The following is a 57671-nucleotide window of genomic DNA, read 5'->3' on the forward strand; positions in this document are numbered from 1 at the left end:
GTGGTCCATGAAGAACCGCTTGCCGTGGATGAACTGGCGGGCGACGGCCTCGCCGCCGGGCAGGTTGCCGTCGGACTCGACCCACATGCCGCCGACCGGCGCCCACTGGCCGTTCTTGACCGACTCCTGGATGCGGGCCCAGACCTTGGGGTAGTTGTCGCGCACCCACTCGTACTGCTGGGCCTGGGAGCAGGCGAAGATGAAGTCGTCGTACTCGTCGGCCAGGGACGTGACGTTCGAGAACGTGCGGGACGTCTTGCGCTTGGTCTCGCGGATGGGCCAGAGCCAGGCGGAGTCGATGTGGGCGTGTCCGACGCCGGAGACGGTGTGCGCGCTGGCGTGCGCGGGGCGGGCGAGGATCGGCTGGAGCGCCTCGCGGACGGCGGGTGCGGAGCCGGAGACGTCGTCCAGGTCGAGCAGGTCCATCGCCCGGTCGAGCGCGTGGGCGATCTCGTGCCGGCGCGGGTCGTGCTCGCCCAGCTCCAGCATCAGCTCGCGCAGCACCTGGACGTCGAGGTCGAGGTGCCAGACCTCCTCGTCGAGGATCGCGATGTCGGCGCTGCGGAAGGTGTAGAGCGGCTTGTCGCCCGCGGTGAGTTTGTCGCCGAGCGGGGTGGTCTTCGAGAAGTTGTCCGCGAGGATGTCCGGGTTGGAGGCGGCCTCGACCAGGTAGTCGACCGTCTCCCCGCCCGTCGCCGGGTTGGCGATCGCCACGTACTGGTTGAGCGGGTTGACGGCCTTCAGCGGGGTGCCGTCCGTGAGGTGCACGAGGGCCTCGGCCTGGTTGCCGGGCCAGTCGCCCACGAACCCGAGGTCGATGACGGCCTCGACGCGCTTGCCGGCCCACTCGGCGGGCACCTGGCCGCGCATACGGAACCAGGTGGTGCCCCAGGGCGGGCCCCACGGGGTGCCCATCGTGAACGGCTCGTACGAGGCGGCGGCGGCCTCCTCGAACGGGACCGGCTCCCCCGGCGCCTGCCAGGCCTCCACCTCGAAGGGCACGGTGGCCGCGTAGACCGCGGTCTTGATGCGCTGGTCGTGGAGGCGCTGGACGCGCTCTTCGATCCGGCGGCTTTCGTCATGCATGAGATGTCTCCAGGAAGCGGAACGAGCGAGCAGACGGCAGGCGGTGGGGGGAAAGCGCTTACCGGACGGCGTTCACCTAAGGTACGCCAGCCCGGGATGGACCTCGGTGTAGCCCTCGACCAGCCGGCGGGCCACATTGACCGAGTCGACGAGCGGGTGCAGCGCGAAGGCCTTCACGGCCGTCGCCTGCGAGCCGGAGTCGGCGGCGGACAGCACCTCGCGCTCGACGGCCTTGACGGCGCAGACCAGTCCGGTGGCGTGGTCGGGCAGTGGCTCGACGGTGACGGGGTGGGCGCCGTTGGCGTCGACGAGGCAGGGCACCTCGATGACGGCGTCGGTGTCCAGGACCGACAGGCTGCGCTGGTTGCGGACGTTGAGGATCAGGGTCGTGCGCTCGTCCCGCGCGATGGCCCGCATGAGCGCCAGGGCCACCTTCTCGTAGCCGCCGGACAGATCGTCCTCGTCGCGTTCGCCGGCGCCCGCCGTCTCGCGGTTCTCGGCCATGTAGGTGGCCTCGCGTTCGGCGCGGGTGTCGTCCCAGACCTTCAGGGCGGGGGCGTCCGGGTTCCTCATCTCGGCGTAGAAGCGTGCCTGCTGGTCGTGCAGGAAGGCGCCGCGGGTCTTCTCGGCCTGCTGGTAAGCCCGTACGGCTTCCCGGTTGAAGTAGTAGTAGTGCAGATATTCGTTGGGGATCGCGCCGAGGGAGCGGAGCCAGTCGACGCCGAAGAGCTTGCCCTCCTCGAAGGAGCCGAGCAGGTCGGGGTCGCCGAGGAGGCGTGGGAGCTCGTCGCGGCCGGCGACGTGCAGGCCGCGCACCCAGCCGAGGTGGTTGAGACCGACGTAGTCGATCCAGGCTTCCTTGGGGTTCGCGCCGAGCACGCGGGCGATGCGGCGGCCGAGGCCGACCGGGGAGTCGCAGATGCCGATGACGCGGTCGCCGAGGTGGCGGCACATCGCCTCGGTGACCAGGCCGGCCGGGTTGGTGAAGTTGATGACCCAGGCCTCGGGCGCGAGCCGGGCCACCCGCCGCGCGATGTCGACGGCGACCGGGACCGTGCGCAGGCCGTAGGCGATACCGCCGGCGCCGACGGTCTCCTGGCCGAGGACGCCCTCGGCCAGGGCCACCCGTTCGTCGTTCGCGCGGCCCTCCAGGCCGCCGACGCGGATCGCGGAGAACACGAAGTCGGCGCCGCGCAGCGCCTCGTCGAGGTCGGTCGTGGCGCTCACCTCGGGTGCGTCGGGGACGCCGGCCGCCTGCTCGGCCAGGACACGGGTCACCGCCGACAGCCGCCCGGCGTCCAGATCGTGCAGGACGACGTGTGTCACCCGGCCCTCGGCGTGGTCCTGGAGGAGCGCCCCGTACACCAGTGGCACGCGGAATCCTCCGCCGCCCAGAATCGTCAGCTTCACGTCTGCACCTTTCCCGCCACGACGACCTCGACGCCCGCCTCCTGCAAGGAGGCCCGCGTCGCCGTGTCGACCGGCGCGTTCGTCACCACCACGTCCAGGTCCTCGGGACCGCAGACCTTCGCCATCCCGTGTCCGGGGAACTTCGCCGTGTCGGCGAGCAGGGCGACCTTCTCACTGGCCTTGATCATGGCGCGCTTGACCGGCACCTCCACGACCGTCGTGTCCATGACCTGCCCGCCGGGCCGCACCCCGCTGGTGCCGAGGAAGAGCCAGTCGGCGTGCAGCTGGCGCAGGTTGTCCTCGGTGAGGAAGCCGACCAGGGAGCGGTACTCGCGGCGGACCATGCCGCCGAGCAGGACCAGTTCGATGCCCTCGTCGTCGGCGAGTTCCTCGTAGACCACCAGGTTGCTGGTGATCACGGTGAGCCGGCGGCCGTGCAGCTGCCGGGCCAGGCGGTAGGCGGTCGTCCCGATGTCCAGCAGGACAGACTGGCCGTCCTCGATCATCGCCGCCGCGCGCTCCGCTATGGCGTCCTTCTCGGAGACGCGCACCTCGGCGACCTCGGCGAAGGGCTGGTCGCCCTCCTCGACCACGGCGCCTCCATGGACGCGTGTGAGAAGACCGTCTTCTTCCAGTTTGACCAGGTCACGCCTGATAGTGGCCGGGCTCACACCCAGCCGCTCGGAGAGGTCGGTCACAGCCGCGGGGCCTCCGGAGCGAAGGGCCCGCAGGATGAGTTGGTGTCGTCGTTCTGCCAGCACGGCCGGAACACTACTCGTCATCTTCAATCATTTCCATGCTCAGTTCTGCTCGGGTATTGACCAATCTCTTCGGGCAGCGCACGATTCCGGTCACGGAAATGAAGAGTTTTGACGATCTCCGTCGAACTCGAGCGAGAGGACACATCCGTGGACGACGACCGGCCCGATGCGCTGCTGACCGGGCTGCTCTTCTACGACCTCGTCCTCACGGGACTCGGCAAGCCGCCGACGCCCGGCGAGGAGATCTGGACCGAGGGCATGGGCTGCGGCCCGGGCGGCATCGCGAACCTCGCGGTGGCGGCCTCCCGCTTCGGCCTCAGGACCTCCCTGGCCACCGTGTTCGGCGACGACTTCTACGGCGAGCACTGCCGTGACGTCCTGTGCGACCAGGAAGGCGTCGACCTCTCGCTCTCCCGGACGGCGGACGGCTGGCCGACCCCTGTCACCGTCTCCGTCGCCTTCGGCCACGACCGCGCCCTGCTCACCCATGGCCAGGAGCCGCCGTACTCGCAGGACGCGCTGATGGGCGACCCGCCCGACGCGCGGACCGCCCTGGTGCACATCGAGGCACAGCCGCGCGAGTGGCTCGCCAAGGCCGCCGCCAACGGCACGCAGGTCTACGCCGACGTCGGCTGGGACCCCACGCAGGAGTGGTCGACGGCCCTCCTGGACCAGCTCGCGCTGTGCCACGCCTTCCTCCCGAACGAGACGGAGGCCATGGCCTACACCCGCACCGACAGCGCGGTGGCCGCGCTCGGCACGCTGTCCGAGCTGGTGCCGGTCGCGGTGGTGACCCGGGGCGGGGACGGCGCCCTCGCCGTCGACCAGATCACCGGCGAATACGCGGACGTACCCGCCCTCGACGTCGACGTGCTCGACGCGACCGGTGCCGGGGACGTCTTCGGCGCCGCCTTCGTCACCGCCTCGCTCGGCGGCTGGCCGCTGGCGGAGCGGCTGCGGTTCGCGGTCCTCGCGGCCGGGCTGTCCGTCGGGCACCACGGCGGGGCGCTGGCGGCCCCCGGCTGGTACGGCGTGCACCGCTGGTGGCACTCCCTGACCGATCCCGAACTGAAGCGGTCGTACGGCTTCCTGGCCGACCGGATCCCGGCGAACCCCGGGCCGGCGGTCGCGTACGCCCCCCTCACCCCGCCGGCCCCTCACACGTCCGTCGGCCCACGCGCCTCCGAACGGCGGCACTGATCCCCGCACCCCTCTCCACGTCGAACATGAACAACAGGAGTGACCCGTGGACCTTTCCCGCAGACGCTTCCTCCAGGCCGCCGCGTTCACCGCGGCCGCCTCCGGTCTGACCGTGGCATGCGGCAACGGCTCGGATTCGGCCGGCGGCAAGAACGGCAAGAACCTCACCTTGTGGTACTGGGGAGGCGCGCTCAGCGACAAGGTGGTCGCCGAGGCGAAGACGCACTTCGGCAAGGAGGTGAAGCTGACCGTCGCCTCCATCGGCGGCGACTTCAAGTCGAAGCTCACCACCACCCTCGCGGCGGGCACCTCCGTGCCCGACATCACCGGCATCAAGGGCGAGGACATGGCGTCCTTCCTGCCCAACGCGAACCGCTTCCTCGACCTGAACGACCTGGGCTTCAAGGACATCTCGTCCCAGTACCTGGACTGGAAGACCAAGCTCGCCCGGACCGAGGACGGCAAGCAGATCGGCTTCCCGATCGACATCGGCCCCACCGCGCTCTTCTACCGCGCGGACCTGTTCGACAAGGCGGGGCTGCCCACCGACCCCGACAAGGTGGCCGCCCAGGCGGGAACCTGGGAGGAGTACTTCGCGCTCGGCACCGAGCTGAAGAAGAAGGTCTCCGGCACCTACCTGGTCAACAACATCGGCTCCGTGTTCAACATGGTGGTCGGGCAGGGCACCGAGCGGTTCATCGACAAGGACAACCGCTTCATCGGCGACCAGGACCACATCCGCAAGGCGTGGACCACCGCGGTCCGCCCCTACACCCTCGGTCTCGACGCCAAGATCAACGACAACACCTGGAACGCCGCCGTCGGCAAGAGCCTCAGCACCGAACTCGGTGCGGCCTGGCACGCGCTGGACATCGAGCAGGCGGCCCCGAAGACCAAGGGCAAGTGGCGGGTCTGCGCGATGCCCGGCGGGCCGGCCAACCAGGGCGGCTCCTATCTGGCCCTGCCCAAGCAGTGCCGGAATCCCGAAGAGGCGTTCAAGATCATCAGCTGGATCCTCAGCCCGGAGAACGACGCCCGCGGATTCGCCGACGCCGCGATCTTCCCCGCCGCGCCGGCGGCGTACGCCATGCCGGCCATGACGGGCGGCGACCCCTTCTTCGGCGGGCAGAAGATCATCGAGGTCTTCGGCCCGGCCGCCAAGGCCATACCGGCCAGCTACGAGGCGCCCGCGGACGCCGCCGTCATGGCTCCTTTCATGACCGAGCTGACCAACATCGAGGCCAAGGGCAAGAAGCCCGACGACGCCTGGAACGACGCGGTCAGCCAGGCCAAGCAGATCGCCCGCCGCCAGGGGGTGAGCTGAGCAATGGCCTCACCTCCGGTCACCGGCCCCGCCGCGGCGCCCCGGCGCCACGGCGGGCCGGTCCCGGCCCGCTTCCGCCCCCGGCGCACGCCGCCGGCGGGCGCCGTGCGGCCGAGGCGTCGCGGGGTGCTGTCCCACTGGCGGCAGTACCTGGCGATCTCCCCCTTCTTCCTGATCTTCGGCGCCTTCTCGTTCTTCCCGGTCTTCTATTCGCTGTACCTGGCCTTCCAGCGCTGGGACGGCATGGGCACCATCCAGTTCGTGGGCCTGCAGCAGTTCCGGTTCCTTCTGGACGACCCGGTCTTCTGGATGTCGATCCGCAACACCCTGGTGATCTGGGTCCTGTCCACCGTTCCCACGCTGTTCGGCGCCCTGGTGCTGGCGACGCTGCTGCACTCGGTGCGGCGCTTCAAGGGCTTCTACCGCATCGCCCTCTACATACCGAACGTCACCTCGATCGTCGCCGTGTCGATCTTCTTCGGCGCGGTGTTCAGCAACAACTTCGGCCTGGTCAACGCCATTCTGGGCACGGTCGGCATCTCACCCGTGCCGTGGCTGAGCAATCCGTGGCTGATCAAACTGGTCATCGCGCTGCTGATGACCTGGATGTGGACCGGCTACAACATGATCATCTACCTGGCGGGCCTCCAGGCCATCCCCACGCAGATCTACGAGGCGGCCAGGCTGGACGGCGCCGGGCCCATCCGCACGTTCTTCCAGATCACCATGCCGATCATGCGGCCCATCATCCTGTTCACGGTCGTCATCTCGACCATCAACGGCCTGCAGAGCTTCAGCGAGCCCCAGGTCCTGTTCGGCAGCAACGCCGCCAACCCGAACCTCGGCGGCCCGGGCCAGGCGGGCCTGACCACGCTGCTGTACTTCTACCAGTCGGCCTTCGTCAACAACGACTACGGCTACGGCGCGGCCATCGTGTGGGCCTTCTTCGTACTGATCATGGTGCTGGTCGTCATCAACTGGCGCGTCGTCCAGCGCGGGAGGAAGTCATGACCGCAGTGGTCAAGAGGCGGTCACGGCGCCCCAAGGGGCTGACCGCGCACATCTTCCTCGGCCTGGCCGTGCTGATCTCGATCTTCCCGTTCATATGGACGATCGTCATGGCGACGAACACCACCGAGGACATCTACAAGAGCCCGCCGAAGCTGACCTTCGGATCCCATCTGCTGGAGAACATCCGGCACGTGCTCGACACCATCGACTTCTTCGGGTCGATGCTGAACACGATCGTCGTCGCGACCGTCACCACCGTCCTGGTCCTGTTCATCGACTCCCTGGCGGCCTTCGCCTTCGCCAAGTTCGACTTCCCCGGACGCAAGGTGCTGTTCGCCATGCTGGTGGGGTTCATGATGCTGCCGCTCCAGCTGGCCGTCCTGCCGCAGTTCATCCTGATGTCCGACATCGGCTGGGTGGGCACGCTCAAGGCGCTGGTCCTGCCCGCCCTCGCCAACGCCTTCGGCATCTTCTGGCTGCGCCAGTACATAGAGAACGGCGTGCCGGACGAACTCCTCGACGCCGCGCGCATCGACGGCGCCGGCTTCTTCCGCCAGTACTGGAACATCGTGCTGCCGATGATCAAGCCCGCGCTGTCCTTCCTCGCGATCTACGCCTTCGTCGGTGCCTGGAACGACTACATCTGGCCCCTCGTCGTGCTCACCGACCCCAGCCACCTCACCCTCCAGGTGACGCTCGCCCAGCTCCACGTCGGCCACACGACCGACTACAGCATGGTCATGGCCGGTGTGCTCATGGCGTCGATCCCGCTGGTCGTGGTGTTCACCATCTTCGCCCGCGGGTTCATATCGGGCGCCACGGAGGGGGCAGTGCAGGGGAGCTGAGCGAGGCAGCCTCGCCCCGACAGGGGCGCGGGGACTGCGCGACCAGCCACAGGGGACGCGCAGCCGAGAACCGGCAGCCGGTCCCGAGCTCTCAGGACACCAGAGAGGCACCCAGTGACGGACGTCAACTCCGAGGCCCCACGCGCCAAGGTCCTAGTCGTCGGCATGGACGGACTGCGCTACGACCGGCTGGCACTCTCCCCGTCCGCGGCACCCGTGCTGCACGCCCTGATGGCCGCAGGCGCCCACGGCACCAGCCTGCTGCCCTACGGCGAGGCCGACGGCCAGGCCGAGGACGGACCGTCGACCAGCATGGCCTTCACCGACTCCGGGCCGGGCTGGTCGAGCGTGCTGACCGGGGTGTGGCCCGACCGCCACGGGGTGACCGGCAACGACTTCGCCGGCGCCGACTACACCCGCCACCCCGACTTCCTGAGCCGAGCCGTGGCCGCCCGGCCCGCTCTGCGCACCGCGGCCGCGGTGTCCTGGCCGGAGCTGGTCCGCCGCGGTGTCCTCGGCCCCGCGATCGGCGCCCGGGTGTCCTACGACGGCGAATCCGACGGCTACGCGAGCGCGGACCGCCGAGTCGCCGACACCGCGGCACGCTGGCTCACCGAGGACGACCCGGACGTGCTGTTCGTCTACTTCGGCGCCACCGACGAGGCGGGCCACGCCACGGGCCCCCTCTCCCCCGCCTACGATCACGCCCTCCTCGCCCAGGACGCGCACCTGGGACGGCTGCTGGAGGCGATCGACGCCCGGCGCTCGGACCCGGCACGCGCCGAGGAGCGCTGGACCGTGCTGGTGACCACGGACCACGGTCACCTCGACACCGGCGGCCACGGCGGCGACACGCGTGCCGAGCGGGAAGTCTTCGTCGTCCTCGCCGAGCCCGGCGGGCCGCCCGCGGGCACCCGGCTCGACTCGCCCCGACTCATCGACATCGCCCCCACGGTCCTGGACCGCCTCGGCATCCCCGCCGGCCCCGACCGGGGTCTGCGGGGCCGCGCCCTGCCCCGCCCCACCGCACCGACTTCGGAATGGTCATGACCGACGCATCTCTCGATCCCCTGCTCGCCCTGCGCCCCTGGGAGGCACCCGAGGTCACCTCCTGGGGACGTCTGCCGATGAACGCCGTCGACCGGCGGGCCGGGGCCGTCTCCCTGGACGGCGACTGGCGCTTCCAGCTGCTGCCCGCGCCGGACGCCCCGCTCGGGGAGGTCTGGTCGTCGTCGTACGTACCCGGCGTGTGGACCATGCAGGGCACCGACGACCTTCCCCGGTACCTGAACATCCGCATGCCGTTCGCCGAGTTCCCGCCCGAGGTGCCCGCGGCCGACCCGACCGGCGTGTACGAGCGGACGGTGGACGTGCCGGCCGAGTGGACCGGGCGGCGGATCGTGCTCCAGGTGGGGGCCGCCGAGAGCGTGCTGCTGGTGCATGTGGACGGGCGGCCCGTCGGGATCTCCAAGGACTCCCATCTGGCCGCCGAGTTCGATCTGACGCCGGTGCTGCGCCCCGGGCAGCGGGCGACCCTGCGCCTGACCGTCGTGAAGTGGTCGGACGCCTCGCACATCGAGGACCAGGACCACTGGTGGCACGGCGGGATCACCCGCTCGGTGCTGCTGTACGCCAGGGACCCGCTGCATCTCGCGGACGTGGCCGTGCGGGCCCGGCGGGACGGCGACCTGCGGGTGGACTGCCGGGTGCGGGACACCGGCGGGGCGCTGCCCGAGGGCTGGTACGTCAGCGGGGAGCTGGACGGGCACCTGCTCACACAGGACGCGGAATTCGACCGCGCCAACGCCGAGGACGAGCGCGTCTCCGACTTCCTCGGCGAGGCCCGGCTGCGCGCCGCCGTACCGGACGTGCGCACCTGGAACGCCGAGACGCCCGAACTGTACGGCCTGACCGTACGGCTGCACCGCGCCGACGGCACGGTCGCCGACACCTCGCACCACCGGATCGGCTTCCGCGACGTCGAGATCACCGGCCGGGACCTGCTGGTCAACGGCGAGCGCGTGTTCATCCGGGGCGTCAACCGGCACGACTTCCATCCGCTGACCGGCCGGACGGTGTCGTACGACGACATGCGCGCCGACCTCGTCCTGCTGAAGCGGTTCGGCTTCAACGCGATCCGCACCGCGCACTACCCGAACGACCCGTCCCTGTACGACCTGGCCGACGAACTCGGTTTCTACGTCGTCGACGAGGCCGACATCGAGTCCCACGACCACGCGCACGAGATCGCCGACGACCCGCGCTATCTGGGCGCCTTCGTCGACCGGGTCGCGCGGATGGTGCTGCGGGACAAGAACCACCCGTCGGTCATCATCTGGTCGCTGGGCAACGAGTCCGACTACGGCGCCAACCACGACGCGGCGGCGGGCTGGATACGCCGGCACGACCCGGCCCGGCGGCCGGTGCAGTACGAGGGCGCCGCCAAGCTCGGCTGGGCCGATCCGGACCTGGCCTCCGACATCGCCTGCCCGATGTACGCGCCGCTCCAGGAGTGCCTGGCGCACGCCATGTCCGGGACCCAGACCAAGCCGCTCATCCAGTGCGAGTACTCGCACGCCATGGGCAACAGCAACGGCACGCTGGCCGACCATTGGGAGGCCATCGAGGCCACCCCGGGTCTTCAGGGCGGGTTCATCTGGGAGTTCTGGGACCACGGCATCCTCCAGCGTGTGAACGACGGCAGACCGGCCGGGCGTGGGGGCGCCGGGCTCTATGACAACGGTGTCGCCGCGCCCGGGCATCGCTGGGCGTACGGCGGCGACTTCGGGGAGAGCGACCACGACGGCGCCTTCATCGCCGACGGGGTGGTCTTCCCCGACCGCACCCCCAAGCCCGTGATGTTCGAGCACCGGGAGATCGCCGCGCCGGTGCGGATCGAGTGCTTCCGGCACGAGGGCATCGTCCTCGGCAACCACCAGCACTTCCGCGGCCTGGACTGGCTGTCCGGCGAGTGGGAGCTGTCCCTCGCCGACGGCGGCACCCTCACCGCTCCCGCCGAACTGCCCGATCTGCGGCCGGGCGAGACGGCCGCCGTGCCGCTGCCGTTCGAGCTGCCGGAGGACGGCGGCGAGGCATGGCTGACCCTGCGCGTCACGACGGCCCGGGACGAGGCCTGGGCGCAGCGCGGCACGGTGGTGTGCCTGCCGCAGGTGCGGCTGCGGGCGGCGGAACCGATGCGGCACACCCCGGTCTCGGACCGACCGGTCGAGGTCGACGAGGACGGGCTGCTGGTCCATCCGCTGCTGGCGGCCGCGCCCACCCTGTCCCTGTGGCGGGCGCCCACCGACAACGACGAACTGGGCGGAATGGCGGGCCGCTGGCGGGACTGGGGGCTGGACGCGCCCACCCGGAAGGTCGTCGCCGTACGGCGTGACCCGGGGCGGGTCGCCGTCGTCGCCGACCATCTCTGCCCGGGCGGGACCGTCCGGCACGAGCAGGTGTTCACGGCCGTCGAGGGCGGACTCCTGGTGGAGGAGAGCGCCGAGCTGCCCGAGGCGCTGGACGATGTGGCCCGGGTCGGGTCGGTCTTCGAGACGGTCGCCGGGCTGAACCTGCTGGAGTGGTTCGGGCAGGGCCCGTGGGAGTCGTATCCGGACCGGGGCGCGGGCGCGCCCGTGGGCCACCACGGTCTGCCGGTGGACGAGCTGTTCACGCCCTATCTGCGACCGCAGGAGAGCGGCGGGCGGCACGGCGTACGGCGGTTCACGCTGTCCGCGCCGGACGCCACCGGGCTGGCGGTACGGCTGGACCAGCCCTGCCAGGTGTCCGTGACCCGCCATCGCGCGGCCGACCTCGCCTCGGCCGCGCATCACGACGAACTGGTGCCGCGTGCCGGGTGCGTGGTGCACATCGACGCGGCGCACCGCGGGCTGGGCACGGCGTCGTGCGGGCCCGACACCTTCGCTTCCTATCTCGTCGCGGCAGGCGTCCATCGCTGGAGCTGGACGCTTCGCGTTCTCTGAGTTCTTCGAGTTCTTCCCGCTCTTCCCTTTCCCTGTTCTCTGTCACCTCATGGAGCACCCGTGTGCACTTCGCATGACCACGGCCTGGGCGAGGCGCCCCAGGCCGGTGCCGGAAGACGCAGTTTCCTTCGTGCCACCGCGCTGCTCGGCGCGACCGCCACGGCGGCGGCCGCGCTGCCGGCCGTCACCGCGGCGGCGGCGCCGTCGAGTTGGCGTCCCGATCCGCACAGCCGCCGCTTCACGCTCGCCGTGATGCCGGACACCCAGTACCTCTTCGACGGGCCGAGCATCGACAAGGCGCCGGTCGAGGCGTCGCTGCGCTATCTGCTGGAGCACGGCAAGGAGGAGAACCTCGTCTTCCTGTCGCATCTCGGGGACCTCACACAGAACGGCGCGAAGGAGGAGTTCGCGGCGATCGGCGAGGCGTTCCGGCTGCTGGACCGGCGGGGCGTCGGCTACAGCGTCCTGGCCGGCAACCACGACGTGAAGTCGTCGACGACCGACCAGCGGGGTGCGACGCCGTACCTGGACGCCTTCGGTCCGCGGCGGTTCAAGGGGAAGCCGATGTTCGGCGGCGCCTCCCCCGACGGCTACAACACCTTCCATCTGTTCACGGCGGGCGGCCGGGAGTGGCTGGTGCTGGCGCTGGACTGGCGGCTGTCGCCGCAGGGCTACGCGTGGGCCAAGCAGGTCATGGCACAGCACCCGAAGACGGCGGTGATCCTCACGACGCACGAACTGGTCGTCGAGGACGACTCCCTGTCGGAGTACGGGCAGCAGCTGTGGGACCAGCTGGTCGAGGAGCACGACCAGATCTTCCTCACCCTCAACGGGCACTACTGGCCGGCCGCCCGCGCGACGCGGAAGAACGCGGCCGGGCACGACGTCCATCTGCATCTGACGAACTACCAGAACCGCTACTTCGGCGGCGCGGCGATGATCCGCCTCTACCGCTTCGACCTGGACCGGAACGTCATCGACGTGGAGACGGTCTCCCCGTGGATCCTGGGCCGGGCCAAGAAGGGGCTCAACGAGCTGGAGCGGCAGGAGATGGAGCTGAGCGGCGACGCCGACCGGTTCTCCGTCGAGATCGACTTCCAGAAACGATTCTCCGGTTTCGCGCCCGTGCCCGCCCGGCCGGCCCGGCCCGTCTCGAAGCTGCTGCTGCCGGGCACGGTGGCGTACTGGCGCTTCGACAAGCCGTTGGACGGAACCGTCCGCGACCAGTCCGGGCGCGGTAACGACCTCTCCCTGGTCACGGTGGGCGGCGGCGCGCTGGGCTGGTCGGCGGACCACCATCCCGACCAGCCGGGCCACGGCAGCCTGGAGTTCCAGGGCTTCAAGTCACCGCTCAAGGGCGCCTATCTGCGCACGGTCGACGGCGCCCCGCTCAACGCCGCCACCTTCAAGGACGGTTACACCATCGAGGCGTTCTACCGCCTCCCCGCCGACTGGGACCCGGACCACAACGCCTGGTCGGGCCTGGTCTCGCGCACGGGCACGGGCGGCGCCGCCGGCAAGACCGCCGACGACCCGGACGAGCCGCTGGCCACGCTGTCCCTGTCCAACGACCGTGAGCCGCAGTGGGCGATGCGCCCGCTCAACCAGCAGGGCATCGCCACCAACTGGGGGCAGGAGACGCCGCTGGAGACCTGGTGGCACCTCGCGGTCGTCAACGACGGCAAGCACAGCACGCTGTACGTCGAGGGCTGCCCGGTGCTGCGCAATCCCAAGGCGGCCTCCGTCGGCATCACCTCCGTGGGACTGCCGTGGCTGCTGGGCGGCTACGAGTACGGCGGCAAGATCGACCAGATCTTCCACGGCCGGCTCGGCGACGTCCGGATCGTCGCCCGGGCGCTGCCCGTCACCTCCTTCATGAACCACTGAGATCCCGAAGGGCTTGTCGATCATGACCGAGCAGCAGCTGCCCGCCTGGGCCGATCCGTCCGTCTCCCCCGTCGCCCTCGATCCGCAGGGCGTCTCCCGCCGCGGGCTCCTGCGCCGCGCCGGCCTCTTCGGCGCCGCGTTCGCCCTGGGCTCGGCGGCGACCGCCCGGACCCCCGCCCTGGCCGCCGGTGACCGACGGCTGGGCGGCGAGGACCCCCGCCTCGCCTACCTCGTCGGCGACCACCACATCCACACCGTCTACAGCCACGACGCCAAGTACACGTTCTCCCAGCTGGCCACGGCGGGCGCGAAGTACGGCCTGGACTGGATGGTGTTCACCGAGCACTCCAACTTCGGGCACGCCGACCACGGAGCCGCGCTGGAGCACAAAGAGATCCTGAAGGCCCGTGCCGAGAACCCGCGTCAGCTGATCTTCCAGGGCCTGGAGTGGTACATCCCGGCCGCCGAGCACTGCACGGTGTTCACCACGCCCGGACGCCACGAGGTCGACCTGCTCACCCGCTTCGAGCGCGCCTACGACGGCAAGCTGCTCGGCTACGACAAGGGCGGCCCCGCCGACGCGGACACCGCCCGCAACGAGGCCCACGCCGTCAAGGCGCTCGAGTGGCTGTCCCAGCAGCGTCGTTCGGGCTACGTCGACGACGTGCTGGTCCTCGCCAACCACCCCCTGCGCCTGGGCATCGACTCCCCGCACGAGATGCGCGCCTGGCGGGACGCGGCCCCCGAGATCATGATCGGCATGGAGGGCGCGCCCGGCGCCCAGGGCGCCGCCATCCCCGGCTGGCGGGGTGCCACCTCGATGCGCGGCGAGTACGAGAACAAGCCGTCCGCGCAGTCCTGGCCCGGCTACCCGGCGGACGCCTATCTGACGTACGGCGGCTTCGACTGGGCGACGGCGACCGTCGGCGGCCTGTGGGACTCGATGCTCGCCGAGGGGCGGCTGTTCTCGATCACCACCAACTCCGACGCCCACCGGATCGTCTTCGACACCTGGAAGAACGGCGACTGGCCGGCCGGTCAGAACTTCGACAGCACCGGCAAGCTGCCCGACCCGGTGAACACCGACACCCCGCAGCCGGGCAGCGACTTCTGGCCCGGCCAGTTCAGCCGCACCCATGTGGGTGTGACGCGCTACGGCTACCGCGCGGTCATGGCGGGCCTGCGCGCGGGCCGGGTCTGGCTGGACCACGGGCATCTGCTCGACGGGCTCGACGTCCGGGTCAAGCGGGACCGCGACGCCGGACGCGGCGTCACCCTGGGCGGCCGCCTGCGCGTCCGCAAGGGCGAGAGGCTCACGCTGCACATCACCGTGACGACCGCCTCACGGCCCAACGCGCAGGGCATCCTGCCCGAGCTCCAGCACGTCGACGTGATCCGGGGCGCGGTGCGGGGCCCCGTCACCGACCGGGACACCTGGAAGGCGCCGGACACCAAGGTCGTACACACCAAGGACGTCAGCGGCCGCAAGGGGACGTACACCCTGCGCATCCCCCTCACCGCCGGGGACGAGTCCTTCTACGTCCGGCTGCGCGGCAGCGACGGCAACCGCCATGGTGCGGGGTACCTCGGTGCCTCCGTCGACCCGAACGGGCCGATCCCGCACGAGCCCGGGAACGGTGACCCGTGGGCGGACACGTGGTTCTATTCCAACCCCGTGTTCGTCGATGTCGAGGGTTCCTGACTCCGGGTACCAGCAGGTCACGGAGTGATCCGGCGGAGGTACGGTGGGCCGCGTGACCGGTGAAGAGTCGCTGCGGCCCCAGTCCCTCATGCTGACGTTCCTGGGCGACCAGGTGCTCGGGCGTGATGTGTGCGTGTACTCGGGCAGCGTCATCGACGTGTTCGCCCGCGCCGGCATCGGCGAGCAGGCGACCCGCTCGACGCTGACCCGCATGGTGGGCCGTGACCTGCTGCGCCGCCAGCGTGAGGGCCGCCGGATGTATTTCGGGCTGACCGAGCGCTCGGAGGCCGTGCTGCGCGACGGCGAGCGGCGCATCTGGCAGACCGGCGCCGTCAACCGGCACTGGGACGGCACCTGGACCCTGCTCGGCTTCTCCCTGCCCGAGTCCTGGCAGCGCCAGCGCCACGACCTGCGCTCCCAGCTGACCTGGAGCGGCTTCGGACCGCTGTTCAACGGCCTGTGGATCGCCCCGGGCGAGGTCGACGTGTCGGCACTGGTCGCCGAGCTCGGCCTGTCCGCCCATGTGAAGGTCTTCCGGGCCCACGCGGACACCGGCATGGACATCGGCCAGATGATCGAGGAGACCTGGGAGCTGTCCGACCTGGCCGGGCACTACGAGACGTTCGTACGGCGCTGGCAGCCCTGGGAGGACGACCTCCCCGACGCCGACGACGCCCTCGTGCTGCGCCTGCGCCTGCAGACCGAGTGGCTGCGCATCGTCCGGCGCGACCCGCGCCTGCCCGTCAAGCACCTCCCGGACGACTGGCCGGCGGACCAGGCCGAGAAGACGTTCCGGGCCGTGCACGACCGGCTCTCACCGCTCGCCCGTGACGCCTCGGAACGCCTGCTCGACCTGGTGCCGGCACGGCCTCAGGCGTAGAACCGCGACAAGCTCTGCAGCACCGCCGCCGGCTTGCTGCCGCCCTCGATCTCGATGGCTCCCTCGACGGTGATCTGCGCGCCGCCCGGCACGTCCTCGACCTCGGCGAGCTTGGCCGTCAGGCGGATGCGGGAGCCCACCTTCACGGGGGAGGGGAAACGCACCTTGTTGAGGCCGTAGTTGACCTTCGTCGTCACTCCCTGGACGTCCAGCAGTTCGGTGAACAGGGGGATGAAGAGGGAGAGCGTGAGGTAGCCGTGGGCGATGGGGGCGCCGAAGGGGCCCTCCTTGGCCTTCTCGGGGTCCACGTGGATCCACTGGTGGTCCCCGGTCGCGTCGGCGAAGGTGTCGATCCGCTCCTGTGTGACCTCGATCCACTCGCTGGTGCCGAGGTCGCTGCCCGCGAGCTTCTTCAGTTCGACGAGACCGTTGACGGTGATGCTCATACAGCTGTCCTTCGCTAGGAGTCGGTGCCGTAGCGCTTGCGCACACGGGACTTGAGGAGCTTTCCGGAGGCGGTGCGCGGCAGTTCGTCCGCGACCACGACCGACTTCGGGATCTTGTACTTGGCGAGGCGTCCCGCGAGCGACGCGAGCACCTCGTCGAGGTCGAGCGCGGTGCCCGCGCGGGGGACGACGACCGCGCGCGGCACCTCGCCCCATTTGTCGTCCGCCACACCGATGACCGCGCACTCGACGATGTCCGGGTGGGCGAGGAGCTGGTCCTCGATCTCGGCGGGGTAGATGTTCTCCCCGCCGGAGATGATCATGTCCTTGATGCGGTCGACGATGTGGACGTAGCCGTCCTCGTCGACCTGGGCCGCGTCGCCGCTGCGGAACCAGCCGTCCACGAAGGACGCGGCCGTCTCCTCGGGCAGCCCCCAGTAGCCGGGCATGACGTGCGGTCCGCGCACCACGACCTCCCCGACCTCGCCGACGTCGACCGGCGCGAGGTCCGGCCGTACGACCCGTACGTCGCTGAAGAAGTGCGGTACGCCCGCCGAACCGGCCTTGGTGACCGCGTGTTCGGCGTCCAGGAACAGGGTTCCGGGCGCGGCCTCGGTCATGCCGTAGCCCTGGAGGAAGGTGAGGCCGCGCTCCTGGTAGGCGGCGATCAGCGGGGTGGGGACCGGGGAGCCGCCGCAGGTCAGGATGCGCAGCGAGGAGAGGTCCGCCCCCGGCCAGCGCGGGTGCCTGGCCACCTGGTCGAACATCGTCGGCACGCCGAACATGAAGGTGATCCCGTGCCGCTCGATCAGATCGAAGGTGGCGTTCGGGTCGAAGGCCTCGACCAGGACGCAGGCGCCGCCCTTCAGCAGGACCGGGAGCGTCAGCATGTTCAGGCCGGCCGTGTGGAACAACGGGGCGGAGACGAGGGCGCGTTCGTCGGTGATCAGGTCGGTGTCGACGAGGACGTTGACCGCGTTCCAGGTGAGATTGCCATGGGTGAGCATGGCGCCCTTGGGGCGGCCGGTCGTGCCCGAGGTGTACATGATGATGCAGGTGTCCTCGGCCCCGACCGGTTCGTCGACCGGGTCCCCGGGCGCCTCGGCGACGGCCCTCTCGTACTCCTCGCCGACCTCCAGATAGACGCGTACGTCCGTGCTGCCGGGCAGTCCCGCGACCAGACCGGCGTGCGAGGGGCCGTAGACGAGGGCCTTGGCGCCGGAGTCGGCGAGCTGGTAGGCGATCTCGGGGCCGGCCAGGCGGGTGTTGAGGGGGACGAAGACCGCGCCGAGCGTGCCGGCGGCGAACAGGGTCTCCAGATAGGAGGGGTGGTTCGGGCCGAGGTAGGCGATGCGGTCGCCGCGCCGGATGCCCCTCTCGCGCAGGGCGTGGGCAAGGCGGGTGGTGCGCTCGTACAGGTCCGCGTAGGTACGGGTGGTGTCGCCGTGGATCAGGGCGGTGCGGTGCGGGGTCTTGCGGGCCCGGCGTGCGGGCCATGACCCCAGTCCCTCGTTGCGCATGTCACGGCCCCTTACGGTTTCGTCAGCCCGAGCAGGCGGGCGGCGTTCTCCTTGAGGATCTTCGGCCGGACCTCTTCCTTGATCGTCAGCTTGCCGAAGTCGGCGAGCCAGCGGTCCGGGGTGAGGACGGGGAAGTCGGAGCCGAAGAGGACCTTGTCCTTCAGCAGGGTGTTCGCGTACTGCACGAGCTGCGGCGGGAAGTACTTCGGCGACCAGCCGGACAGGTCGATGTGCACACCCGGCTTGTGCGTGGCGACGGCCAGGGCCTCGTCCTGCCAGGGGAACGAGGGGTGCGCCAGGATGATCTTCAGATGCGGGAAGTCGGCGGCCACGTCGTCCACGTGGAGGGGGTTGGAGTACTTGAGGCGGATGCCGCCTCCGCCGGGCACTCCGGCGCCGATGCCCGTCTGGCCGGTGTGGAAGAGGGCGATGGTGCCCGTCTCCTCGATCACCTCGTACAGGTCGTACGCCACCGACCGGTCGTTGGGGAAGAAGCCCTGGATGCTGGGGTGGAACTTGAAGCCCTTCACCCCGTACTCCTCGACCAGGCGGCGGGCCTGCTTGACGCCCGCCTTCCCCCGGAAGGGGTCGATGGAGGCGAAGGGGATGAGGACGTCGGCGTTGGCGGCGGCCGCCTCGGCGACCTCCTCGTTGGGGACGGGCGGGGTGCCGGTGGCGGACTCGGCGTCGACCGTGAAGATCACGGCGGCCATCTTCCGCTCGCGGTAGTACGCGGCGGTCTCCTCCAGGGTCGGCTTCCGCTTGCCCTCGACCTTGAAGTAGGCGGAGGAGGCGTCGTGCAGATCGTCGTCCAGGGAGGAGTGGCCCTTGGAGGACACCTCGGCGTGGGTGTGGACGTCGATCGCGACGAGGTCGTCCGGGTTCATGGAGCGGTCCATCACGCCTCCGGGAACTTCGGCGCCGGGATGCCGACCGACTGGAGTTCGGCACCGACCGAGGTGGGCCAGGCGTCGGCCAGGGCGCCGGGGGTCCAGCCGCCGTCGGCGTACGCCGCCCTGATCTCCTGCGGATGCGACCAGAGTGCCACCTTGTCGCCGCCGATGCCGACGCACTGGCCGGTCACGCCGCGCGCCGCCTCGGAGGCGAGGAACGGGACGAGGGCCGCGCAGTCCTCCGGGGTGCCGAAGCCCTCGCCCTTGCGCAGGAAGTCCGGCAGCGGCTCGCCGTCGCGCATGGCCTCGATGTACGGGGCGAAGGCGGGGATCGTCTCGGTCATCGCGGTCGCGGCGACCGGCACGATCGCGTTGACGGTGATGTTGGCGCGGCCCAGCTCCATGGACCAGGTGCGGGTCATCGCCGCGATGCCGGCCTTGGCGGCGGCGTAGTTCGTCTGGCCGAAGTTGCCGCGCTGCCCGGCCGGGGAGCCGACCAGGATGAGCGAGCCGCCCTCGCCCTGCTCGCGCATCCTGACGGCGGCGGCGCGGGCGCAGGTGAAGGTGCCCTTGAGGTGGGTGGTGATCACCGCGTCGAAGTCCTCGTCGGTCATCTTCCACAGCACCTTGTCGCGCAGGATGCCCGCGTTGGTGACGAGGACGTCCAGCCGGCCGAACTCCTCGACCGCGCGGTTCACCAGCCGCTCCGCGGCCTCGGAGGTGCCGACCGGGACGACCTCGGCGACGGCCCTGCCGCCCGCTTCCGCGATGGACTTCACGGCCGCCTCGGCCACGGCCTCGTCCACGTCGTTGATCACCACGGACGCGCCATGGGCGGCCAGGGCATGGGCGTAGGCGAGGCCGAGGCCCCGGCCGCTTCCGGTGACGACGGCGACCTTGCCGGAGAGATCGATGCTGGGCACGGGTGGGTCCCTTCACGAGCTGATGCGGGTGGTGCGGCTTCGAGATCGAAGCTAAGAGCAATAATTGTTGACGTCAATAGTTGTTGAAGACCCACGGGTGCGAGATGCTGGAATCCCAGGAAGCACCGAGCACAGGGAGCCCGTCATCGCACGCCAGAACGTCACCCCGAAGCCCATCGACGCGCACGAGCCGTGGATGCGCGGGCTGCACGCCGACACGGGCTACCTGCTGTACCGCCTGGGCCTGCGCTCGGGGCAGCTCTTCAACGCCTGCCTCCAGGAGTCGGGGCTGCGCCTGCGCCACTACGCGGTGCTGCGCTTCCTCGCCACCACCGAGGGCACCCTCCAGCGCGAGCTGAGCACCCGGCTCGGCTACGACCCGAGCGCGATCGTCGGCCTGGTCGACGACCTGGAGAAGCAGGGCTTCGCCGAGCGCCGCCCCTCCCCCGACGACCGCCGCAGCCGGATCGTCGTGCTGACCGAGAGCGGCCGCGCGTTCCTGCGCGACACCGACGAGGCCGGACTGAGAGTGACCAACGAACTGCTCGGCCCGCTGGAGGAGGCCGAGCGGGAGACGCTGCACGCGCTGCTGCTGCGGATCGCGGAGGACGGCCTGAACTGATGTTGTGCAAATGATTGACTGCTGCACGATGGATGCATAACTTCACGGGCTATCCGAGACCCGTCCCCAGGGAGCTCCCCGTGCAGCCATCCCCCTCAGCCGCCCAACCCACCCCGGATTCACGTCAGTTGCGCCGCGTGGCCATCTCCGGCCTGCTCGGCACGACCGTCGAGTTCTACGACTTCCTCGTCTACGGCACCGTCGCCGCGCTGGTCTTCGGCGACCTGTTCTTCCCCCAGGCAGACCCGGCCGTCGGCACCATCGCGGCGTTCGGGACCTTCGCCGCGGGCTATCTCGCCCGCCCGCTCGGCGGCATCGTCTTCGGCCACTTCGGCGACCGGATCGGGCGCAAGTCGATGATGCTGCTGACCATGGTCCTGATGGGCCTGGGCAGCTTCCTCATCGGCCTGCTGCCCACCTACGACGCGATCGGCGTCTGGGCCCCGATCCTGCTCGTCGCGCTGCGCGTCGTGCAGGGCATCGCGATCGGCGGCGAGTGGGGCGGCGCGATGCTGATGGTCGTCGAGCACGCCGAGAAGACGCAGGGCTCCCGGCGCGGCCTGTGGTCCAGCTTCACCCAGCTCGGCGCCCCGCTCGGTTCCGTGCTGTCGGCCGGTGTGGTCACCCTCGTCGCCGGGCTGCCCGACGACGACTTCCGCTCCTGGGGCTGGCGGGTGCCGTTCCTGCTGAGCATCGTGCTGCTCGCCGTCGGGCTCTTCGTGCGCCTCAAGGTCGCCGAGAGCCCGCTGTTCGCGCAGGCCAAGCGGGAGCCGGTGGACAAGCCGCCGATCGTGGAGCTGCTGCGCCGCCCGAAGCCCGTGCTGCTCGCCGCCTGCGTCGGCATCGGCGCGTTCACCACCCAGTCGCTGCTGACGAGCTTCATGATCTCCTACGCCGTCGACGAGGGGTACACCCGGCCACAGGTGCTGACCGCGGTGACCGTCGCCTCCTGTGTGGCCCTCGCCGTCCTGCCCGCCGCGTCCGCGCTGTCGGACCGGGTCGGCCGCCGGCCCGTCGTGCTCGCCGGCGCCATCGCCTCGGCCGCGCTCGCCTTCCCCGTGCTGGCCCTGGTCGACTCGGGCTCCCCCGGCCTGCTCATTCTCGCGCTCGCGCTCGGTCACGGTGTCGCCCAGTCCACGATGTACGGGCCGCTCGGCGCGCTGCTCACCGAGATGTTCGGCACCCGCGTCCGCTACACCGGCGCCTCCCTCGGCTACCAGGCGGCCACCCTGGTCGGCGCCGGTTTCTCCCCGCTGATCGCCGGCAGCCTCCTCGCCACCTACGGGGGCGGGAGCACGCCTGTCTCCCTGCTGCTGTGCGTCGGCGCCGCGATCACCGCCGTCACCGTGTGGCGGCTGCGCGAGACACACACGGACGCCCTGGACTCCCCCGCCGCCACCCCCACTCTGGAAGGAACCCCGCGTTGAGGATCCGCCTCGCCCTGCTGACCACCTGCCTGTCCCTGGCGACTGCCCTGCCCGCGCAGGCCGCCGACGCCACCGACAGCCATCTGGAGGGCAAGCTCCCCTCCGGCGCCGCGTATGTGATGGACGTACCCGCGTCCTGGAACGGCACGGTGCTGCTGTACAGCCACGGCTACAGCCCGGCCGGGGCCCCCAACCCGGCGCAGAACACACCGGGTTCGGCCGCCCGGGAGAAGCTGCTGGCCGAGGGCTACGCCCTGATCGGCTCCTCGTACGCGACGAACGGCTGGGCCGTCACCGAGGCGGTGCCCGACCAGCTCGCCACGCTGGACCTGTTCACCGAGAGGTTCGGGGCGGCCCGGCGGACGCTGGCCTGGGGCACCTCGTACGGCGGCTTCGTCACCACCATGCTCGCCGAGCGGCACGCCGACCGCTTCGACGGTTCGCTGTCGATGTGCGGGCTGGTGCAGGGCGGCGTCGCCAACTGGAACAGCACCCTGGACCCGGTGTTCGCGCTGCGCACGCTGCTCGCCCCGGACTCCGGTATCCGGCTGGCGGGGTTCGCCGACCAGCCGGAGGCGGTCGCCGCCGCCAAGTCGCTGACCACGAAGGTCGACGCCGCCCAGCAGACCCCGGAGGGCCGGGCCCGGATCGCACTCGCAGCGGCTCTGCACAACATCCCCGGCTACAACGACGCCTCGCAGCAGAAGCCGGGCCCCACCGACTGGGGCACCCAGCAGTCCAACCAGTTCACCGCCGTCCGGGGGCTCGTCCAGATGCCCGCCTTCAGCTGGCGGCAGGAGGCCGAGAGCCGGGCAGGCGGCAACCCGTCCTGGAACACCGGTGTCGACTACACCGCCATGCTCGCCCGGTCCCCGCTGTACAAAGAGGTGACGGAGCTCTACAAGGAGGCGGGACTGTCCTTGCGCACCGACCTCTCGGCCCTCGGCCGGGCGCCCCGGATCTCCGCCGACCCCTCGGCCGTGGGGTGGATGCGGAACACCAGCGTGCTCTCCGGCCGGCTCACCGACCCCCAGCTCAACATCCACACGACGGGTGACGCGCTGATCCCGGTGCAGGCCGAGAGCGCCTATCGGCGCGCGGCCACGGCCGGCGGCTCCGCGGGGCTGCTGCGCCAGGCGTACGTCGACGGCCCCGGCCACTGCACCTTCACCCCCGGCGAGACACTGGCCGCCCTGGACACCCTGGAGGACCGCCTGGACACGGGCCGCTGGGACGTGTCGCCCGGCGCGCTCAACTCCCGTGCGGGGCAGGAGGACCCGACGACCGCGGCCCGCTACGTTCCCTACCGCCCGACCGCCTACCCCCGCCCCCACGACCTCGCCCACCCGGGAGACATCCGGCCATGACCGGCCCCACCGCGCCCGACCGGCTGCTGTCCGTGCTCGCGGCCTTCGACCACGAGCACCCGGCGCTGTCCCTGACGGACATCAGCCGGCGGGCCGGGCTGACCCTGACCACCACCCACCGGCTGGTGGGCGCGCTCACCGAGTGGGGCGCTCTGGAGCGGGACGAGTCCGGCGTCTACCACGTCGGGCTCCGGCTGTGGGAGCTCGCCGCGCTGGCGCCGCGCGGCCTCGCCCTGCGGCAGATCGCGCTGCCGTACCTGGAGGACCTGTACGAGGCCACGCACGAGAACGTGCAACTGGCCGTGCGGGACGGGTCCGACGTCGTCTACATCGAGTGGCTCTCGGGCCGCTCGGCGGTCGGCGTGCACATACGCGTCGGCGCCCGCTGGCCGCTGCACGCCACCGGCGTCGGGCTGGCCCTGCTGGCCCACGGCGCCCCGGAGCTCCAGAAGGAGTACTGCGGGGGCGAACTCGCGGCCTTCACGCCGTACACGATCACCGAACCGGCGCGGCTGCGGCGGGAACTGGCCGAAGTGCGCCGCACCGGCGTCGCGGTGAGCGACCGTCAGGTCACGGAGGACGCCCTGTCGGTGGCGGCGCCGATCCGGGCGGCGGACGGCACGGTGACCGCCGCCGTGTCCATCGTGGTGCCCCATGCCGACGCCCAGGTGCCCGTGCTGGCCCCCGCGGTGCGGGTGGCGGCGCGGGGGATCTCACGGGCCCTGGGGTGGCAGCCGGAGCGAGCCCGGGGCGGCGGGCGCCGCGATGACGAAGAAGGCACTCGTGCGGGTGAATTTCCGTCCGGTCACCGGCGAACGACCGCATAGTGAGGTGACCGGGAGGGGCGGAAGGGGGACCCGACCAGTGCCCCGCCCTCCCGTCGGGGGGTCACCATGGAGCCGCTCTTCCGCCTTGCCCTGCTGCGACCCGCGATCGCGCAGGATCCCGACAACCCAGGCATCGAACTGGCCCAGCAGACGGACTTCCAGCGGGCGCTGGCCGCAGCGGCTGGCGCGGCGGACCCGCGGACCGAACTGCGGCGGGTGGTGGGCGAGTACGTCGCCGGACCGCTGTTCATCTCAAAGCCCGAGCAGGCTCCGCTGGCCAAGGAGACTGCCAGGTTCGTGGCCGCGCTGGACCGGCTGCCCGCTCCGGCGAGGGCCGCGGCAGAGGCCCGTCCGGGATCCGCCGCGCATCCGCCGCCGTCGCTGCGGGACACGGTGATCGCGGCCGTCCGGGACGCGTTCGGCGCGGCCCCGGCCGATGTCGTGCAGGGCGCGCCGTACAAGGACGCGGTGGCCCGGCTCCGGGACAGCGTGCTGGCCGTCAAGTACCTGCCCGCCGAGCACACCAGGCCCCTGGAGGAACTGGTCCGTCAGTTGCGGCACCTGGAGATCGTCGCCCGCCTCGTGACGCACACCGCCTTCCCCGCCACCCCGCGGGAACTGCGGCGGGCCCGCAGGCGCCCCCTGCGGCTGCCGGGGGCCACGGGTCTCGAACCCGTGCTGTCCACCGTCGAGGCAGAGCGCCGGCAGCGGGAGAAGGAGGCCGAGGCGGCCGGGGAGCGCCGGCAGCGCGCCGAGCGACTGCTCACCGTCTTCCGGCAGTTGCGCACCGCCATCGGTGAACTCACGGGTCTGGGCGGCGAGCACTTCAGCATCTCCCCGCAGAACCGGTCGGCGCAGGTGCTGCCGCCGGCCGAGTACACCCCGCCGGCCGAACTGGCCCGCCAGATCACCTTCCACAAGCTCCTCTCGGAGGCCAACCTGCGGGCCCTGGCCCCAGGCGCCGGCACGGGCGGAGGCACCGGCGGAGGCACCGGCGGTGGCACCGGCGGTGGCGGCGCTCCGGAAGCGGCGGCCGAGGAACCCGGTCCGAACCCTCCGGAGCCCACCGCCGTGGCCGGAGCCGCCCAGCTCGCCGGGCAGGTCTTCGGCGCCAGGCCCGACCTCCTCGCCGGCACCCCCGGTTTCGTCCCGGCCCTGCTGAAGGACCTCGGTTTCCGGCTCGAACCGCCGGCGGTCCAGCAGTTGTCGGAGGCCACCCGGGCCCTGCTGACGGCACGCGGCATCGATGTCACGGCCCTGCCGCTGGACCGCGTCGTCGCCCTCCTCCAGAGCGAGGCCGACCGGACGGCGGCAGAGCTGGAGAAACTGTTCGGCAAGCCGGTCAAGCGCAGCGTGCGGCGACTCGGGGACACGCTGGTCATGACCTCCACGCCGGTGCCGTCCGTCTGGAACGCGATCAGCATCGGGGACCTGGACCCGATCGAGCAGATCCCCCTGGAGGCCGAACCCATCCCGGCCACGCGGGGCAGCGTGAAGCCGTCCGGCGTCGCCGACCTGATCGTGGTCCGCCAGCAGCTGATCGGCTACGAGGGCGCCGACGTCGCCCACATCGAGAACGTCCTCAAGGGCGAGACCAAACTGCGCGAGCACACCCGGCGTGAGGAGACCGAGCAGACCACCGTGACCGAGACGGAGACGATCACCTCCGAGGAGCGTGAGCTGGAGTCGACGGACCGGTTCGAGATGACCAGGGAGGCCAGTGCCGTCATCAAGGAGGACGCGGCGCTGAAGGCAGGCCTGACCGTCACCGGCAAGTACGGCCCCACGGTGGAGTTCTCGGCCTCCGCCGAGGGCTCCGTCTCCCGTTCGAAGGAGGAGGCGACCAAGTCGGCGTCCACCTTCTCGCAGGACGTCACCCAGCGCAGCGCCTCCAAGATCTCCGAGCGGGTGCTCCAGCGCACCACCCTCCGGATCACCACCGAAGTCACCGAGAAGAACACCCACACGCTCGACAACAGCCCCGGCATCGACCACATCTCCGGGGTCTACCAGTGGGTCAACAAGGTCTACCGGGCGCAGATGTACAACTACGGGCTGCGCACCATGTTCGACTTCATGATCCCGGAGCCCGCCGCGTTCCTCATCCACACCCTGCAGTCGGCCCACGCCGGAGCCGTCCAGGTGGACAAGCCGCCGGCGTTCACGCTCGAGGCCAACAAGATCGACGAGACCAATTACCACTACTGGGTGCAGGTGTACCAGGCCACGGATGTCACGCCGCCGCCCGAGATGTACCTGACCAAGTCCTTCGACTTCAAGGCGGGCGGCGGGGACAGCAAGACCAACTACAACCACTCCGGCCAGGTCACCCTCGACGAGGGCTACCAGGCGTTCCAGGCGTCCGTGGCCCGCCTCTGCAACATCTGGGAGGGCGACCACTCCCTGGACGTCGCCGTGGGCCGCCGGACCCATCGGTTCGACCCGGACGGCAACTGGGTGTGGATCACCATGCTGGACGAGGAGCAGAGTTCGATCCCGGTGGCCGTCGACAGCTTCCGCCTCTCCCAGGTGGCCGTCGCGATCGAGATCAAGTGCCGGCGCACCGAGCGCGCGATGGAGAAGTGGCGGGCGGAGACCCACGCCAAGCTGACCACCGCCTACCGGGCCCGGCTCGCGGAGTACGAGGAGAAGGTCGCCGCTCTGGCCTTTTCGGCGGGCGTCGCCATCGAGGGCCGCAACCCGCTGGCCAACCAGGAGCTGATCGCCCACGAGCTGCGCAAGAGCTGCGTCAGCATCCTGACCAAACAGCACTTCGATCTCTTCGACGCGATGAAGGGTGAGCCCGGCAAGGTCCCGCAGTTCGACATCGACGAGGCCGCGGCCGAAGGCGCCTACGTCCGCTTCTTCGAGCAGGCCTTCGAGTGGGAGCACCTGACGTGGGTCGCGTACCCGTACTTCTGGGGCCGCAAGAGCGAATGGGACGAGCGCCTCGCCTACGACGACCCCGACCCGTTGTTCAACCAGTTCCTCAAGGCCGGCTACTGCCGGGTCACCGTACCCGCCCGCCTCGGCTTCGAAGGCGCCATCGACCACTTCATGCAGTTCGGCGAACTGTGGGACGGCGGTCCTCTCCCCACCGTCTCCAGCCCCCTCTACCTGCCGATCGCCGACGAGATCGCCGAGCGTCTCGACCGGCCCGGCGACGAGATCCCCCAGGGCGACCCCTGGACGGTGCGCATCCCCACCAACCTGGTGCGGCTGCGCGCGGACGACCAGTTGCCCCGCTGGGTGCAGAACTCCGAGGGCGAATGGGTCGAGGACTGAGCCGATGAAGCACTTCGTCCTGGTGGCGGGCTACGGGAAGCCGCCCCATCAACTGCCGTTCCGGGCCTACTGCGAGAACCGGGTCCGACAGCATGTGGCGGCCAACAAGGCCATGGAGGACCTCGTCTTCCAGATCCTCGACGTGGGAGCCGGGGAGATCGTCGTCCGGACGTTCGCCTATCCGGCGGGCCGACGGACCGAGTCGGTCGCCGCGGTCCGCTCCTTCGACCGCGTCACCCCCGCCCACTACGACGGAAACGCATTCAAGCACGGGGTACGCGGCGTGATGTCGGTCCTGGACGTCTACGCGGCGGTGCGGACCATCGGTGTGACCGCGCCCGGCACCCTTATGGAGCTCAGCTTCTTCTCCCACGGCTACAACCGGCCGGTCCTGGTCGACAGCTTCGACTACCAGCAGCCCACCGAGATGCTCCGTGATCCCAGCGACATGGATCCGCGCCCGAAGGACTTCCACAGCGCGAACATGCCGGCCGCGGAGCTGTCCGCCTTCCAGGCCGCCTACCACCCCGACGGCGTCAACTGGAGCTGGGGATGCCACTTCCAGGAGTCCTACCACCGCATCCTGACCAAGCTGGAGTTCCACCCCGACTACCGCTCGTCGGGCCTTCCCGACAGCAAGGTCCTGGTTTTCCGGAACCTCGACTCCGACCAGGCTCTGCTGCTCGGGGATCACCTGGGCAGGACCTTCCAGGACCACCGGAAGGTGGAGGTGACCTTCGGCGAGATGAAGTGGTTCTTCCGCAGACACATCCTGGCCGGGTACTGCCACGCCCTCGCGGTCCACTCCGGGCGGAAGACCTACGGCGGACTCCTCGGCACCTACGCCGAACGCGACACCACCGGCCCTCGCCCGCTCATGCACGTCAACCGGGGCTTCGGCAGGCATCTGGCCTTCTACCGGAACTACTTCGGCTTCGCCCTCGACCCCGAGCGCCGGTGGTACGGCCGCTACGATCCGGCCTTCACCTGACGCCCCCGTTCAAGCTGTGCACTCATCGGCCGGCCCGTACTTTTCCCGGCTTTACCTCTTGACGACCCGGGGGACGTGGAGCACATTGGCGGCACTTTGAGAGCGCTCTCACCCCTCCACTCGAGAGGCATCCCCCCATGAGCGATACCTCCCGCACCTCGCACAGACGCCGCCCGCTGCGGCGGGCGTTCGTCGCCGTCGTCAGCACACTCGGTCTGGCGGCAGCCGCCACCACGGCCGCCACCCCCGCCGCGAACGCCTCCGCTCCGCCGCCCCCGTCGGGCTGGACGCAACTGTTCGTGGACGACTTCAACGGGGCCGCGGGCAGCGGCGTCAACACGTCCGACTGGCAGTACGCCACCGGCAAGGGCTACCCGGGCGGCCCCGCCAACTGGGGCACGGGCGAGATCGAGACGATGACGAGCAGCGCGGACAACGTCTCGCTCGACGGCAGCGGCAACCTCCGCATCACCCCCCGTCGGGACGCCGCGGGGAACTGGACCTCCGGCCGCGTCGAGACCAACCGCACCGACTTCCAGCCCCCGGCCGGCGGCACACTCCGCGTCGAGTCACGCATCCAGGTGCCGAACGTCACCGGGGCCGCGGCGAAGGGCTACTGGCCCGCCTTCTGGATGCTGGGCGCCCCCTACCGCGGCGACTACTGGAACTGGCCGGCCGTCGGCGAGCTGGACATCATGGAGAACACCCAGGGCATGAACACGGTGTTCGCGACCATGCACTGCGGCACCTCGCCGGGCGGCCCCTGCAACGAGACCAGCGGTATCGGCAGTTCGACCACCTGCCAGGGCACCAGCTGTCAGGCCGGCTTCCACACCTACCGGATGGAGTGGGACCGCTCGACCAGCGTCGAGGAGATCCGCTTCTATCTCGACGGCACCAACTTCCACACGGTGCGCGCCAACCAGGTCGACGCGACGACCTGGCGGAACGCCACCGATCACGGCTTCTTCGTCATCCTGAACGTCGCGATGGGCGGCGGCTTCCCGGACGCGTTCGGCGGCGGCCCGGACGCCGGGACGCAGCCGGGCCACGCCATGGTCGTCGACTACGTCCAGGTGCTCTCGTCCGGCGGCGGCACCACACCCCCGCCGACCGGCAACCGCGACGCCTACGCCGCCATCCAGGCCGAGTCCTACGACGGCCAGTCCGGGGTGAGCACCGAGACGACGACCGACTCCGGCGGCGGCCAGAACGTGGGCTCGCTGGCCAACGGCGACTGGCTGCACTTCAAGGGCGTGAACTTCGGCTCCTCGGCGGCCCGTCAGTTCAGCGCCCGGGTGGCGAGCGGTGCGGCGGGCGGCGTCAGCGGACTGGTCGAGGTGCGACTGGACAGCCGTGGCAACGCGCCCGTCGGGAGTTTCTCGGTGGGCGGCACCGGAGGCTGGCAGTCCTGGCGGACGATCCCGGCGAACATCAGCTCCGTGACGGGCACGCACGACGTGTATCTGACCTTCACCAGCGGTCAGCCGCAGGACTTCGTGAACGTCAACTGGTTCACCTTCGGGCGCTGACGATTCTCGGCAGGGGGCTCCACGCGCGCGTGGGGCCCCTTTTCGCTGCCCTCAGCGCAGGTCCGCCCGGAACGCGGCGGGGGTCTGTTCCGTGTGCTGGTGGAAGAACTTGGAGAAGTTCGCGGCGTCGGGGAAGCCGACCGCCGCGCCGACCCGGCCGATCGGCAGTTCGGTATGGGCGAGGAGCCGTTTGGCCTCGAGGACCACGCGCTTGTCGATGAAGGCCTTGGGGGTGTCGCCGGTGGCGGCGCGGACCGCGCGGACCAGGGTGCGGCGGGAGTAGCCGAGGGCGTCGGCGTAGGCGCTGACACTGTGGTTGGTGGCGAAGTCCCGCTCCACGGCGTCCCGGAAGAGGGTGAAGGTGGAGTCCGACTGCCGGCGTACCGACTCCGCCGAACTCGCCGCGAGATGGGCGAGCCGCAGCAGAAACGCCGTCAGCGAGTGGCGCAGGACGGCGGTGTGCAGGCTGAGCGGCAGCGTGGCCGTGTCCTCGTACTCGCGCCGCAGGTGTTCGAGCGCGGCGCGCAGACCGGCGAGCTCGGCCGGGTCGGGACGCAGCAGCGGCGGCAGGTCGTAGCGGTACAGGCCGGTGGCCTCCACGGTCGCGCGGGGCAGGAAGCCGGGCTGCATGGTCAGCACCGTTCCGCGGTACTCGCTCGTCCGCGAGAAGCGGTGGACCTGCCCCGGGCGGATCCACAGCAGGTCCCCGGCCCCGGCCTCGTGCTCGGTGAAGTCGACCATGTGCCGGACCGGGCCCTCGGCGAACAGCATCACGACATGGAAGTCGATGCGGTGCACGCGCTCCAGCGGCGCGTCGGCGTGCCAGGTGCGGCCGGTGCCCATCGGGCCGACCTGCATGCCGACACCGCCGACGCTCAGCTCGACCGGAAAGGGGAACGTTCTGATCCCGTCGCCGCCTCGGATGGTGCCATCCGCCATGTCTGCCATATCCGCCATGTCCGCCTCATGCCGACCCGTTCGCGCCCCGCGCCGCTTCCGGGTGTCCCACTTTCACCACACCCTGGCACACGGCGACCTTCCGTCGAAAAAGTCAGACTTTTAATTTTGAACACGTCAGACCAGCCACTTCGCTCCTATCGAGGACTTCTTGAAGATGAGCACGCAGACAGCGGACAGCGCGGACAGCTTCGAATGGACCGAACTCGACCGGCGTGCCGTCGACACCGCCCGGCTTCTGGCGGCGGACGCCGTCCAGCGGGTCGGCAACGGCCATCCCGGCACCGCGATGAGCCTGGCACCGGCCGCCTACACGCTCTTTCAGAAGGTGATGCGGCACGACCCCGCCGACCCCGAGTGGGCCGGCCGTGACCGCTTCGTCCTGTCCCCCGGCCACACCTCGCTGACCCTGTACACGCAGCTGTACCTCGCGGGCTACGAGCTGGACCTGGACGACCTGAAGGCCTTCCGCACGCACGGCTCGAAGACGCCCGGCCACCCCGAGTACGGGCACACCGCGGGCGTGGAGACCACCACGGGCCCGCTCGGCCAGGGCGTCGCGAACGCCGTCGGCATGGCGATGGCCGCCCGTTACGAGCGCGGACTGTTCGACCCCGAGGCCCCCGAGGGCACCTCCCCCTTCGACCACACCGTCTGGGCCATCGTGTCCGACGGCGACCTCCAGGAGGGCGTCTCCGCCGAAGCCTCTTCGCTGGCCGGGCATCAGAAGCTCGGCAACCTGGTCTTCCTCTACGACGACAACCACATCTCCATCGAGGGCGACACCGCGACCGCCTTCTCGGAGGACGTGCTCAAGCGGTACGAGGCCTACGGCTGGGATGTGCGGCGGATCGAGCCTCAGGAGGACGGCGACGTCGACGTACAGGCGCTGTACGCGGCCCTGAGGGCGGCTCAGGCCGAGACCGGGCGCCCCTCGATCATCGCGATGCGCACGATCATCGCCTGGCCCGCCCCGAACGCCCGGAACACCGAGGCCTCGCACGGCTCGGCGCTCGGCGAGGACGAGGTCGCCGCCACCAAGCGCCTCATCGGCTTCGACCCGGAGCAGACCTTCGAGGTCACCGACGAGGTGCTGGCCCACACCCGCGGGGCCCTGGACCGGGGCGCCGAGGCGCGCACCGCCTGGGACAAGCGGATCGCCGCCTGGCGCGGTGACAACCCGGAGCGCGCCGTCACCTTCGACCGTGTCAGCAAGGGCGAGCTGCCCGAGGGCTGGGAGGACGCCCTGCCGGTGTTCGAGCCGGGCAAGGCGGTCGCCACCCGGGCCGCGTCCGGCAAGGTCCTCCAGGCGCTCGGCGCGGTCGTCCCGGAGCTGTGGGGCGGCTCGGCCGACCTGGCCGGTTCGAACAACACCACGATCGACAAGACCTCGTCCTTCCTGCCCGGGGGCAACCCGCTGCCGGAGGCCGACCCGTACGGCCGGACGATCCACTTCGGCATCCGTGAGTTCTCCATGGCCGCGGAGATGAACGGCATCGCCCTGCACGGCAACACCCGGATCTACGGCGGCACGTTCCTGGTCTTCTCCGACTACATGCGCAACGCCGTCCGGATGTCGGCCCTGATGCAGCTGCCGGTGACGTACGTGTGGACGCACGACTCGGTCGGCCTGGGCGAGGACGGCCCGACCCACCAGCCGGTCGAGCACCTGGCCGCGCTGCGGGCCATCCCGGGCCTGAACGTCGTACGCCCGGCCGACGCCAACGAGACGGCCACCGTCTGGGCCGAGATCCTCAGGCGGCACACCACCGACCCGGCCCCGCACGGCCTGGCGCTCACCCGCCAGGGTGTGCCGACGTACGAGCCGAACCCGGAAGCGGCGCGCGGCGGCTACGTCCTGAAGGACTCCTCGACCGAGGTGCCGGACGCGGTGATCATCGCCACGGGCTCCGAGGTGCAGCTCGCCGTGGCCGCCCGCGAGGCCCTGGAGGCCGAGGGGGTCGGCACCCGGGTGGTGTCGATGCCGTCCGTGGAGTGGTTCGAGGAGCAGCCGCGCGAGTACCGCGAGCGGGTGCTGCCGCCGTCCGTGAAGGCCCGGGTCGCGGTCGAGGCCGGTATCGGCCTGACGTGGCACCGGTTCGTGGGGGACGCGGGACGCATCGTCTCCCTGGAGCACTTCGGCGCCTCCGCCGACGCCAAGACCCTGTTCGCCGAGTTCGGCTTCACCCCCGAGAACGTCGTCGCCGCCGCTCGTGAGTCCCTCACCGCGGCCCGTGGCTGATCCGACCGCCCGAAAGAAGATGATCACTGTGACCGAAGCGACCGCGAGCGCGGGAGCACTCAAGCGCCTCTCCGACGAGGGCGTGTCGATCTGGCTCGACGACCTGTCGCGCCGGCGGATCGAGTCCGGCAACCTGGCCGAGCTCGTCGCCACGAGGAACGTCGTCGGCGTCACCACCAACCCGTCCATCTTCCAGGCCGCCATCGGCTCCGGCGAGGGCTACGAGGCACAGCTCGCCGACCTGGCGGTGCGGGGCGTCACCGTCGACGAGGCCGTCCGGATGATGACAACCGCCGACGTCCGCGCCGCCGCCGACGTCCTGCGGCCGGTGTACGACGCCACCGGCGGCCGGGACGGCCGGGTCTCCATCGAGGTCGACCCGCGCCTCGCCCACGACACGACGGCGACCGTCGCCGAGGCCCGGCAGCTGGCCTGGCTGGTCGACCGCCCCAATGTGATGATCAAGATCCCGGCGACGAAGGCCGGCCTGCCGGCGATCACCGAGGTGATCGGCGCGGGCATCAGCGTGAACGTGACGCTGATCTTCTCGCTGGAGCGCTACCGCGAGGTCATGGACGCCTATGTCGCCGGCCTGGAGAAGGCCCAGGCGGCCGGTCGCGACCTGTCGGCCATCCACTCGGTGGCGTCCTTCTTCGTCTCCCGCGTCGACTCCGAGATCGACAAGCGGCTGACGCTGCTGGGCACGGACGAGGCCCTCGCCCTGAAGGGCAGGGCGGCCCTGGCCAACGCGCGGCTCGCCTACGAGGCGTACGAGCAGGTCTTCGCCGGGGCGCGCTGGCAGGCGCTGGGCGGGGCCCGCGCGAACCGGCAGCGCCCCCTTTGGGCCTCCACCGGTGTGAAGGACCCGGCATACAAGGACACCCTGTACGTGGACGAACTGGTCGCCCCCGGCACGGTCAACACCATGCCGGAGGCCACGCTGAACGCCGTCGCCGACCACGGCGACGTCCAGGGCGACACGGTCACCGGCGGCTACGCCCAGGCCCGCGCCGACCTGGCGGCCGTCGAGCGGCTCGGCATTCCGTACGACGAGGTGGTGCGGCAACTGGAGAACGAGGGCGTGGCCAAGTTCGAGGTGGCCTGGCAGGACCTGCTGGACGCGGTCACCAAGTCCTTGAACGACAAGGGAGTTGACGCGGAATGAGCGAGGGCATCCCCCAGACGGCCGAACAGGAGACCAAGGGGACCAAGGAGGAGAAGGAGGCCGTGGCGGCCCAGGAGGCGGCCGGGGTCGAGCAGACCGGGGTGGACGGCACGGCCGAGGCCGCCGTCCCGCCCACGGAGTACACCGAGGCCGACTTCGTCAACCCTCTGCGCGACGCGCGTGACCGCCGGCTGCCCAGGATCGCCGGCCCGTCCGGGCTCGTCATCTTCGGCGTGACCGGTGACCTGTCCCGCAAGAAGCTGATGCCGGCCGTGTACGACCTGGCCAACCGGGGTCTGCTGCCGCCGGGCTTCTCGCTGGTGGGCTTCGCCCGCCGGGACTGGGAGGACCAGGACTTCGCGCAGGTGGTGCACGACGCGGTCCGTGAGCACGCCCGGACCCCGTTCCGCGAGGAGGTCTGGCAGCAGCTCGCCGAGGGCATGCGGTTCATCCCGGGCGACTTCGACGACAACACGGCGTTCAAGCAGCTGCGCTCCGCCGTCGAGGAGCTGGACGCCTCCCGGGGCACCAGCGGCAACTACGCCTTCTACCTCTCGGTGCCGCCGAAGTTCTTCCCGAAGGTCGTCCAGCAGCTGAAGAAGCACGGGCTGGCGAACGCGCCCGAGGGCTCCTGGCGCCGCGCGGTCATCGAAAAGCCGTTCGGGCACGATCTGGAGTCGGCCGAGCAGCTCAACTCGATCGTGCACGACGTGTTCGACCCGGAGCAGGTCTTCCGGATCGACCACTACCTCGGCAAGGAGACCGTCCAGAACATCCTGGCGCTGCGCTTCGCCAACCAGATGTTCGAGCCGATCTGGAACCGGTCGTACGTCGACCATGTGCAGATCACCATGGCCGAGGACATCGGCATCGGCGGCCGCGCGGGGTACTACGACGGCATCGGCGCCGCCCGTGACGTCATCCAGAACCATCTGCTCCAGCTGATGGCGCTCACCGCGATGGAGGAGCCGGCCGCCTTCGACGCGGCGTCGCTGCTCACCGAGAAGCTGAAGGTGCTGCGGGCCGTGCGGCTGCCGGGGGACCTGGGGCTGAACACCGTGCGCGGGCAGTACGCGGCGGCCTGGCAGGGCGGTGCGAAGGTCGGCGGCTATCTGGACGAGGACGGCATCGACGCCTCGTCGAAGACCGACACGTACGCCGCGATCAGGCTCCAGGTGGACAACCGCCGCTGGGCGGGCGTCCCGTTCTATCTGCGCACCGGCAAGCGGCTCGGCCGCCGGGTGACGGAGATCGCCGTCGTCTTCCAGCGGGCCCCGCACTCCCCCTTCGACTCCACCGCGACCGAGGAGCTGGGCTCCAACGCGATCGTCATCCGCGTCCAGCCGGACGAGGGCATGACGGTCCGGTTCGGCTCCAAGGTGCCGGGTACGTCGATGGAGATCCGGGACGTGACGATGGACTTCGCCTACGGCGAGTCGTTCACCGAATCGAGTCCGGAGGCGTACGAACGGCTGATCCTTGACGTCCTCCTGGGCGACGCCAATCTGTTCCCCCGTCACCAGGAAGTGGAAGAGTCCTGGAAGATCCTCGACCCGATCGAGCGGTACTGGGCCACGAACGGCAGGCCCGCACAGTACGACTCGGGCAGCTGGGGACCCGCGGAAGCCGACGAGATGCTCGCACGAGACGGACGGAGCTGGCGCAGGCCATGAAGATCGACCTGACCGACACCACGGCAAGCAAGATCAACAAGGCGCTGGTGCAGGGGCGCCGGGCCATCGGCACTCCCGCCGTGGGCATGGTCCTGACGATGGTGATCGTCACGGACGAGGAGAACGCCTACGACGCGATCAAGGCGGCCGAGGAGGCCTCGCACGAGCACCCCTCGCGCACCCTGGTCGTCATCAAGCGGCACGCCCGCACCCCGCGCGACCGCACGCAGTCCCGGCTGGACGCCGAGGTCCGGGTGGGCGCCGACGCGGGCACCGGCGAGACGGTGGTGCTGCGTACCTACGGCGAGGTGTCCGACCACGCCGACTCGGTGGTGCTGCCGCTGCTGCTGCCGGACGCGCCGGTGGTGGTGTGGTGGCCGGTGGACGCCCCGGACGTGCCCTCCAAGGATCCGCTCGGGGCACTGGCCCAGCGGCGGATCACCGATCTGTACGCCGTCGAGAACCCCTTGGAGACTCTCCGGACCCGGGTCCGCTCCTACGCGCCCGGCGACACCGACCTCGCCTGGACCCGGCTGACGCCCTGGCGTTCGATGCTGGCCGCGGCGCTGGACCAGGCCCGGGCGCGGATCGTCTCGGCGGCCGTGGAGGCCGAGGCCGAGAACCCGGCCGCCGAGTTGCTGGCCCGCTGGCTGGAGGCACGGCTGCACGTCTCGGTCGACCGGGTGGTCACCGCCGGGCCGGTCGTCACGGCCGTACGCCTGGGCACCGAGAACGGCGAGATCGTCATCGACCGCCCCGAGGGCCCGTTGGCCACGCTGACCCTGCCGGGCCAGCCCTCCCGCACCCTGGCGCTGAAGGTCCGTGCCACCTCCGAACTCATCGCCGAGGAGCTCAGGCGCCTCGACGCCGACGAGATGTACGCCATCGCCCTGAACGGCGAGGCCGACGAGGAGACCCCCGCTCATGTCTGACTCCCCCTCCGGCTCCCCCGAGCTCACCCGGCGGCCCGAGTGGACCGCCCTGGAGGACCACCGCACCGACACCCTGCCGCAGCCGGACCTGCGTGAGCTGTTCGCGGCGGACCCGGGGCGCGCCGAGCGCTACGTCGTACGCGTGGGCGATCTGCGCATCGACTACTCCAAGCACCTGGTCACCGACGAGACGCTGGCCCTGCTCCAGGAGCTGGCCGCCGCCACCGACGTGTTCGGGCTCCGGGACGCGATGTTCCGCGGCGAGCGGATCAATGTCACCGAGGACCGGGCCGTGCTGCACACCGCGCTGCGGGCGCCGCGGGACACGGTCGTCGAGGTCGACGGCGAGAACGTGGTGCCGGGTGTGCACGCCGTGCTCGACAGGATGGCCGGCTTCGCCGACCGCGTGCGCTCCGGGGAGTGGACCGGGCACACCGGCAAGCGCATCCGCAATGTCGTCAACATCGGCATCGGCGGCTCCGACCTGGGCCCCGCGATGGCATACGAGGCGCTGCGGCCGTACACCGCGCGGGATCTGACGTTCCGCTTCGTGTCGAACGTGGACGGCTCCGACCTGCACGAGGCCGTGCGCGATCTGGATCCGGCGGAGACGCTGTTCATCGTCGCGTCCAAGACCTTCACCACGATCGAGACCATCACGAACGCGACCTCGGCGCGCTCCTGGCTGCTTCAGGGCCTGGGGGGCGACGAGAAGGCGGTGGCCAAGCACTTCGTCGCCCTGTCGACGAACGCGGAGAAGGTCGCCGGGTTCGGTATCGACGTCGACAACATGTTCGAGTTCTGGGACTGGGTCGGCGGCCGCTACTCCTACGACTCCGCGATCGGCCTGTCGCTGATGATCGCCATCGGCCCGGACGGCTTCCGGGAGATGCTCGACGGCTTCCGCATCGTCGACGAGCACTTCCGCAACGCCCCCGCCGAGGCCAACGCCCCGCTGCTGCTGGGCCTGCTCGGCATCTGGTACGGCAACTTCCTCGACGCCCAGTCGCACGCGGTGCTGCCCTACAGCCACTACCTGTCCAAGTTCACCGCCTACCTCCAGCAGCTCGACATGGAGTCCAACGGCAAGTCGGTGGACCGCGAGGGCCGTCCCGTCCAGTGGCAGACGGGGCCGGTGGTGTGGGGCACGCCCGGCACCAACGGGCAGCACGCCTACTACCAGCTCATCCACCAGGGCACCAAGCTCATCCCGGCGGACTTCATCGGCTTCGCACGGCCGGTCGCCGAGCTGAGCGAGGAGCTCAGGGCGCAGCACGATCTGCTGATGGCCAACTTCTTCGCCCAGACGCAGGCGCTCGCCTTCGGCAAGACGCCGCAGGAGGTCCGGGCGGAGGGCGTGCCCGAGGAGCAGGTGCCGCACCGCACCTTCCGGGGCAACCACCCGACGACCACGATCCTGGCTCCCGAGCTGACCCCGTCGGTCCTCGGCCAGTTGGTCGCCCTCTACGAGCACAAGGTGTTCGTGCAGGGCGCGGTGTGGAACATCGACTCCTTCGACCAGTGGGGCGTCGAGCTCGGCAAGGTCCTCGCCAAGCGCGTCGAGCCCGCCCTGACCGAGGGCGCGGATGTCCCCGGTCTCGACCCGTCCACGGCCGCGCTGGTGGCCGCCTACCGCAATCTTCGGGAAGTGAACTGACATGCAGATCGGTCTTGTGGGTCTCGGCAAGATGGGCGGCAACATGCGCGATCGCCTGCGCAACGCCGGCCACACCGTAGTCGGCTACGACACCAACCCCGAGAAGTCCGACGTGGCCAGCCTGGCCGACCTCGTCAACGCGCTGGAGGCGCCGCGCACGGTCTGGGTCATGGTCCCGGCCGGCGGCCCCACCCAGCACGTCGTCGACCAGCTGGGGTACCTCCTCAAGCCGTACGACACGGTCGTCGACGGCGGCAATTCCCGCTGGACGGACGACGAGAAGCACGCCGAGGAGCTGAGCAAGCACGGCATCGGCTTCGTCGACGCGGGCGTCTCGGGCGGTGTGTGGGGCCTGAAGAACGGCTACGCCCTGATGGTCGGCGGCGAGAAGGAGCACGTCGACCGGTTGCAGCCGATCTTCGAGGCGCTCAAGCCGGAGGGTCCGTACGGCTACGTCCACGCGGGCAAGGTGGGCGCCGGGCACTTCGCGAAGATGGTCCACAACGGCATCGAGTACGCGATGATGCAGGCCTATGCCGAGGGCTGGGAGCTGCTGGAGGCCGTGGACTCGGTGGACAACGTCCGCGAGGTGTTCCGCTCCTGGCAGGACGGCACCGTCATCCGCTCCTGGCTGCTCGACCTCGCGGTCAACGCGCTCGACGAGGACGAGCACCTGGAGAACCTCCGGGGATTCGCCCAGGACTCCGGCGAGGGACGCTGGACCGTGGAGGCCGCGATCGACAACTCCGTGCCGCTGCCCGCGATCACCGCGTCCCTGTTCTCCCGGTTCGCCTCCCGTCAGGACGACTCGCCGCAGATGAAGATGATCGCGGCGCTGCGCAACCAGTTCGGCGGCCACGCCGTCGAGTCCGCGAAGAAGGCGTAGCACCGTGGGCGATCTGCTGCTGGTCCGTCACGGCGAGACGGAGTGGAGCCGGAGCGGACAGCACACCAGCTTCACCGACCTGCCCCTCACCCCGCGCGGTGAGGAACAGGCCAAGTCGCTGGTTCCGCTGCTGGCGGACCGCCCCTTCGCGCTGGTCCTCACGAGCCCTCTCACCCGCGCCGTGCGCACCGCCGAACTCGCGGGCCTGACGGGGGCCGTGCGGGACGCGGACCTGCACGAGTGGTACTACGGCGCCTACGAGGGCGTCACGAGCGACGAGATACACCGAACCCGCCCGGACTGGGACCTGTGGACCGACGGGGGTCCGCCCGGTGCCGACGGCAAGCCGGGCGAGTCTCCGGAGGAGGTCGGCGAGCGCGCCGACCGGGTGCTGTCCCGGGTGGCCGGGGCGCTGCCCGAGGGCGATGTGATGCTGGTGGCCCACGGCCACTTCCTCCGCGTCCTGACGGCCCGCCGCCTGGGCCTGTCCCCTGCGGAGGGGCGGCTGTTCCGGCTGGAGACCGGGACGGTCAGCCGGCTGTCGACCGAGCACGGCCGACCGGTGATCGCGGAGTGGAACGCGACGGGGTAACGCGAGTCGGCCGGAGGTGAGTTGACAGCCTCCGGCCGGCGCGCAAGAGTCCCCGCTGATGGAGATCGACAATATGACACCCGCCGAGGAGCGGGTGTGGCGTGCCTTTTCGCGTGGGCGGGACGTGGACTTCCGGGAGTCGGCGGACGAGGATCCGGAGCGGGGCGCGGAGTGGGGCCCCGAACGGACCGTGCGCGCGGCCGTGTTGCGGGCCCTGCTGCTGAGGGCGCCGCAGGAGGACGGGGAGACCGCCGCCCTCAGACTGGCGGGCGCGCGGATCACCGGGGTGCTCAGCCTGCAGTACGGCGACATCGACCACGCCGTGCGCCTGAGCCACTGCTTCTTCGAGAAGACACCCGTGCTGTACGCGGCGCGCCTGCGCCAGCTGAACCTGCGCGACTCCGTCCTGCCCGGCCTGGACGCCGCCACCCTGCGAGTGGACGGCGTCCTGCGGATGTCGGACTGCCTCTTCGACGGGCCCGTGCGGCTCGGCGGCGCGCAGATCGCCGGGGCACTGTTCCTGGACGGGGCCGACATCGGCGAACCGCCCGCCGGTCAGCCGGCCCTCCAGCTCAACCATGTGACCGTCGGGGACGGCCTGTCGGCGCCGGGCCTGCGGACACGGGGCGAGGTGCGGCTGACGGGCGCGTCGGTCGCCGGGTCCGTCGACCTGGGCGAGGCCCGGCTGCGGGGCCCCACGGGTGATGTCGTCCTCGACGCGGAACTGGCCGCGGTGGAAGGGGACGTCCTGCTGCGCCGCGTGGAGGTGTACGGCTGGATCGGCCTGCGCGGCTCCCGGATCGGGGGCCGCCTCGACCTGTCGCACGCGCGTCTGTCGAACCCCGGTGACGCCGCGCTGCGGGCCAGCAGCTGCACCATCGGGGAGGTCTGGCTGCGCAAGATGCCGCCCATGGAGGGCACGCTCAACCTGCGCCGCGCCCAGGTGGACGTCCTGTGGCTGGAGCCGGAGGTGGTCCCGGAGGAGGTCCTGCTCGACAGCCTCGTCTACACCTCCCTCACGCCGCACGCGCCCGCCGAGCGCCGTCTGGCGATGCTGGAGCGGGACGGCGAGGGCTATGTCCCGCACGCCTACGAGCAGTTGACCGCTGCCTACCGAAGGATCGGCGACGACCACGCCGCCCGCCAGGTCCAGCTGGCCAAGCAGCGCCGCCACCGCGGCACCCTCTCCTGGTACGGCCGGCTGTGGGGCTATGTCCAGGACGCCACCGTCGGCTACGGCTTCCGCCCCCTGCGGGCCGCGGGCTGGCTGGTGTCGCTGCTCGTGATCGGCTCTGTCGCCTACGCGCTGCACCACCCCCAGCCTCTGAAGGAGGACGAGGCCCCGCAGTTCAACCCCGTGTTCTACACGCTCGACCTGCTCCTGCCCGTGATCTCCTTCGGACAGGAGGGGGCGTTCGCCCCGGCCGACGGCTACCAGTGGCTGTCCTACGCCTTGGTCCTCACCGGCTGGATCCTCGCCACGACGGTCGTCACGGGCATCACCCGGACCGTCAGCCGCCAGTGAGGGCCCGCACCGTGTGCTGGGCCGCCAGCCGTACCGGGGCGTTGGCGGCGCCGTAGCCGCGGTAGCCGTCGTCGCGCTGGACCAGTTCGAAGAAGACGCGGCCGATGGTCCGGGTGTAGCAGTGGCGGAAGGCGCCGTGGGCGTCTCGGTCGTAGAGGATGCCGAGGTCGCGGTAGGTCTCCAGCTCCCCGTCGGTGAACTCGAAGCGGGCGGCGAGGTCGTCGTAGTAGTTCGCGGGGACGGGCAGCAGCCGGCCGCCGGCCGCACGGAAGCGGCGGGCCGCGGCGACCAGGTCGTCGGTGGCGAGGGCGATGTGCTGGGCGTGGACGGTGTCGTCCGTGGGCGCGGCGCCGACGGTGAGGGCGATCCGGACGCTGCCGTCGGGGTTGGTGACGGCACGGCTGCGCAGCAGACCGTAGGGGTCGGCGACGTCCACGCTCTCCTGGGCGTGCAGGCCGAGCACCCCGCGGTGGAAGAGGGCCGCCTCGTCGAAGTGGTGCCAGGGCTGGGTCAGGGCGAGGTGGTCGATACGGCTGATGCCCGTGGGGGCCGGGGCCTGGCCGGTGTCCTCGAAGTCGGCCCGCCAGTCGGGCAGTTCAGGGCGGCCGGTGGCGCAGAAGAAGAGCTCCGTGCCGTCGGGGGCGGCCACCGCGTCCAGCGGGGCGTCCTCGGGCGCGCGGCGGCGGGGCAGGACGGGGGCCAGCAACGCCTCGGCACGCCGGGCCGCCGCGGCCGGGTCGGGTGACTCCAGCCCGATCGCGGCGAGCCGAGTGCCGTCACGGCGGACGGCCGGCCCGGTGTTGACCAGGATCCGGGCCTCGCCCTGCTCCCACAGCGCGACGGGCTTGCCGCGGTGCCGGGCGGTGCGGGTGAAGCCGAGGGAGCCGAGCAGGGCGGTGAGGGGCTCGGCGTCTGGCGTGACCAGCTCGGCGAAGGCGACGCCGGTGGGGACGACCGGGTCGGGCAGGGGGGCCCGGCCGACCGTCTCCTGGAGGACCAGCAGGGAACGCCGGGCGTCCACGGCGGTCGGTCCGGCGTCGGCCTGCCGGAAGACGTCGTTGAAGACCTCCAGGGAGAGCGGGCCGTCGTAGCCGGTGCGCAGGACGTGCCGCACGAGGCCCGCCACGTCGAAGCCGCCCTGGCCGGGGAAGCAGCGGTAGTGGCGGCTCCACTGGAGGACGTCCATGGCGAGCAGCGGGGCGTCGGCGAGCTGGAGGAAGAAGATCTTCTCGCCGGGGATGTCCTCGATGCCCTTGGGGTCCGAACCGCGCGAGAGGATGTGGAAACTGTCCAGGCAGGTGCCGAGCGCCGGGTGGCCGGCCGTCTCGACGATGCGCCAGGCGTGGTCGTACGTACTGACGTGCCGCCCCCAGGCGAGCGCCTCGTAGGCCACCTTGACGCCGGACTCCCGCGCGAGGTCGGCGAGCCGGCTGAGCTGCTCGGCGGCGAGGGCGTCGTCGTCCACGGCCTGCGGGGAGACGCTGGAGCAGACGAGGACGGTGCCGGCGCCGAGCCTGCGCATCAGCTCGAACTTGTGGCGGGCCCGCCACAGGTTCCCGGCGAACTCGGCCTCGGGCACGGCCTCGATGTCCCGCATGGGCTGGAAGAGGTCGATGGTCAGTCCGAGGTCGGCGCAGCGGGCGCGGATGTCCTCGGGGGTGAGGGGGCTGGCCAGCAGATCGTTCTCGAAGATCTCCACCCCGTCGAAGCCGGCCCGGGCCGCGGCGTCGAGCTTCCCGGTGAGGGATCCGCTGAGGGAGACGGTGGCGATGGACGTACGCACGTCGGTACCTCTCTCTGGGCGTGTCGTTCGGACTCGGAACCCCCTAGTTCGGTGCCCCTACGGCCCCGGCCAGTTCGGTCAGGTCCGTGAGCATCCGCGCGGCGTCGGGTTCCCGCCCGGTGAACAGGCGGAACGCGTCGGCGGCCTGGAAGGCGGCCATGCCGCCGCCGTCGAGGGTGGCGCAGCCCAGCGCGCGGGCGGTGCGCAGCAGTTCGGTCTCCAGCGGGCGGTAGACCACCTCGGCGACCCACAGCCCGGGGTGGAGCAGGCCGGCCGGCAGGGGAAGGCCGGGGTGGGCCGCCATGCCGGTGGGCGTGGCGTGGACGATGCCGTCGGCGTGCGCGAGCAGCTCGGCCTGCCGTTCCGGGGGCGCGGCGGCGGCACGGCCTTGGCCGAAGGCGCGGTTCAGGGAGCCGGCCAGGGCCGCGGCCCGTTCGGGCAGCGCGTCGACGACGGTGACGCGCTCGGCGCCGAGGGTGAGCGTGGCGTGCGCGACGGCCGCGCCCGCACCGCCGGCGCCCAGCTGCACGACCCGCTCCAGCGGTGCGTCCGGCAGCCCGCGCGCGAAGGACGCCGCGAAGCCGGTGACGTCCGTGTTGTGGCCGACGGCACGGCCGTCCTCGAAGACGACGGTGTTGACCGCGCCCAGCGCCTCGGCCTGCGGTGCGAGCGCGTCCAAGTGCTCGATGACGAGCTGCTTGCAGGGGTGCGTGATGTTGAGCCCGTCGAAGCCCAGGTCGCGGGCGGCCCGCACCAGATCGCCCACCGCTTCCGGCGGCACCCCGAGCGGGTCGATGTCGATGAGCCGGTACAGCAGGCGCAGACCCTGGCGGTCGGCCTCCCTCTCGTGCAACGCCGGACTGAGCGACGGGCCGATGCCGGAACCGATCAGTCCGACGAGATACGAGTCCTTGGGCACACGGGCCTCCCGAGCAGCTCACTAATGTACGAACCAGTACGTTAGCTATATCAGCCGAGGACGGGCTCGGGAAGAGCCCATGGGCGAACGGGCCCCTGCTTCTACAATCACCGGCACCGGCCCCTCCGCCCGAAGGAACCTGATGACCAGCGTCGAAGAACCGGCACGTCCTGGCGAGCGCATCCGTGACGCCGCCCGCACCCAGGCCGAGATCCTCGACGTCGCCACGCAGGAGTTCGCGCGGGCCGGCTACGACGGGGCCCGGGTCGACGAGATCGCCGCCCGCACCCGCACCACGAAGCGGATGATCTACTACTACTTCGGCGGCAAGGAACAGCTGTTCACGACCGTGCTGGAGCGGGCGTACGGCGTGATCCGGGAGGCCGAGCAGCAGCTCGACGTCGAGCACCTGGACCCGGTGGCGGCGATCCGGCGCCTGGCCGAGGTGACCTTCGACCACCACGAGCAGCACCCGGACTTCATCCGCCTGGTCAGCATCGAGAACATCCACGGAGCCCAGCACATCGCAGGCTCCGAGAAGCTCGGGAAGATCGGCTCCCCCGCCCTGGACGTGATCCGCCGGATCCTGGCCTCGGGCCAGGAGTCGGGCCTGTTCACGGCCGGCGTCGACGCCGTCGACCTGCACGCGATGATCTCCTCCTACTGCTTCTTCCGGGTCTCCAACCGGCACACCTTCGGCGCGCTGTTCGGCCGCGACCTGCTGGATCCGGCACAGCGCGCGCACTACCGCACCATGCTGGGCGACATGGTGATCGCGTATCTGACGGCTGAGCGCACGGCGGACTGAACGTCCGGCGCACAACCTCTTGACACCGGCGGCACACGGGCGCAGCATCACTGGCCATCCCCTACTAACTACCCAGTGGGTTAATTAGCCGCGATCCGGCCCGCCCTCTCTGCTCGCCGTTCGTCTCACTCCGCCTATGGTGGAGCCCGCTAAGGAGCCGCCGTGTCCGTCCCCGCCACGCCCCGAGGGGCCGCCGCCCCGCCCGGTCAGCCCAGGAAAGCCGCGACCGCCGCCTGGATCGGCAGCGCACTGGAGTACTACGACTTCTTCATCTACGGCAGCGCCGCCGCGCTGATCTTCCCCGCCGTGTTCTTCGACGAGTCGGACCCGGCCACCGCGACCCTGCTGTCGCTGGCCACGTTCGGCGTCGCGTACGCCGCCCGCCCGGTCGGCGCGCTGTTCCTCGGCCACTTCGGGGACAAGCTCGGCCGCAAGAAGATCATGGTCTTCACGCTGATGCTGATGGGCCTGTCGACGTTCCTGATCGGCTGTCTGCCGACCCGGGACCAGGTCGGCACGCTCGCCCCGGTCCTGCTGGTGCTGTGCCGGGTGCTCCAGGGCATCTCGGCGGCGGGCGAACAGGCCAGCGCCAACTCCATGACGCTGGAACACGCGCCGCCGGGCCGGCGCGGCTTCTTCACCAGTTTCACCCTCAGCGGCACACAGGGCGGCCAGCTGCTGGCCACGCTGGTCTTCATCCCGGTCGCCGCGCTGCCCGAGGAGCAGCTGCTGTCGTGGGGCTGGCGGGTGCCGTTCTGGCTGAGCGTCGGGGTCGCCGTCGTCGGCTGGGTCATCCGGCGCAAGCTGGACGAGACCCCGGCCTTCGCGCAGCAGGCCGCCGAGGAGGGCGTCGTCAAGCTGCCGCTGGTGGTGCTGATGCGCGAGCACTGGGCGGATGTGCTGCGGGTGATCGCGGGCGCGCTCATCGCCTCGGTCAGCACGATCTTCACGGTGTGGGCGCTGGCGTACGCCACCAGCGACGCCGTCGGCATGTCGCGTACCGCCATGCTGTGGGTGGGTGCCCTGGCCAATGTCGTCGCGCTCGCCGCGATCCCGCTGTGGGCCACGCTGTCCGACCGGATCGGCCGCCGCCCGGTGTTCCTGATCGGCGCGGCCGGCAGCGCGGTGACGATGTTCCTGTACCTGTGGGCCGTCTCCACGGGCTCCTACCCGCTGACGTTCCTGACGGGCGTCCTCTGCTTCGGCGTGGTCTACAGCGCCGCGAACGGTGTGTGGCCCGCCTTCTACGGCGAGATGTTCACGACCCGGGTCCGGCTGTCCGGCGTGGCCATCGGCACGCAGATCGGCTTCGCGGCGGCCGGGTTCGCGGTGACGTTCGCCGCGCAGATCGCCGGGCCGGACGGCGACGACTGGTCCTCGGTTGCCCTGTTCACGGCGGCGCTGTGCGTGCCGCCGGTGATCGCGGCGGTGTCGGCGCGTGAGACGAACCGGGTGCCCACGGAGGTGCTCGGTGAGCGTGCCGCTCGGGGAACTGTTCAGCCGGAGAAAGTGACGATCTGACCAGGGTTTGGTACCGGGTGCGGGCGCGTGGGGGCTGGTCGCGCAGTTCCCCGCGCCCCTTTGGCTCGCCTGTTCAGCTGTTGGACCAGGCTCGGCGGCACAGGACCAAGCGGTAGCCGTCGGGGTCCTCGATGGTGACGCCCCACTCGTTCCAGTAGGGGTTGGGGGATTCCACCCGCTTGCCGCCGTGCTGCTCCAGGCGGGCGATCAGATCGTCCGGGACCGGGCCGTCGGCGTAGATCACCAGCAGGTCCTCCTCGGTGGGGCGGGGCTCGACCGGCCGGGCGGCCTCGTACACGAGCTCCAGATGCCAGTCGGCGTCGGGCCAGCCGAGCATCAGCAGGTCGTGCTCCCCCGGTTCGCCCCCGCCCTCGGCCCGCCACACCACATCGAGCCCGAGCCCCTCGCGCCAGAACCGCTCGGCCGCCGCGAGGTCCCCGGAGGGACGGGCGACGCGGATGTGACTGCGACCGTTCACGGGCATGGCGACCCCTTCTCGTGGCGTCCTGGTCTACGACGGCGACCCGTCTCGCAGCCTAGGAAGCCGGCCCCCACGGAGTCATCGGCCATCGGACCTGCGCCCCGCGCCCTAGGTCGCGCCCTCAGGACTTGCTGTGCACGATCTGGATCAGGTTGCCGCAGGTGTCGTCCAGCACCGCGGTGGTGAGCGGGCCCATCTCCGTCGGCTCCTGCGTGAACCGCACCCCGAGCCCGCGCAGCCGCTCGTACTCCGCGTGAACATCGTCCACGGCGAACGAGGCCGCCGGGATGCCGTCATCGACCAGCGCCGTCTTGTACGGCTGTACCGCCGGATGGCCCGAGGGTTCGAGGAGCAGCTCGGTCCCTTCGAGGTCCTCCGGCGAGACCACGGTCAGCCACCGGTCCGTCCCCACCGGGACGTCGTGCTTCTTCACGAAGCCCAGCACGTCGGTGTAGAAGCCCCGGGCTTTTTCCTGGTCGTCGACGAAGACGCTGGTGATGTGGATCCTCATGAGCTGCTCTCCGGAGTGTCGGACCTGATCTCGGAACAGGCGGCGGCCGTTCCGTTCGACGGTACCGGTGGCCTCTGACATTCACCTGTTCCTGCGCGGTCCGGGCGGGGTATGCCGGATCTCACCTCGACGAGCGCGACGGAGGAAGAGCGATGGCACACCTGCGGCAAGAGGTCGATCCGGCCGAGGCAGGGCTGGATCCGAAGGTGCTGGACGACATGGACCGGCACTTCACCCGACTGGTCGACGAGGGGCGGCTGCCGGGCTTCCTCGTGTCCGTCGCCCGCGCCGGACACGTCGCGCACCTCACGACGCACGGACTGCGCGACATCGCGGCCGGCCTCCCGGTCGAGCCGGACACGCTGTGGCGGGTCTACTCCATGACGAAGCCCGTCACCGCGGTCGCCGCACTGCTGCTGGTGGAGGAGGGCCGGCTGTCGCTGGACGACCCGGTCGCCCACCATCTGCCGGCCTTCGCCGAGCCGCGGGTGTACGTCAGCGGCTCCGGGTCCGACGTACGGACCCGCCCCGCCGACGGCCCCATACTCGTCCGGCATCTGATGACCCACACCTCGGGTCTGACCTTCGGCTTCTACCACAGCCACCCCGTCGACGCCCTGTACCGCGCGGCCGGCCTGGAGTCGTCGGTGCCACCGGGCGCCGACCTGGCCGAGACCATCGAGGTGTACGCGAGTCTGCCGCTGCAGTTCGAGCCGGGCACCGAGTGGAACTACTCGGTGGCCAGCAATGTCCTGGGCCGGATCATCGAGGTCGTGTCGGGTCAGCCGCTCGACGTGTTCTGTGCCGAGCGGGTCTTCGGCCCGCTCGGCATGACGGACGCAGGTTTCCACGTCACGGACGAGCAGGCACCCCGGCTGTCGGAGATGTACGGGGAGAAGGAGGGCGGCGGCATCGAGCCGATCCCGGGGCTGCCGCTGCGCGGCCGGCCGCGGTTCCTCTCGGGCAGCGGCGGCATCGTCGCCTCCGCCCACGACTACCACCGCTTCATGGAGCTGCTGCGCCGCCGCGGCGAACTGGACGGCGTCCGGCTCCTCGCGCCCGGGACCGTGGACCTGATGACCCGCAACCACCTGCCCGACGGCGCCGACCTGCGCTCCTTCGGCAGCCGCCCCGCCCACGACGAGCCGGGGAACGAGGGGGTCGGCTTCGGCCTCAACTGCTCCGTGGTGATCGATCCGTCCCGCACACTCGTGCCGTCCGGACTCGGCGCCTACGGCTGGAGCGGGGTGGCGACGACGACGTTCTGGGTGGACCCGGGCCGCGACCTGACGGTGCAGTTCATGACGCAGGTGCGGCCCCGGACCTCGCACACGGTGTTCCGGGACCTGAAGAGGATGGTCCACGAGGCCCTGTCGGGCTGAGCCCGCTACCGGTCGACGCGCAGTGTGAACTCGACTCCTTCCTGGGCGAGTTCACGCAGCCACTGTTCGGACCTGGCCGCGGTCTCGGCGGCGCGGTTCAGCCCCGGCGGCAGAGAGCCGTCCAGGACGTGGCGGACACCCAGGGCCAGGGTGCGCGAGACGCAGCGGGCCATCGCGCTCTCCCCCGCGTCACCCGTCAGGTCGAGGAGGTAGCCGCCCGCCCAGGAACGCCCCGTCTCGGCCCGTACCTCCAGCGACACGGCGAGGACGACCCGGTCACGATCCTCGTCCGTCGTGGGATGGGCGGCGGCCAGCTCCCGGGCCAGGGCGGCGATCCGGGTGTCGTCGCCCCTCTTCAGCTCCTCGAAGACACCGTCCCAGGCCCGCAGCCAGCCCTCCAGACGCAGGGTGCCGCGTACGAATGTCCGCGGTGTCCAGGCGTCCGGCAGCCCGTACTGCGCGACGAACGGGACGCTGTCGCGGTTGGGATAGACCTCGAACGTCTCCCCCTCGACGACATGCCGCCGGGTCGCCTCCCACGGACGGCCGGCGACGGTCTCGGCACCGCCCTCGATGTAACGGGCCGGTGAGCGCAGGGCGTTGAGGACACCGGCGGGTGCCCAGCTGAAGCGGTACGTGAAGTCGTTCGGGACGGCGGGGACTCCGCCGCAGTACGAGGTGAGGGTGTACGAGGCGGGCGTCCCGTCGCCGACGGCGTCCCGGGCCCGGGCGACCAGGGCGTGCGCGAAGAGGTGGTCGATGCCCGGGTCGAGCCCGGACTCGGTGAGGACGACTACCCCGGCCTTCTCGGCGGCGGGCACCTGATCCAGCACCGCCTGGGACACATAGCTGGAGCAGGCGAAGTGCGCTCCCCGCCGCACGCACTCGGCGAGCAGCGGCGCGTGTTCCGGCGCGGGCAGCATGGACACGACCACATCGCCGGGTGCGAGTTCGGCGGCGAACGCGGCCGGCGTGTACGCGCGGGGCTCGGCCCGTCCGGTGAGGCCCAGCCGGCCGAGGGCGTCGGCCGCGCGGCTCTCGGTGCGGTGCCAGAGCCGTACGCGCTCGGCGGTGTCGCACAGCGCGGCCAGTCCGCTGCCGGTGGAGAGGCCGGCGCCGATCCAGTGGACGGTGCCGCCGGCGGGTACCGGGTCCGTGGCCATGGAACTCCCCCTCATCGAACTCCCTCTTGTTGCTCCTTGTCGAATTGCCCCTTGTCGAGTCCGTGTTCACGGCAGGCCTGACGGAACCGGTCCAGGCAGCGCCCCCAGGGCCCGGCGACGCCGAAGTCGAGCAGCTGGGAATACAGGGCGGCCGAGAAGTCGGCGCTGGACTCCAGCGGCAGCAGGGAGGGGAGGTTGTCGATGGCGATCAGGTCGAGCGGGGGTTCGGCGCGCAGCCGGCGCACGGGCTCGTCCCAGTCGGTGGTGTCGTCGTACACCGGAAGGACGTTGAGCGGGGAGCCGACGTCGCAGGTCACGTCGCACAGGGTGCGCAGCCGGCGGTCCGGGGTGTCGAGGTCCCGCTCGCGGAGGAAGGGCGGGACAGGGGTGGTGGCGAGCACCGCGTTCACCATCACGTCGTGCTCCAGCAGGGCGCGGCGGTCCAGGTCGCGGGTCTCGGCGAGATCCCAGCAGGTCGGGTCGGCCCCGGCGGCGGCGAACGCCACCCGGGCACCGCGGCCGCTACGTCCCAGGGCGCCGATGACCAGGCCGGTGAACTCGGCGTCGTCGGCGGCGGGCTTCAGGGTCTCGTCCAGCTCCTCCTTGGTGGTGGGCGTCAGCGGCGCCCGCAGCCGGCCCCGGTGCTGGAGCACCGCCAGGGCGGCGCCCAGAAAGCCGGCCCAGAAACCGAAGGCGGCGAGGCGCCGCCCGGTGTCGTCCACCAGGTACTCCAGGTCGAACAGCGTCCCGCCCCCGGCCGTGAACCGGCCCAGCAGGCCGGCCGCGCCCGGCTGGCCCTTGTAGGCGTGGCCGAAGAAGATGTGCCGGTGCGTCAGTTCCGACGGGTCAGCGGGCAGTTCCTTCAAGCCGAGCACGACGGCGTCGGGCGGCGCCGTCACCCAGGAGCCCGCGGGCGCGACACGGCAGCCGGCCGCCTCGTACTCCTCGATCGGGAAGACCCGCTGAGGGGACTCCTCCACGGTCAGTTCCACACCGTTCCCGACGAGCCGCCGGGCGTCGTCGGGCACGATCGGTGTGCGTCGCTCGGTCGTTCGGGCCTCGTGGCGCAGCCACAGATGGAGCTCGGTCATACCAGGTGGGCCTCCGGCGTGAGGCGTCGGCCGCTGAGGGCCGACGCTCAAGGGGCTGACGTCCACGAAGCGTACGCGGCCCGCCTCCGGGTCGCGCACGAATGCGCCCAGGTCACGCCGAGGAGAACCGGAGCCCGCCCCGTGCGGGCACCCGGTGCCTCAGGAGGAGCTGACCACCGCGTCCAGGTGGGGCAGATGGTGGTCGAGACGCTCCCGCTTCGTCCGCAGATAGGTGATGTTGTTCTCGCACGGCGGGATCAGCAGCGGCACCTGCTCGGCGACCTGGATGCCGTGGCTCACCAGGGCTTCGCGCTTGCGCGGGTTGTTGGACATCAGGCGGACGGACTTCACGCCCAGGTCCTCCAGGATCCTGGCGGCCACCCCGTAGTCGCGGGCGTCGACCGGCAGGCCCAGGGCGAGGTTGGCCTCGACGGTGTCGAGACCCTCCGCCTGCAGGGCCATCGCGCGCAGCTTGGCGAGCAGGCCGATGCCACGGCCTTCATGCCCTCTGAGGTAGACGACGACACCGGCGCCCTCGGCGACGACCGCGCGCAGGGCGGCGTCGAGCTGGTCGCCGCACTCGCAGTGCTGGGAGCCGAAGGCGTCGCCGGTCAGGCACTCCGAGTGCAGCCGGATGAGTACGTCGTCCGTGCCGAGTTCGCCGTAGACCAGCGCCACCTGTTCGTCACCGCGGTCGTGGTCCAGGTAGCCGACCGCCTGGAATTTCCCGTACACGGTGGGCAAGGGCGCATTCACGACGCGTTCCACGCCGGTCCGCTGCGGTGACTTCTTGCCGAGTACGCCAATTTTTTCTGTCATGATTCTCGAGTTCCTAAGCAGAGACGAAAGGCCGTGACGTGATGAGTGATCTGGTGCCGGCGGACACCACGGAAGACGTACGGACGCGGGGCGCCGGTGTCTCACGGCAGGTCGCGGTGCTTCCCGTGGGGAGCTTCGAGCAGCACGGTGCGTTTCTTCCGCTGGCGACCGACACGCTCGTCGCCTGTGCCGTCGCGCGGGAGATAGCCGGCGCGTACCCGGTGCACCTCCTTCCTCCGGTGACGATCTCGTGCTCGCACGAGCACGCGGCCTGGCCGGGGACCGTCAGCATCTCCTCGGTGACCCTTCATGCGGTGGTACGGGACATTGCGGCTTCGCTCCGCCGGTCCGGCGTCGAGGCCCTGGTGGTGGTCAACGGGCACGGCGGAAACTACGTACTGGGCAACGTGGTTCAGGAATCCTCCGCCCGCGGTGAGCGGATGGCGCTCTTCCCGGCCCCGGAGGACTGGGAGGAGGCGCGGCAGCGGGCGGGTGTGGTCACCTCGCTGCTCACCGACATGCACGCGGGGGAAATAGAAACCTCCATCCTTCTGCACGCTCATCCCGAAATGCTCCGACCCGGTTATGAGACCTCCGATTTCGTCGCTGACGACCGGCGTCATCTGCTCACCCTCGGCATGTCCGGCTATACCGATTCCGGTGTCATCGGCCGTCCTTCTCTGGGTTCGGCGGAAAAGGGGAAGGAACTCCTGGCGAGCCTGGCGGATTCCTTCGGGGCGTATTTCTCGATGCTGACCTCCGCGGACGACGGGGCTGCCTCCACGAGCGACGGGGCTGACGGGTAGTCATTCCCGGCGCGGGACCGGGCACGCAGGCCCGTGTACCAGCGGGCGACGAGCACGATCAGGCCGGGCAGGCTCGCCACGAGGCTGAGCACCCCGTAGACGACCGCGACGGCGAGTCCCCGGCCGGCGCCCAGACCCGCGGCGCCGAACGCCCAGGCGGTGACGCCCTCCCTCGGACCCCAGCCGCCGACGTTCAGCGGCAGTCCCATCGCCAGCAGCGCGAGGACCGCGAGCGGCAGCAGGACGGCCACGGAGGCGGCGGCCCCGGCGACGCGGGCGGCGAGTACGAACATGGCCACGTAACCTGCCAGAACGACTACCGAGGAGACAATGACTCCGGGGCCGTTGCTGCGGGACAGCAGCCCTTCGCGCGCCTCGGCGAGGACCCCGCGCAGCTTCCGGCCCCGGCGTGAGGGTGCCGCCCGGTTCATGCGCAGGGCGACGACGACGGCGAGGGCGCCCACCGCGGCCAGGGCCGCGAGCGGGGCGATGTGCCGGGCCTCGTCCAGCACCGGGGACGGCATGGTCAGCAGCACCACGGCCCCGACGGCGAACAGCGCGATCTGCCCGGCGGCCCGTTCGAGAACGACCGCCTTCACGCCCCGGCCCAGGTCGCCCTCGCTCTGGCCGTGCCGGACCGCCCGGTGCACATCGCCGAGGACGCCGCCGGGCAGCGCCGCGTTGAGGAACAGCGCGCGGTAGTAGTCGGCGACGGCCGGTCCGAACGGCAGCCGGATCCTGAGCCCCCGGGCCACGAGCGCCCACCGCCAGGCGCTGAACACCGTGGTGACAAGCCCGATCCCGAGCGCCAGCACCAGCGACGTCGCGTCGATCCGGCTCAGCCCGTCCAGGAAGACACCGGTACCGAGGCGCCACAACAGCACACCGAGGATGGCGACTCCGGCGAGGGTGCCGAGATGCGTACGGACCTTGCGGGAGCCGATCCGGGCCAGGGCGGCCCGGATCGGGCCGGGCGACGGGGAACCGGCGGGGCGGGAAGCCTCCGGTGCCGGAGCACCGGGTTCCCCGAGCGGACTCCCGCTGTCGCCGCTCCGGGGCAGCCGGTCGCTCTCGACGGACATCGGTCGCGGACGTGTCCCCGTCGCCTGGGGGCTCATGACGCTCCGCCCACCGGACGGCTCAGGGCCAGCAGGTCGGTGTGGTGGACGATGACGCGCAGCTGGCCGGCGGCGCAGGCGGCCAGGCGTTCGGCCAAGTAGGCGTCGGCGCGGTCACGCAGGTCGGGGCGTTCCTCGACGGCGGCGCCGACCCAGCCGCGCAACCACTGTTCGGTGAGCGCGGCCTGCTCGGGGCCGAGCCGCCAGGGGCTCGGGTGCAGCCGTACGGTAGCGCCGTGCTCGGAGAACGCCTCGGCGGCCGCCGTGACCGCGTCCGGGCCGAGCAGGCCGTCACGGCGCTGGTGTTCGTTGAACGCCTGGACGATCTCCGCGTCCAGCGGGTGGGACGGGGTCAGTTCGACCCGCCCGGCGACGGACAGCGTCAGCAGGGCGGGGCAGCCGGCTCCGGCGCAGGCGGCGGCGAGGGCGTCGATCTCGTCGCGGGTGAGAACGTCCAGCAGCGCGGACGCCGTCACCAGGTTCGCGCCCTTCAGGGCGTCCGGCGTGAGGCGGGCGACGTCACCGCGCCGGGTCTCGACCGAGACCCGGCTGCCGTCGGCGGCGGAGCGCGGGGAGGCGACGGCGGCGAAGTGCAGCAGGTAGGGGTCGCGGTCGTGCAGGACCCAGTGCTGGGCGCCGTCCAGGCGGGGCGCGAGCCAGCGGCCCATCGACCCGGTGCCGCAGCCCAGGTCGTGGATGGCGACGCCCGACTTCCCCGGCAGGTTGGCGAGCCGGATGCGCAGCGGGTCGAGCAGGTCGTGCGCCCGCGCGTCGGCGTCGGCCGGCTCCCGCAGCTCCAGCCACTCGGGCGCGTAGCGGGGCGGATCGCCGGGGTCGGCCTCGCGCAGCTTCACGGTGGGCCGGGAGCCGGGTGTGCCGCTGGGGCCGGCGCCGGGGATGACGGCGCCGTTCGCCCACGCGATCACCGCGTCGCCCGGTGCCGCCGCGGTGTCACCCGGCTTCGGAGCCGTGGCGTCCGCCGGCTGGGCGGATTCCATCGACTCGGCACCTCCTCTGGGTCCGGGCTGCGTCGGAATCGCCCCGCTCTGCTGGGTCGTCGCCGGGTTCGTCATGCGGCCCTCCGGGGTTCGGTCGGAAGCCGGCGCAGTACCGCCGCCAGGCTCTGTGCGGTCGTCGCCCAGCCGTCGAGGGAGGCGCGGCGACTGCGGGCGGCGGCCTTGAGGCGACGCCGTACGTCCGCCTCGCCGAACCAGCCGCGCAGTTCGGCGGCGATGGCGGCGGGGTTCTCCGGCGGGACGAGAATGCCGGGCACGCCGCCGTCGGGGGCGCGGCCGACCGCCTCGGGGAGTCCGCCCACGTCCGTGGCCATGACCGGGATGCCCCGGGCCAGTGCCTCGGTGACGGCCATGCCGTAGGTCTCGGCGTAGGAGGTGAGGACCATCAGGTCGGCGGTGGCGTAGCTGGCGTCGAGTGCGGGGCCGGACTTCGGGCCCGCCAGCTCCAGCCGGTCCTCGAGGCCGTGCTCGGCGATGAGGGACCGCAGATGGGCGACGTACTCGGGCTCCTGGGTGAGGCTGCCGACGAAGACGCAGCTCCACCGCAGGTCGGTCACCGTGGCCAGCGCCTCCACCAGCCGGTGCTGGCCCTTGCGCGGGGTCACGGCGGCCACGCACAGCAGACGCGAGACACCGTCGGTGCCGGGCGCGAGAGGTGCGATGTCGGCACCGGGGGCCGCGACGTGGACGCGCTCCGGGGGAAGGCCGTGGTGGGAGACCAGGCGGCGGACCGCCCAGTCGCTGGTGGCGATGACCGCCGGCACCGCCCGCAGCACCGCCCGCTCCTTGGCGTCCAGTTCGGCGGCCACGACCGGGTCCAGCCCCGTCTCGTCGCCGAGCGGGAGATGGACGAGGACGACCATGCGCAGCCGTTCGGCCTCCGGCACGACGATCTCCGGGACCCCGCAGGCCACCAGGCCGTCGAGCAGGACGACGGCACCGTCCGGCAGTGCGCTCAGGGCGCGGGCCAGTTCCGTACGGGCCGCGGCCCCCGGCCGGGGCCAGTCACCGGCGACGGCGTGCTTGGTCACCTGCCAGCCGAAGCCGGGCAGGTCCAGGCAGAGGCGCCGGTCGTAGGCGTTGCCGCCGCTGGGCGCCGCCGGGTCGTCGATGTCGCCCGGGAGCACGAAGTGCACGGTGCGCAGGGACATGGGGATGATCTCGGCGTTCTTCAGGGCGGCGTGCTGCACCGGAACATAGTTCAGGCGGGCCGGTCCGGTCTGCCCGGGCCGCTCGATGGTCGTGTCGGTCACAGCGCACGCTCGTAACTCGCCCAGGCGATGTGCGACTCGTGCAGGGTGACGGACAGGCCCGCGATGCCCTTGGCGCCCTCGCCCAGCGCGCCCTTGTGGATGCGCTCGGCGAGGCGGTCGGCGATGACCTTGGCGAGGAACTCCGTGGAGGTGTTGACCCCGGCGAAGTCGGGTTCGTTGTCGAGGTTGCGGTAGTTCAGCTCGCTGACAACGGCTCCGAGTTCCTGGGTGGCCAGCCCGATGTCGACGACGATGTTGTCCTCGTCCAGCTGCTCGCGCCGGAACGTGGCGTCCACGAGGAACGTGGCCCCGTGCAGGCGCTGCGCCGGTCCGAAGACGTCGCCACGGAAGCTGTGGGCGATCATGATGTGATCGCGGACGGTGATGCTGAACAACGGACGACCCTCCAGGTGCGGCGCGTCTGCTCCCCCGCTGTCGGCTGCCGGGGGATGCCGGGTAATACGGCTCTTTGCCTTCCCCTGTTCAGCCTCCGCTACGGCTTTTCTCAGGTCAGGCGCTCTTGTCGTACCGATGTCGTACCGGATGGAACGAATCGTCAGCCGATGCGTCAATCGCTCTCGTCGTAGCGGACGCGGTGGCACAGCGCGGGGATCTCGCCGGAGGCGAGCCTCGGCAGCACGTCGGGCAGCTCCTCGAAGGCGGATTCGCCGGTGACGAGGACGTCGAGCGCCGGGTCGGCGAGCAGGTCGAGGGCGACGGCGAGCCGGTCGGCGTAGGTGCGGTTCGGGCGGGCCGGGGAGACGGTGCCCACCTGGCTGGAGCGGATGACGAGCCGCCGGGAGTGGAAGTCCTCGCCGAGCGGCAGGCTGATCCGCCGGTCGCCGTACCAGCTCAGTTCGAGCACGGTCCCCTCGGCGGTGAGGAGTTCCAGGGACCTGGCGAGTCCCTGCTCGGTGGCGCTGGCGTGGACGACCAGGTCGCACTCGCCCTCGGCGTCCGCGGGGGTGGCGAAGCCGACGCCCAGGGCCTTGGCGATGGCGGCACGGGACGGGTCGGCGTCGACCAGCTGGACCCGGACGCCGGGGAACCGGGCGAGCAGGGCGGCCACGGAGCAGCCGACCATGCCGCCGCCGACGACGGCGATCCGGTCGCCGACCAGGGGCGCGGCGTCCCACAGGGCGTTGACGGCGGTCTCCACGGTCCCGGCGAGCACGGCCCGTTCGGCCGGCACGGTGTCCGGTACGGGCGTGACGGCCCGGGCCGGGACGACGTAGCGGCTCTGATGGGGATAGAGGCAGAACACCGTACGGCCGGCGAGCTCCTCGGGCCCTTCCTCCACCACGCCGACGCTGAGGTAGCCGTACTTCACGGGGCCCGGGAAGTCGCCCTCCTGGAACGGTGCCCGCATGGCCGTGTGCTGGCTGACCGGCACGCCGCCGCGGAAGACGAGCGTCTCCGTGCCGCGGCTCACTCCGGAGTACAGCGCGC

At 71.2% G+C, this 57671-nt stretch carries 47 protein-coding genes and 1 pseudogene (2 of these 48 cut by a window edge); 28 read left to right on the forward strand and 20 right to left on the reverse strand.

Annotated elements, in window-relative coordinates; translation table 11 throughout:
* The 3 genes from ACFT32_RS06695 to ACFT32_RS06705 all read right to left on the reverse strand — a co-directional run.
* Positions 1 to 1086, reverse strand: the beginning of a protein-coding gene (locus ACFT32_RS06695) for an alpha-mannosidase (RefSeq protein WP_382486500.1). Its footprint begins 1956 nt before the window's first position; 1086 of the gene's 3042 nt are visible here — the first part of the coding sequence; it begins with the start codon at positions 1084 to 1086; its stop codon lies off the left edge, out of view.
* Between the two features lie 72 nt (positions 1087 to 1158).
* Positions 1159 to 2496 carry a 6-phospho-beta-glucosidase gene (locus ACFT32_RS06700; protein ID WP_382486502.1) on the reverse strand — a complete coding sequence of 446 codons (1338 nt, stop codon included), beginning with the start codon at positions 2494 to 2496 and terminating at the stop codon, positions 1159 to 1161.
* On the reverse strand, positions 2493 to 3257 hold the full coding sequence (locus tag ACFT32_RS06705) for a DeoR/GlpR family DNA-binding transcription regulator (protein ID WP_382486504.1): 765 nt from the start codon (positions 3255 to 3257) through the stop codon (positions 2493 to 2495). The genes ACFT32_RS06700 and ACFT32_RS06705 overlap by 4 nt, the downstream gene beginning before the upstream one ends.
* A 147-nt stretch (positions 3258 to 3404) precedes the next feature.
* On the opposite strand from ACFT32_RS06705, the gene ACFT32_RS06710 reads away from it, so the two are divergent.
* The 9 genes from ACFT32_RS06710 (at position 3405) to ACFT32_RS06750 (ending at position 16089) form a co-directional block, all read left to right on the forward strand.
* Positions 3405 to 4457 carry a carbohydrate kinase family protein gene (locus ACFT32_RS06710; protein ID WP_382486506.1) on the forward strand — a complete coding sequence of 351 codons (1053 nt, stop codon included), beginning with the start codon at positions 3405 to 3407 and terminating at the stop codon, positions 4455 to 4457.
* A gap of 46 nt (positions 4458 to 4503) precedes the next feature.
* Positions 4504 to 5781 (forward strand): ABC transporter substrate-binding protein, encoded by a 1278-nt coding sequence (locus ACFT32_RS06715; protein ID WP_382486508.1) that lies wholly within the window; start codon positions 4504 to 4506, stop codon positions 5779 to 5781.
* Between the two features lie 126 nt (positions 5782 to 5907).
* Positions 5908 to 6792 (forward strand): carbohydrate ABC transporter permease, encoded by an 885-nt coding sequence (locus ACFT32_RS06720; RefSeq protein WP_382487076.1) that lies wholly within the window; start codon positions 5908 to 5910, stop codon positions 6790 to 6792.
* On the forward strand, positions 6789 to 7637 hold the full coding sequence (locus tag ACFT32_RS06725; RefSeq protein WP_382486510.1) for a carbohydrate ABC transporter permease: 849 nt from the start codon (positions 6789 to 6791) through the stop codon (positions 7635 to 7637). The genes ACFT32_RS06720 and ACFT32_RS06725 overlap by 4 nt, the downstream gene beginning before the upstream one ends.
* 165 nt (positions 7638 to 7802) lie before the next feature.
* Positions 7803 to 8687 (forward strand): alkaline phosphatase family protein, encoded by an 885-nt coding sequence (locus ACFT32_RS06730; protein ID WP_382487078.1) that lies wholly within the window; start codon positions 7803 to 7805, stop codon positions 8685 to 8687.
* A complete protein-coding gene (locus tag ACFT32_RS06735; protein WP_382486512.1) occupies positions 8684 to 11620 on the forward strand; it encodes a glycoside hydrolase family 2 TIM barrel-domain containing protein in 2937 nt (978 codons plus the stop codon). Before ACFT32_RS06730 ends, ACFT32_RS06735 begins: the two co-directional genes overlap by 4 nt.
* A 60-nt stretch (positions 11621 to 11680) precedes the next feature.
* Entirely contained in the window at positions 11681 to 13507 is a 1827-nt protein-coding gene (locus tag ACFT32_RS06740; protein WP_382486514.1) for a LamG-like jellyroll fold domain-containing protein, read from the forward strand.
* A gap of 22 nt (positions 13508 to 13529) precedes the next feature.
* The gene (locus ACFT32_RS06745) at positions 13530 to 15209 is read left to right on the forward strand and encodes a PHP domain-containing protein (protein ID WP_382486516.1); all 1680 of its coding nucleotides are present in this window, start codon (positions 13530 to 13532) and stop codon (positions 15207 to 15209) included.
* Between the two features lie 52 nt (positions 15210 to 15261).
* The gene (locus tag ACFT32_RS06750; RefSeq protein ID WP_382486518.1) at positions 15262 to 16089 is read left to right on the forward strand and encodes a PaaX family transcriptional regulator C-terminal domain-containing protein; all 828 of its coding nucleotides are present in this window, start codon (positions 15262 to 15264) and stop codon (positions 16087 to 16089) included.
* Here ACFT32_RS06750 and ACFT32_RS06755 read toward each other — a convergent pair.
* Genes ACFT32_RS06755 through ACFT32_RS06770 form a run of 4 tightly spaced genes read right to left on the reverse strand, consistent with a single transcriptional unit; the run spans position 16080 to position 19871 of the window.
* Complete coding sequence (locus ACFT32_RS06755) at positions 16080 to 16535, reverse strand: MaoC family dehydratase (RefSeq protein ID WP_382486519.1); 456 nt, start codon at positions 16533 to 16535, stop codon at positions 16080 to 16082. The two genes, ACFT32_RS06750 and ACFT32_RS06755, sit on opposite strands and share 10 nt — an antisense overlap.
* 14 nt (positions 16536 to 16549) lie before the next feature.
* Positions 16550 to 18055: a long-chain fatty acid--CoA ligase gene (locus ACFT32_RS06760; protein ID WP_382486521.1), complete on the reverse strand. Its 1506-nt coding sequence runs from the start codon at positions 18053 to 18055 to the stop codon at positions 16550 to 16552.
* A gap of 11 nt (positions 18056 to 18066) precedes the next feature.
* A complete protein-coding gene (locus tag ACFT32_RS06765) occupies positions 18067 to 18942 on the reverse strand; it encodes an amidohydrolase family protein (RefSeq protein WP_382487080.1) in 876 nt (291 codons plus the stop codon).
* Positions 18943 to 18953: 11 nt separating this feature from the next.
* Positions 18954 to 19871, reverse strand: a complete 918-nt coding sequence (locus tag ACFT32_RS06770) for an SDR family NAD(P)-dependent oxidoreductase (protein WP_382486523.1) — start codon at positions 19869 to 19871, stop codon at positions 18954 to 18956.
* 196 nt (positions 19872 to 20067) lie between these two features.
* On the opposite strand from ACFT32_RS06770, the gene ACFT32_RS06775 reads away from it, so the two are divergent.
* From ACFT32_RS06775 to ACFT32_RS06805, 7 genes are all read left to right on the forward strand, one after another.
* Complete coding sequence (locus ACFT32_RS06775; protein ID WP_193477522.1) at positions 20068 to 20493, forward strand: MarR family winged helix-turn-helix transcriptional regulator; 426 nt, start codon at positions 20068 to 20070, stop codon at positions 20491 to 20493.
* 137 nt (positions 20494 to 20630) lie between these two features.
* The gene (locus tag ACFT32_RS06780) at positions 20631 to 21920 is read left to right on the forward strand and encodes an MFS transporter (RefSeq protein WP_382486525.1); all 1290 of its coding nucleotides are present in this window, start codon (positions 20631 to 20633) and stop codon (positions 21918 to 21920) included.
* A complete protein-coding gene (locus ACFT32_RS06785; RefSeq protein ID WP_382486526.1) occupies positions 21917 to 23287 on the forward strand; it encodes an alpha/beta hydrolase family protein in 1371 nt (456 codons plus the stop codon). Before ACFT32_RS06780 ends, ACFT32_RS06785 begins: the two co-directional genes overlap by 4 nt.
* A complete protein-coding gene (locus tag ACFT32_RS06790) occupies positions 23284 to 24114 on the forward strand; it encodes an IclR family transcriptional regulator (protein WP_382486528.1) in 831 nt (276 codons plus the stop codon). Before ACFT32_RS06785 ends, ACFT32_RS06790 begins: the two co-directional genes overlap by 4 nt.
* A gap of 66 nt (positions 24115 to 24180) precedes the next feature.
* Positions 24181 to 27399: a hypothetical protein gene (locus ACFT32_RS06795; protein WP_382486530.1), complete on the forward strand. Its 3219-nt coding sequence runs from the start codon at positions 24181 to 24183 to the stop codon at positions 27397 to 27399.
* A gap of 4 nt (positions 27400 to 27403) precedes the next feature.
* Positions 27404 to 28390, forward strand: coding sequence for a hypothetical protein (locus tag ACFT32_RS06800; protein WP_382486532.1), 987 nt, complete (start codon positions 27404 to 27406; stop codon positions 28388 to 28390).
* A gap of 137 nt (positions 28391 to 28527) precedes the next feature.
* Positions 28528 to 29922, forward strand: coding sequence for a glycoside hydrolase family 16 protein (locus ACFT32_RS06805; RefSeq protein WP_382486534.1), 1395 nt, complete (start codon positions 28528 to 28530; stop codon positions 29920 to 29922).
* A 51-nt stretch (positions 29923 to 29973) separates the two neighbouring features.
* Here ACFT32_RS06805 and ACFT32_RS06810 read toward each other — a convergent pair whose 3' ends face one another.
* The gene (locus ACFT32_RS06810) at positions 29974 to 30861 is read right to left on the reverse strand and encodes a helix-turn-helix domain-containing protein (protein ID WP_382486536.1); all 888 of its coding nucleotides are present in this window, start codon (positions 30859 to 30861) and stop codon (positions 29974 to 29976) included.
* A 175-nt stretch (positions 30862 to 31036) separates the two neighbouring features.
* On the opposite strand from ACFT32_RS06810, the gene tkt reads away from it, so the two are divergent.
* From tkt to ACFT32_RS06850, 8 genes are read left to right on the forward strand one after another with little or no spacing between them, the layout of a single operon-like run.
* Entirely contained in the window at positions 31037 to 33121 is a 2085-nt protein-coding gene (gene tkt, locus ACFT32_RS06815) for a transketolase (RefSeq protein ID WP_382486538.1), read from the forward strand.
* Positions 33122 to 33140: 19 nt separating this feature from the next.
* On the forward strand, positions 33141 to 34286 hold the full coding sequence (gene tal / locus ACFT32_RS06820; protein WP_382486540.1) for a transaldolase: 1146 nt from the start codon (positions 33141 to 33143) through the stop codon (positions 34284 to 34286).
* Positions 34283 to 35959, forward strand: a complete 1677-nt coding sequence (gene zwf / locus ACFT32_RS06825) for a glucose-6-phosphate dehydrogenase (RefSeq protein WP_382486542.1) — start codon at positions 34283 to 34285, stop codon at positions 35957 to 35959. Before tal ends, zwf begins: the two co-directional genes overlap by 4 nt.
* Positions 35956 to 36891, forward strand: a complete 936-nt coding sequence (gene opcA, locus ACFT32_RS06830; protein ID WP_382486544.1) for a glucose-6-phosphate dehydrogenase assembly protein OpcA — start codon at positions 35956 to 35958, stop codon at positions 36889 to 36891. The genes zwf and opcA overlap by 4 nt, the downstream gene beginning before the upstream one ends.
* Entirely contained in the window at positions 36884 to 38548 is a 1665-nt protein-coding gene (gene pgi / locus ACFT32_RS06835; RefSeq protein WP_382486545.1) for a glucose-6-phosphate isomerase, read from the forward strand. The genes opcA and pgi overlap by 8 nt, the downstream gene beginning before the upstream one ends.
* Before the next feature lies 1 nt (position 38549).
* Complete coding sequence (gene gnd / locus ACFT32_RS06840; RefSeq protein ID WP_382486547.1) at positions 38550 to 39434, forward strand: phosphogluconate dehydrogenase (NAD(+)-dependent, decarboxylating); 885 nt, start codon at positions 38550 to 38552, stop codon at positions 39432 to 39434.
* A 4-nt stretch (positions 39435 to 39438) separates the two neighbouring features.
* Positions 39439 to 40026 carry a histidine phosphatase family protein gene (locus tag ACFT32_RS06845; RefSeq protein WP_382486549.1) on the forward strand — a complete coding sequence of 196 codons (588 nt, stop codon included), beginning with the start codon at positions 39439 to 39441 and terminating at the stop codon, positions 40024 to 40026.
* A 58-nt stretch (positions 40027 to 40084) separates the two neighbouring features.
* Positions 40085 to 41551, forward strand: coding sequence for a membrane-associated oxidoreductase (locus ACFT32_RS06850; RefSeq protein ID WP_382486551.1), 1467 nt, complete (start codon positions 40085 to 40087; stop codon positions 41549 to 41551).
* On the opposite strand, the gene ACFT32_RS06855 is transcribed toward ACFT32_RS06850, so the two are convergent.
* Both ACFT32_RS06855 and ACFT32_RS06860 read right to left on the reverse strand, forming a co-directional pair.
* A complete protein-coding gene (locus ACFT32_RS06855; protein ID WP_382486553.1) occupies positions 41538 to 43334 on the reverse strand; it encodes a bifunctional sugar phosphate isomerase/epimerase/4-hydroxyphenylpyruvate dioxygenase family protein in 1797 nt (598 codons plus the stop codon). The two genes, ACFT32_RS06850 and ACFT32_RS06855, sit on opposite strands and share 14 nt — an antisense overlap.
* A 43-nt stretch (positions 43335 to 43377) precedes the next feature.
* On the reverse strand, positions 43378 to 44253 hold the full coding sequence (locus tag ACFT32_RS06860; RefSeq protein ID WP_382486555.1) for a shikimate dehydrogenase: 876 nt from the start codon (positions 44251 to 44253) through the stop codon (positions 43378 to 43380).
* 142 nt (positions 44254 to 44395) lie between these two features.
* Here ACFT32_RS06860 and ACFT32_RS06865 point away from each other — a divergent pair, with 142 nt between their 5' ends.
* Together ACFT32_RS06865 and ACFT32_RS06870 are read left to right on the forward strand one after the other, a co-directional pair.
* The gene (locus tag ACFT32_RS06865) at positions 44396 to 45061 is read left to right on the forward strand and encodes a TetR/AcrR family transcriptional regulator (RefSeq protein WP_382486557.1); all 666 of its coding nucleotides are present in this window, start codon (positions 44396 to 44398) and stop codon (positions 45059 to 45061) included.
* A 162-nt stretch (positions 45062 to 45223) separates the two neighbouring features.
* Positions 45224 to 46582, forward strand: a complete 1359-nt coding sequence (locus tag ACFT32_RS06870; protein ID WP_382486559.1) for an MFS transporter — start codon at positions 45224 to 45226, stop codon at positions 46580 to 46582.
* Between the two features lie 73 nt (positions 46583 to 46655).
* Here ACFT32_RS06870 and ACFT32_RS06875 read toward each other — a convergent pair whose 3' ends face one another.
* Positions 46656 to 47066, reverse strand: a complete 411-nt coding sequence (locus ACFT32_RS06875) for a VOC family protein (protein ID WP_382486561.1) — start codon at positions 47064 to 47066, stop codon at positions 46656 to 46658.
* Between the two features lie 118 nt (positions 47067 to 47184).
* Positions 47185 to 47574 (reverse strand): VOC family protein, encoded by a 390-nt coding sequence (locus tag ACFT32_RS06880; RefSeq protein WP_382486562.1) that lies wholly within the window; start codon positions 47572 to 47574, stop codon positions 47185 to 47187.
* A gap of 152 nt (positions 47575 to 47726) precedes the next feature.
* Between ACFT32_RS06880 and ACFT32_RS06885 the strand changes: the two genes are divergently transcribed.
* Complete coding sequence (locus ACFT32_RS06885; protein WP_382486564.1) at positions 47727 to 48956, forward strand: serine hydrolase domain-containing protein; 1230 nt, start codon at positions 47727 to 47729, stop codon at positions 48954 to 48956.
* A 5-nt stretch (positions 48957 to 48961) separates the two neighbouring features.
* Here the strand turns inward: ACFT32_RS06885 and ACFT32_RS06890 are convergent, their stop codons facing one another.
* The 3 genes from ACFT32_RS06890 to ribA form a co-directional block, all read right to left on the reverse strand.
* Complete coding sequence (locus tag ACFT32_RS06890) at positions 48962 to 50119, reverse strand: saccharopine dehydrogenase family protein (protein WP_382486566.1); 1158 nt, start codon at positions 50117 to 50119, stop codon at positions 48962 to 48964.
* Positions 50120 to 50130: 11 nt separating this feature from the next.
* Positions 50131 to 51210 carry a saccharopine dehydrogenase gene (locus tag ACFT32_RS06895; RefSeq protein WP_382486568.1) on the reverse strand — a complete coding sequence of 360 codons (1080 nt, stop codon included), beginning with the start codon at positions 51208 to 51210 and terminating at the stop codon, positions 50131 to 50133.
* Between the two features lie 159 nt (positions 51211 to 51369).
* Positions 51370 to 52029 carry a GTP cyclohydrolase II gene (gene ribA, locus ACFT32_RS06900; RefSeq protein ID WP_382486570.1) on the reverse strand — a complete coding sequence of 220 codons (660 nt, stop codon included), beginning with the start codon at positions 52027 to 52029 and terminating at the stop codon, positions 51370 to 51372.
* 41 nt (positions 52030 to 52070) lie between these two features.
* Between ribA and ACFT32_RS06905 the strand changes: the two genes are divergently transcribed.
* A complete protein-coding gene (locus tag ACFT32_RS06905; protein ID WP_382486572.1) occupies positions 52071 to 52835 on the forward strand; it encodes a creatininase family protein in 765 nt (254 codons plus the stop codon).
* 122 nt (positions 52836 to 52957) lie between these two features.
* Here the strand turns inward: ACFT32_RS06905 and ACFT32_RS06910 are convergent.
* From ACFT32_RS06910 to ACFT32_RS06930, 5 genes and pseudogenes are all read right to left on the reverse strand, one after another.
* Positions 52958 to 53953, reverse strand: a pseudogene (locus tag ACFT32_RS06910) (lysylphosphatidylglycerol synthase transmembrane domain-containing protein); the annotation flags it as partial.
* The gene (locus tag ACFT32_RS06915) at positions 53950 to 55026 is read right to left on the reverse strand and encodes a class I SAM-dependent methyltransferase (RefSeq protein WP_382486573.1); all 1077 of its coding nucleotides are present in this window, start codon (positions 55024 to 55026) and stop codon (positions 53950 to 53952) included. The pseudogene ACFT32_RS06910 and the gene ACFT32_RS06915, both read right to left, overlap by 4 nt.
* The gene (locus tag ACFT32_RS06920) at positions 55023 to 56222 is read right to left on the reverse strand and encodes a glycosyltransferase family 4 protein (protein ID WP_382486575.1); all 1200 of its coding nucleotides are present in this window, start codon (positions 56220 to 56222) and stop codon (positions 55023 to 55025) included. Before ACFT32_RS06920 ends, ACFT32_RS06915 begins: the two co-directional genes overlap by 4 nt.
* Entirely contained in the window at positions 56219 to 56617 is a 399-nt protein-coding gene (locus ACFT32_RS06925; RefSeq protein WP_184588322.1) for a 6-carboxytetrahydropterin synthase, read from the reverse strand. The genes ACFT32_RS06920 and ACFT32_RS06925 overlap by 4 nt, the downstream gene beginning before the upstream one ends.
* A gap of 173 nt (positions 56618 to 56790) precedes the next feature.
* Positions 56791 to 57671, reverse strand: the 3' portion of a protein-coding gene (locus ACFT32_RS06930) for a zinc-binding alcohol dehydrogenase (protein WP_382486577.1). Its footprint extends 100 nt past the window's final position; only the last 881 of its 981 coding nucleotides appear in the window; the start codon falls outside the window, past its right edge; it ends in the stop codon at positions 56791 to 56793.

This window comes from Streptomyces sp. NPDC057002 (genome assembly GCF_042673825.1).
Lineage (GTDB): Bacteria > Actinomycetota > Actinomycetes > Streptomycetales > Streptomycetaceae > Streptomyces.

Excerpts from the sequence above, each read along its gene's own strand:
- ACFT32_RS06800 (WP_382486532.1), top strand. The coding sequence starts at position 27,404 with ATGAAGCACTTCGTCCTGGTGGCGGGCTACGGGAAGCCGCCCCATCAA.
- gnd (WP_382486547.1), top strand. The coding sequence starts at position 38,550 with ATGCAGATCGGTCTTGTGGGTCTCGGCAAGATGGGCGGCAACATGCGC.
- ACFT32_RS06790 (WP_382486528.1), top strand. The coding sequence starts at position 23,284 with ATGACCGGCCCCACCGCGCCCGACCGGCTGCTGTCCGTGCTCGCGGCC.
- ACFT32_RS06880 (WP_382486562.1), bottom strand. The coding sequence starts at position 47,574 with ATGAGGATCCACATCACCAGCGTCTTCGTCGACGACCAGGAAAAAGCC.
- ACFT32_RS06895 (WP_382486568.1), bottom strand. The coding sequence starts at position 51,210 with ATGACCGAGCTCCATCTGTGGCTGCGCCACGAGGCCCGAACGACCGAG.
- pgi (WP_382486545.1), top strand. The coding sequence starts at position 36,884 with ATGTCTGACTCCCCCTCCGGCTCCCCCGAGCTCACCCGGCGGCCCGAG.
- ACFT32_RS06805 (WP_382486534.1), top strand. The coding sequence starts at position 28,528 with ATGAGCGATACCTCCCGCACCTCGCACAGACGCCGCCCGCTGCGGCGG.
- ACFT32_RS06765 (WP_382487080.1), bottom strand. The coding sequence starts at position 18,942 with ATGAACCCGGACGACCTCGTCGCGATCGACGTCCACACCCACGCCGAG.
- zwf (WP_382486542.1), top strand. The coding sequence starts at position 34,283 with ATGAGCGAGGGCATCCCCCAGACGGCCGAACAGGAGACCAAGGGGACC.
- opcA (WP_382486544.1), top strand. The coding sequence starts at position 35,956 with ATGAAGATCGACCTGACCGACACCACGGCAAGCAAGATCAACAAGGCG.
- ACFT32_RS06755 (WP_382486519.1), bottom strand. The coding sequence starts at position 16,535 with ATGAGCATCACCGTCAACGGTCTCGTCGAACTGAAGAAGCTCGCGGGC.
- ACFT32_RS06850 (WP_382486551.1), top strand. The coding sequence starts at position 40,085 with ATGGAGATCGACAATATGACACCCGCCGAGGAGCGGGTGTGGCGTGCC.
- ACFT32_RS06905 (WP_382486572.1), top strand. The coding sequence starts at position 52,071 with ATGAGTGATCTGGTGCCGGCGGACACCACGGAAGACGTACGGACGCGG.
- ACFT32_RS06865 (WP_382486557.1), top strand. The coding sequence starts at position 44,396 with ATGACCAGCGTCGAAGAACCGGCACGTCCTGGCGAGCGCATCCGTGAC.
- ACFT32_RS06730 (WP_382487078.1), top strand. The coding sequence starts at position 7,803 with ATGGACGGACTGCGCTACGACCGGCTGGCACTCTCCCCGTCCGCGGCA.
- ACFT32_RS06735 (WP_382486512.1), top strand. The coding sequence starts at position 8,684 with ATGACCGACGCATCTCTCGATCCCCTGCTCGCCCTGCGCCCCTGGGAG.
- ACFT32_RS06760 (WP_382486521.1), bottom strand. The coding sequence starts at position 18,055 with ATGCGCAACGAGGGACTGGGGTCATGGCCCGCACGCCGGGCCCGCAAG.
- ACFT32_RS06890 (WP_382486566.1), bottom strand. The coding sequence starts at position 50,119 with ATGGCCACGGACCCGGTACCCGCCGGCGGCACCGTCCACTGGATCGGC.
- ACFT32_RS06795 (WP_382486530.1), top strand. The coding sequence starts at position 24,181 with ATGGAGCCGCTCTTCCGCCTTGCCCTGCTGCGACCCGCGATCGCGCAG.
- tal (WP_382486540.1), top strand. The coding sequence starts at position 33,141 with ATGATCACTGTGACCGAAGCGACCGCGAGCGCGGGAGCACTCAAGCGC.
- ACFT32_RS06810 (WP_382486536.1), bottom strand. The coding sequence starts at position 30,861 with ATGGCGGATGGCACCATCCGAGGCGGCGACGGGATCAGAACGTTCCCC.
- ACFT32_RS06915 (WP_382486573.1), bottom strand. The coding sequence starts at position 55,026 with ATGACGAACCCGGCGACGACCCAGCAGAGCGGGGCGATTCCGACGCAG.
- tkt (WP_382486538.1), top strand. The coding sequence starts at position 31,037 with ATGAGCACGCAGACAGCGGACAGCGCGGACAGCTTCGAATGGACCGAA.
- ACFT32_RS06775 (WP_193477522.1), top strand. The coding sequence starts at position 20,068 with ATGCGCGGGCTGCACGCCGACACGGGCTACCTGCTGTACCGCCTGGGC.
- ribA (WP_382486570.1), bottom strand. The coding sequence starts at position 52,029 with ATGACAGAAAAAATTGGCGTACTCGGCAAGAAGTCACCGCAGCGGACC.
- ACFT32_RS06725 (WP_382486510.1), top strand. The coding sequence starts at position 6,789 with ATGACCGCAGTGGTCAAGAGGCGGTCACGGCGCCCCAAGGGGCTGACC.
- ACFT32_RS06885 (WP_382486564.1), top strand. The coding sequence starts at position 47,727 with ATGGCACACCTGCGGCAAGAGGTCGATCCGGCCGAGGCAGGGCTGGAT.
- ACFT32_RS06745 (WP_382486516.1), top strand. The coding sequence starts at position 13,530 with ATGACCGAGCAGCAGCTGCCCGCCTGGGCCGATCCGTCCGTCTCCCCC.
- ACFT32_RS06875 (WP_382486561.1), bottom strand. The coding sequence starts at position 47,066 with ATGCCCGTGAACGGTCGCAGTCACATCCGCGTCGCCCGTCCCTCCGGG.